The organism is Methanobrevibacter wolinii SH, from assembly GCF_000621965.1.
GTDB classification, from domain to species: Archaea; Methanobacteriota; Methanobacteria; order Methanobacteriales; family Methanobacteriaceae; genus Methanarmilla; species Methanarmilla wolinii.
This window is the reverse complement of the sequence record NZ_KK211375.1, coordinates 115,344-173,014: the sequence shown is the minus strand read 5'-3', so window position 1 is coordinate 173,014 and position 57,671 is coordinate 115,344. Positions and strand designations below refer to the sequence as shown.

At 25.2% G+C, this 57,671-nt stretch carries 54 protein-coding genes and 1 pseudogene (2 of these 55 cut by a window edge); 15 read left to right on the top strand and 40 right to left on the bottom strand.

From position 1 onward, the window contains the following. Positions 1-236: the 5' end (the start) of a cell wall biosynthesis protein gene (locus T523_RS04490; RefSeq protein ID WP_232229037.1), read on the bottom strand. It extends 688 nt beyond the left edge of the window; only the first 236 of its 924 coding nucleotides appear in the window; the start codon lies at positions 234-236; its stop codon lies off the left edge, out of view. Between the two features lie 278 nt (positions 237-514). Beyond that, positions 515-1,576 carry an mRNA surveillance protein pelota gene (locus T523_RS04485; RefSeq protein WP_042707724.1) on the bottom strand — a complete coding sequence of 354 codons (1,062 nt, stop codon included), beginning with the start codon at positions 1,574-1,576 and terminating at the stop codon, positions 515-517. 271 nt (positions 1,577-1,847) lie between these two features. Here T523_RS04485 and T523_RS04480 point away from each other — a divergent pair, with 271 nt between their 5' ends. The 8 genes and pseudogenes from T523_RS04480 to T523_RS09280 all read left to right on the top strand — a co-directional run bounded on the left by T523_RS04480 (position 1,848) and on the right by T523_RS09280 (position 13,360). After that, positions 1,848-3,155, top strand: coding sequence for a prephenate dehydrogenase (locus T523_RS04480; protein WP_042707723.1), 1,308 nt, complete (start codon positions 1,848-1,850; stop codon positions 3,153-3,155). Between the two features lie 701 nt (positions 3,156-3,856). Continuing rightward, positions 3,857-6,067, top strand: a complete 2,211-nt coding sequence (locus tag T523_RS04475; RefSeq protein ID WP_042707722.1) for a CDC48 family AAA ATPase — start codon at positions 3,857-3,859, stop codon at positions 6,065-6,067. A 719-nt stretch (positions 6,068-6,786) separates the two neighbouring features. Beyond that, positions 6,787-8,061, top strand: coding sequence for a phosphomethylpyrimidine synthase (thiC, locus tag T523_RS04470; protein WP_042707721.1), 1,275 nt, complete (start codon positions 6,787-6,789; stop codon positions 8,059-8,061). 9 nt (positions 8,062-8,070) lie between these two features. Continuing rightward, complete coding sequence (locus T523_RS04465) at positions 8,071-9,720, top strand: ATP-dependent DNA ligase (protein WP_042707720.1); 1,650 nt, start codon at positions 8,071-8,073, stop codon at positions 9,718-9,720. Between the two features lie 494 nt (positions 9,721-10,214). After that, positions 10,215-10,613, top strand: a complete 399-nt coding sequence (locus T523_RS04460) for an exodeoxyribonuclease VII large subunit (protein WP_042707719.1) — start codon at positions 10,215-10,217, stop codon at positions 10,611-10,613. Between the two features lie 632 nt (positions 10,614-11,245). Then, positions 11,246-12,607: a phosphoglucosamine mutase gene (gene glmM, locus T523_RS04455; protein ID WP_042707718.1), complete on the top strand. Its 1,362-nt coding sequence runs from the start codon at positions 11,246-11,248 to the stop codon at positions 12,605-12,607. A 45-nt stretch (positions 12,608-12,652) separates the two neighbouring features. Continuing rightward, a pseudogene (locus tag T523_RS09390) lies at positions 12,653-12,721 on the top strand (zinc-ribbon domain-containing protein); the annotation flags it as partial. Between the two features lie 342 nt (positions 12,722-13,063). Beyond that, positions 13,064-13,360 carry a hypothetical protein gene (locus tag T523_RS09280; protein ID WP_042707717.1) on the top strand — a complete coding sequence of 99 codons (297 nt, stop codon included), beginning with the start codon at positions 13,064-13,066 and terminating at the stop codon, positions 13,358-13,360. A gap of 572 nt (positions 13,361-13,932) precedes the next feature. On the opposite strand, the gene T523_RS04445 is transcribed toward T523_RS09280, so the two are convergent. From T523_RS04445 to T523_RS04375, 15 genes are all read right to left on the bottom strand, one after another. Next, positions 13,933-15,069 carry a tetratricopeptide repeat protein gene (locus T523_RS04445; RefSeq protein WP_042707716.1) on the bottom strand — a complete coding sequence of 379 codons (1,137 nt, stop codon included), beginning with the start codon at positions 15,067-15,069 and terminating at the stop codon, positions 13,933-13,935. A 176-nt stretch (positions 15,070-15,245) separates the two neighbouring features. Beyond that, positions 15,246-15,956 carry an anaerobic ribonucleoside-triphosphate reductase activating protein gene (locus tag T523_RS04440; protein WP_042707715.1) on the bottom strand — a complete coding sequence of 237 codons (711 nt, stop codon included), beginning with the start codon at positions 15,954-15,956 and terminating at the stop codon, positions 15,246-15,248. A gap of 152 nt (positions 15,957-16,108) precedes the next feature. After that, positions 16,109-17,206: a histidinol-phosphate transaminase gene (gene hisC, locus T523_RS04435; RefSeq protein WP_042707714.1), complete on the bottom strand. Its 1,098-nt coding sequence runs from the start codon at positions 17,204-17,206 to the stop codon at positions 16,109-16,111. 242 nt (positions 17,207-17,448) lie between these two features. Next, the gene (locus tag T523_RS04430) at positions 17,449-17,928 is read right to left on the bottom strand and encodes a gamma carbonic anhydrase family protein (protein WP_042707713.1); all 480 of its coding nucleotides are present in this window, start codon (positions 17,926-17,928) and stop codon (positions 17,449-17,451) included. A gap of 117 nt (positions 17,929-18,045) precedes the next feature. Continuing rightward, on the bottom strand, positions 18,046-19,326 hold the full coding sequence (gene glmU / locus T523_RS04425) for a bifunctional sugar-1-phosphate nucleotidylyltransferase/acetyltransferase (protein ID WP_042707712.1): 1,281 nt from the start codon (positions 19,324-19,326) through the stop codon (positions 18,046-18,048). 346 nt (positions 19,327-19,672) lie between these two features. Beyond that, on the bottom strand, positions 19,673-21,022 hold the full coding sequence (glmM, locus tag T523_RS04420) for a phosphoglucosamine mutase (RefSeq protein ID WP_042707711.1): 1,350 nt from the start codon (positions 21,020-21,022) through the stop codon (positions 19,673-19,675). Positions 21,023-21,040: 18 nt separating this feature from the next. Next, positions 21,041-22,279, bottom strand: a complete 1,239-nt coding sequence (locus T523_RS04415) for a 2,3-bisphosphoglycerate-independent phosphoglycerate mutase (protein ID WP_042707710.1) — start codon at positions 22,277-22,279, stop codon at positions 21,041-21,043. A gap of 320 nt (positions 22,280-22,599) precedes the next feature. Next, positions 22,600-23,298, bottom strand: a complete 699-nt coding sequence (locus T523_RS04410; RefSeq protein ID WP_042707709.1) for a TIGR00297 family protein — start codon at positions 23,296-23,298, stop codon at positions 22,600-22,602. Positions 23,299-23,535: 237 nt separating this feature from the next. Beyond that, entirely contained in the window at positions 23,536-24,111 is a 576-nt protein-coding gene (locus tag T523_RS04405) for a 30S ribosomal protein S3ae (protein WP_042707708.1), read from the bottom strand. A 443-nt stretch (positions 24,112-24,554) separates the two neighbouring features. Beyond that, positions 24,555-24,890 carry a NifB/NifX family molybdenum-iron cluster-binding protein gene (locus tag T523_RS04400; RefSeq protein WP_042707707.1) on the bottom strand — a complete coding sequence of 112 codons (336 nt, stop codon included), beginning with the start codon at positions 24,888-24,890 and terminating at the stop codon, positions 24,555-24,557. 78 nt (positions 24,891-24,968) lie between these two features. Further along, positions 24,969-25,538 carry a flavodoxin family protein gene (locus T523_RS04395; RefSeq protein ID WP_042707706.1) on the bottom strand — a complete coding sequence of 190 codons (570 nt, stop codon included), beginning with the start codon at positions 25,536-25,538 and terminating at the stop codon, positions 24,969-24,971. Between the two features lie 11 nt (positions 25,539-25,549). After that, the gene (locus T523_RS04390) at positions 25,550-25,744 is read right to left on the bottom strand and encodes a ferredoxin (protein ID WP_042707705.1); all 195 of its coding nucleotides are present in this window, start codon (positions 25,742-25,744) and stop codon (positions 25,550-25,552) included. A 184-nt stretch (positions 25,745-25,928) separates the two neighbouring features. Then, the gene (gene mtnP, locus T523_RS04385) at positions 25,929-26,687 is read right to left on the bottom strand and encodes an S-methyl-5'-thioadenosine phosphorylase (protein WP_042707704.1); all 759 of its coding nucleotides are present in this window, start codon (positions 26,685-26,687) and stop codon (positions 25,929-25,931) included. A gap of 12 nt (positions 26,688-26,699) precedes the next feature. Beyond that, the gene (locus tag T523_RS04380) at positions 26,700-28,148 is read right to left on the bottom strand and encodes an RtcB family protein (protein ID WP_042707703.1); all 1,449 of its coding nucleotides are present in this window, start codon (positions 28,146-28,148) and stop codon (positions 26,700-26,702) included. 453 nt (positions 28,149-28,601) lie between these two features. After that, positions 28,602-29,072 (bottom strand): archease, encoded by a 471-nt coding sequence (locus tag T523_RS04375; protein WP_052334640.1) that lies wholly within the window; start codon positions 29,070-29,072, stop codon positions 28,602-28,604. A 141-nt stretch (positions 29,073-29,213) separates the two neighbouring features. Between T523_RS04375 and T523_RS09160 the strand changes: the two genes are divergently transcribed. Beyond that, positions 29,214-29,375, top strand: a complete 162-nt coding sequence (locus T523_RS09160; protein WP_198016027.1) for a hypothetical protein — start codon at positions 29,214-29,216, stop codon at positions 29,373-29,375. Positions 29,376-29,938: 563 nt separating this feature from the next. Here T523_RS09160 and T523_RS04370 read toward each other — a convergent pair. Beyond that, positions 29,939-30,700: a carboxymuconolactone decarboxylase family protein gene (locus T523_RS04370; protein WP_052334639.1), complete on the bottom strand. Its 762-nt coding sequence runs from the start codon at positions 30,698-30,700 to the stop codon at positions 29,939-29,941. A gap of 282 nt (positions 30,701-30,982) precedes the next feature. Between T523_RS04370 and T523_RS04365 the strand changes: the two genes are divergently transcribed. Continuing rightward, positions 30,983-31,603 (top strand): DedA family protein, encoded by a 621-nt coding sequence (locus T523_RS04365; RefSeq protein ID WP_084486439.1) that lies wholly within the window; start codon positions 30,983-30,985, stop codon positions 31,601-31,603. A 171-nt stretch (positions 31,604-31,774) separates the two neighbouring features. Here T523_RS04365 and T523_RS04360 read toward each other — a convergent pair whose 3' ends face one another. Beyond that, on the bottom strand, positions 31,775-32,893 hold the full coding sequence (locus tag T523_RS04360) for an ORC1-type DNA replication protein (RefSeq protein WP_042707701.1): 1,119 nt from the start codon (positions 32,891-32,893) through the stop codon (positions 31,775-31,777). A 480-nt stretch (positions 32,894-33,373) separates the two neighbouring features. Further along, entirely contained in the window at positions 33,374-34,102 is a 729-nt protein-coding gene (locus T523_RS04355) for a 6-hydroxymethylpterin diphosphokinase MptE-like protein (RefSeq protein WP_042707700.1), read from the bottom strand. A 351-nt stretch (positions 34,103-34,453) separates the two neighbouring features. On the opposite strand from T523_RS04355, the gene T523_RS04350 reads away from it, so the two are divergent. The 4 genes from T523_RS04350 (at position 34,454) to T523_RS04335 (ending at position 37,253) form a co-directional block, all read left to right on the top strand. After that, positions 34,454-35,599 carry a pyridoxal-phosphate-dependent aminotransferase family protein gene (locus tag T523_RS04350; protein ID WP_042707699.1) on the top strand — a complete coding sequence of 382 codons (1,146 nt, stop codon included), beginning with the start codon at positions 34,454-34,456 and terminating at the stop codon, positions 35,597-35,599. Between the two features lie 297 nt (positions 35,600-35,896). Beyond that, complete coding sequence (locus T523_RS04345; protein ID WP_042707698.1) at positions 35,897-36,319, top strand: GerW family sporulation protein; 423 nt, start codon at positions 35,897-35,899, stop codon at positions 36,317-36,319. Between the two features lie 76 nt (positions 36,320-36,395). After that, a complete protein-coding gene (locus tag T523_RS04340; RefSeq protein WP_042707697.1) occupies positions 36,396-36,974 on the top strand; it encodes a DUF2953 domain-containing protein in 579 nt (192 codons plus the stop codon). Beyond that, positions 36,975-37,253 carry a hypothetical protein gene (locus tag T523_RS04335; RefSeq protein WP_042707696.1) on the top strand — a complete coding sequence of 93 codons (279 nt, stop codon included), beginning with the start codon at positions 36,975-36,977 and terminating at the stop codon, positions 37,251-37,253. A 31-nt stretch (positions 37,254-37,284) separates the two neighbouring features. Here the strand turns inward: T523_RS04335 and T523_RS04330 are convergent, their stop codons facing one another. From T523_RS04330 to T523_RS04240, 20 genes are all read right to left on the bottom strand, one after another. Beyond that, a complete protein-coding gene (locus T523_RS04330; protein ID WP_042707695.1) occupies positions 37,285-38,895 on the bottom strand; it encodes a thiamine pyrophosphate-binding protein in 1,611 nt (536 codons plus the stop codon). A gap of 92 nt (positions 38,896-38,987) precedes the next feature. After that, entirely contained in the window at positions 38,988-39,446 is a 459-nt protein-coding gene (locus tag T523_RS04325) for a dCTP deaminase (RefSeq protein ID WP_042707694.1), read from the bottom strand. Positions 39,447-39,713: 267 nt separating this feature from the next. Continuing rightward, positions 39,714-41,069, bottom strand: a complete 1,356-nt coding sequence (gene ftsY, locus T523_RS04320) for a signal recognition particle-docking protein FtsY (protein WP_042707693.1) — start codon at positions 41,067-41,069, stop codon at positions 39,714-39,716. 472 nt (positions 41,070-41,541) lie between these two features. After that, entirely contained in the window at positions 41,542-41,976 is a 435-nt protein-coding gene (gene pfdA / locus T523_RS04315) for a prefoldin subunit alpha (protein ID WP_042707692.1), read from the bottom strand. A gap of 18 nt (positions 41,977-41,994) precedes the next feature. Continuing rightward, on the bottom strand, positions 41,995-42,219 hold the full coding sequence (gene rpl18a / locus T523_RS04310) for a 50S ribosomal protein L18Ae (RefSeq protein ID WP_042707691.1): 225 nt from the start codon (positions 42,217-42,219) through the stop codon (positions 41,995-41,997). 23 nt (positions 42,220-42,242) lie between these two features. Continuing rightward, positions 42,243-42,917, bottom strand: coding sequence for a translation initiation factor IF-6 (locus T523_RS04305; protein WP_042707690.1), 675 nt, complete (start codon positions 42,915-42,917; stop codon positions 42,243-42,245). A gap of 63 nt (positions 42,918-42,980) precedes the next feature. Continuing rightward, the gene (locus T523_RS04300) at positions 42,981-43,247 is read right to left on the bottom strand and encodes a 50S ribosomal protein L31e (RefSeq protein ID WP_042707689.1); all 267 of its coding nucleotides are present in this window, start codon (positions 43,245-43,247) and stop codon (positions 42,981-42,983) included. An 11-nt stretch (positions 43,248-43,258) separates the two neighbouring features. Continuing rightward, entirely contained in the window at positions 43,259-43,414 is a 156-nt protein-coding gene (locus T523_RS04295) for a 50S ribosomal protein L39e (RefSeq protein WP_042707688.1), read from the bottom strand. Between the two features lie 91 nt (positions 43,415-43,505). Further along, positions 43,506-44,099 (bottom strand): DUF7411 family protein, encoded by a 594-nt coding sequence (locus T523_RS04290; RefSeq protein ID WP_042707687.1) that lies wholly within the window; start codon positions 44,097-44,099, stop codon positions 43,506-43,508. Between the two features lie 10 nt (positions 44,100-44,109). Further along, complete coding sequence (locus T523_RS04285) at positions 44,110-44,466, bottom strand: DNA-binding protein (protein WP_042707686.1); 357 nt, start codon at positions 44,464-44,466, stop codon at positions 44,110-44,112. Positions 44,467-44,502: 36 nt separating this feature from the next. Next, on the bottom strand, positions 44,503-44,943 hold the full coding sequence (locus tag T523_RS04280) for a 30S ribosomal protein S19e (RefSeq protein ID WP_042707685.1): 441 nt from the start codon (positions 44,941-44,943) through the stop codon (positions 44,503-44,505). 127 nt (positions 44,944-45,070) lie between these two features. Continuing rightward, positions 45,071-45,304 (bottom strand): YhbY family RNA-binding protein, encoded by a 234-nt coding sequence (locus T523_RS04275; RefSeq protein WP_042707846.1) that lies wholly within the window; start codon positions 45,302-45,304, stop codon positions 45,071-45,073. Beyond that, the gene (locus tag T523_RS08850) at positions 45,273-45,668 is read right to left on the bottom strand and encodes a ribonuclease P protein component 4 (RefSeq protein WP_084486427.1); all 396 of its coding nucleotides are present in this window, start codon (positions 45,666-45,668) and stop codon (positions 45,273-45,275) included. Before T523_RS08850 ends, T523_RS04275 begins: the two co-directional genes overlap by 32 nt. Positions 45,669-46,091: 423 nt before the next feature. After that, positions 46,092-46,673, bottom strand: a complete 582-nt coding sequence (locus T523_RS04270; RefSeq protein ID WP_052334638.1) for an adenylate kinase family protein — start codon at positions 46,671-46,673, stop codon at positions 46,092-46,094. Positions 46,674-46,815: 142 nt separating this feature from the next. Next, positions 46,816-47,913 carry an OBG GTPase family GTP-binding protein gene (locus tag T523_RS04265; protein WP_042707684.1) on the bottom strand — a complete coding sequence of 366 codons (1,098 nt, stop codon included), beginning with the start codon at positions 47,911-47,913 and terminating at the stop codon, positions 46,816-46,818. 352 nt (positions 47,914-48,265) lie between these two features. Then, complete coding sequence (locus tag T523_RS04260) at positions 48,266-51,025, bottom strand: STT3 domain-containing protein (RefSeq protein ID WP_042707683.1); 2,760 nt, start codon at positions 51,023-51,025, stop codon at positions 48,266-48,268. A 492-nt stretch (positions 51,026-51,517) separates the two neighbouring features. Then, a complete protein-coding gene (locus tag T523_RS08745) occupies positions 51,518-52,120 on the bottom strand; it encodes a zinc ribbon domain-containing protein (RefSeq protein ID WP_052334637.1) in 603 nt (200 codons plus the stop codon). 168 nt (positions 52,121-52,288) lie between these two features. After that, positions 52,289-54,475 (bottom strand): DNA topoisomerase I, encoded by a 2,187-nt coding sequence (gene topA, locus T523_RS04250; RefSeq protein ID WP_042707682.1) that lies wholly within the window; start codon positions 54,473-54,475, stop codon positions 52,289-52,291. A 618-nt stretch (positions 54,476-55,093) separates the two neighbouring features. Continuing rightward, a complete protein-coding gene (gene serB / locus T523_RS04245; protein ID WP_042707681.1) occupies positions 55,094-56,569 on the bottom strand; it encodes a phosphoserine phosphatase SerB in 1,476 nt (491 codons plus the stop codon). A gap of 13 nt (positions 56,570-56,582) precedes the next feature. Further along, positions 56,583-57,128 (bottom strand): TATA-box-binding protein, encoded by a 546-nt coding sequence (locus T523_RS04240; protein WP_042707680.1) that lies wholly within the window; start codon positions 57,126-57,128, stop codon positions 56,583-56,585. A gap of 214 nt (positions 57,129-57,342) precedes the next feature. On the opposite strand from T523_RS04240, the gene cyaB reads away from it, so the two are divergent. Continuing rightward, positions 57,343-57,671: the 5' portion of a class IV adenylate cyclase gene (gene cyaB, locus T523_RS04235; protein ID WP_042707679.1), read on the top strand. Its footprint extends 223 nt past the window's final position; the window shows 329 of its 552 coding nt (coding positions 1-329); the start codon lies at positions 57,343-57,345; its stop codon lies off the right edge, out of view.

Sequence of the window (57,671 nt, the reverse complement as noted above, 5' to 3'; positions counted from 1 at the left end):
TCAATTAATGCAAATATTCCCATAATAAGAACGAGATTATTATATCCAGAAGGTAGATAAAAAATCAAAACAAGAAATAAAATAATACCTACTGCCCTAGGAGTACCTCCCCTAACATTAGGGTAAAGATTTTTTATATATCCCTTTTCACCTAACCTTCTAAAAACAATATCTATTAAACCAGTGCCAATAAATGTTAAAATAAATACTGTAATTAATGCATTTATAATTCCCATATACATAATAATCTTAATCCTTTTTTATAAAAAATTAATAGAATATATGATTATAAAATTAATTAGAAATAGTCTTTTAAATTTTTATAAAACTTCTCAATAATCTATTTTTAATTTTTAATATATATAATATTTTTTAAAATATTTTAAAATAAAATATTAAGATTAGTATTTAATGAATAAAAATTTTAAAATAATTATAATATTATTATAATTTTAGACTTTTAAGTTAAATTTAGAAAATTAAATTTTTAAGATATAGAATAATATATTAAAAATTAAGAAATAGGATATCTTAAAATAGCAGCCATTCCACCTAAAGCTTCAAGCTGTTTACCTCCTTCATGTTCATTACTAATAATAGTGACTTCTCCACCCATATTTTCTGTAAGGTCCATTAACTTTTCAATATTATCATCCTTCATATATATATCAAGAATTAATAATTTTTTAACTGCACCCATATTAATTGCATTTTTAGTTTGACTAAGACCATAAACAACAAGTCCAGAATTTTTAGATAATAATTTAAGTAAATTATTAATATCTTTCATTTCAAAAGCTACTCTATTTTCAGTAGTTAATTTCTCAACTGTCCCTTTTTTGAGAACTTCTTGTATACCTACACGTCCACCTGAACCTGTTGATTCAATAATAGATTTTTTAGCAAGATCATTATAATTATCTTGAAGAAACTTAAGAAAATCATTCTTAGCAAATCCAGGACCTGCAATAACAATACTCTGAATATCTTTGTATTTGTATATAATTTTAACAATATTTTGATAAAAATCAATTATTTCTTTATTTCTATTTTTATCAATAACTCGTTTACCAGAAATATTCCCAATAACTGGACCATAATATTCAATACCAAATTGACGTATTAAACCAAATGTTACAATATTTTCTTCAATAAGAACTATAATTGCAGATAATTTTTTAGAAGCTTTTACAGCTTGTTGAAGTCTTTGAATATCCCATTTTGACCATTTTTCTTTTTTGATTTTAAGTGGAGTATTAAATTTAACTTCAATAGTATGATGAGAACCAAGAGGAATTAAATCTTCTGGACCTTGAGTTATAGAACCAGTAAGACGTAATTTACCTGTAAACATGTGAAAACTTATAGATTCTATTTGAACTTCAAGAGTAAATGTTTTTTTAACTCCTCTATCACTTCTAAGTTTATCACCAGAAGTATCTTGAATACGTCTTGTAGTTTTAGATGTAATAAAATCTCCATTTTTAACAATATGAGATAAATGCCAAAGATCATCTAATGTTTCTGGAATAACTTCTATAATTTCTTCTTTTTGATTTTGATAAGTTATTTTCATTATTACACCTATTTATTTTAATAAAAAAATTAATAAATTTCAAATAATATAAAATTTTAAAATACCTAAAAAATAAGTTTTTAATAAAATATATAATTTATATAATATATTAAGTTTATAATTTTAATATGTAATTATATAATCTAATTTAAAATTAATAAATTATATAAAAATAAAAATTTAAATGAAATAATTTTTACATAAGAAAATAAAATATTTAGATTTAGAAAAAAATTAAAAATATTATAAATAAATAAAATGATTTGATACCATGAAAATTGGAATTATCGGTGGAACAAAAGGTCTTGGAAAGACACTTGCTTGCTACTTAAAACATGACAACTTCGATGTAACTATTACTGGAAGAGATGAAAAAGTTGGAAAAAAAGTAAGTCATAAACTCAATGTAAAATATACAAGTAATAATCTTGAAGTTGCAGAAAATGTAGATATTCTAATTATTTCAGTACCAATACATGTTACAATTAATATAATAAAAGAACTTGCTCCACATATGAAAAAAGGTTCCCTATTAATGGATGTAACTTCTGTAAAAACACAAGCAACTTATACAATGAATAAATATATTCCAGAAGGTGTTGAATCAATCCCTACTCATCCAGTATTTGGGCCACGTACACCAGGATTTGAAGGACAAGTTATAGTTTTAACACCACTTAAAAAAGGTAAATGGTATCCTAAAATATATAATTATTTTAAAAGTAAAAATATGAGGATTATTGAAACAAATTGTAAACATCATGATAATATGATGGGTATTGTACAAGTTTTAACACATTTCTCATATATCTCAACAGCTTATGCAATGGAAAAATTAAAAGTAGATATTAAAGAAACCGAAGAATATGAAAGCCCAATCTATAATATTATGATTGATACTATTGCACGTATAGTCTCACAAAACCCATTTTTAACATACTCAATACAAGAAGAGAATATTAATGGTGAAAATATACGTCAAAAATTTTATGAAGCAGTACTTGAACTTAAAAAAGTGTTAAGTTTAAAAGATCAAGAAAAATTTAAGGAAATTACAATTAAATCTACTAAAAATATGGGAGATATTAAAGCAGCATTAGGTAGAAGTGATAAATTAATTAATACTTTAAGTGAAGAATCAAATTATTTATATGGATCTATCGGTTCAGAAATTGGTTTAAAACATATTTATTCACAAAATATACATGTAGGTATAGTTAAATCAATTAAAGATAATTTCGTAACTATTAAAAATAAAAATAATAAAGAAGAAAAATTAAAAATTTCCAATGTTAAAATTCTTACAAATGAAGAATTATTAAACTGGAAAAAAGACAATTATAAACTTTATACAGAATCAATTAGTTGTGTTTTTAAAAATAACTCTAATAAATATATAATTGCTAAAGTCATTGAAAAAATGGATGATATTACTAATGTTAAAATAACTGATGAATATACAGGTCCTCAAATCAATGATAATGAAATAAGTTATACCTATGAAATAAGTGGATTAAATAAAAAATCTATAGAAGATGTTAAAAAACTTATTATAGGATTTGGTGGAGTAATTAGATAATTAATATAAAACTCCACTTAAACTTTTAAAACACTTAAAAAAAACACTTACTAATTTTAAAAACACAAAAAATAATAAAAAACACATATACTAATTTTAAAAACATGAGTAATAATAAAAAAATTATTACTACTTTTAAAATAATACTACTATTTAATAAAATAAATATTTAATATTAAAAATCTTAAATTAAAATACTACTTTTTAATATATAATAAGATTAATAAAATATTTTAAGTATGCCTAAATATTAACTAAATATACTTTAAAAAACTAAAAAGATTTTAAATAGAAAAATTCTAATAAATTTATATAATTTAATGAATTTAAGAATTAAATAAAGTTTTTTAGATAAAATAAGAATTTTTATAAAATTAAAGAAAAAAATATAAAAAATAAACAAATTAAAAAAATCCAAAAAACCGAAAACTTTATATATAAGTATATGCAAACTATATTATAGTTACTAAAAGTAACTTTAAAGAAAACAAATAGAAATAATTAATTCAAGAAAACTGAATTGATTATTTCGTATAAATAAATTTAAAAATTTAGAATTATTAATTTACATTAAAATTAACATTAAAAATTAAAAAGAAACTTAAATAAAATTTTAAGTACTTTAAGTTAATTTAATATAAATATTAATAACTTATACTTATTATTTATTGAGCTTCAACATTAATAAGGAGATGATTATTATGACTGAAAATAATAATAAAAATCCAACATTAAAAGTTGCAGAAGCTTTATCACAACGTGATATTGGTCAAGGTATTGCAAGAATTGACCCAAATGCAATGAGTGAATTAGGTCTTAAAGAAGGAGATATCATTGCTATTAAAGGATCAAAATTAACTGCTGCTACAGTAGTAGCATCACAATCAGATATTGGTCTTGGAATTATAAGAATTGATGGTACTATTAGGAAAAATTCTGGTGCATCAATTGGTGAAGAAATTGAAATTAAAAAAGCTGATGTAAAAGAAGCTAAAAAAGTTGTTCTTGCACCAACTGAGAATAATGTTAAAATCCAAGGTGACATTCGTGGATTATTCATGAATAAAATCATGGTTAAAGGAGATATTGTAGGCTCTGGAATTAAACCATCAATGTTCAATGGAAGCCGTAGCCCATTTGATGACATGTTTAATAATTTCATGGATATAACTCCAATGGGTGAATTGAAATTTGCAGTAGTTTCAACCCATCCAACAGGAGTAGTTAAAGTAGGTCCAAATACACAAATAAGTCTTGAAGATCATCCAGTAGATGTATCAAAACTTGAAGGTGTTTCAAACCTTGTAGATGTAAGTTATGATGATATTGGTGGTCTTAAAGATGAAGTTAGAAAAGTAAGAGAAATGATTGAAATTCCTCTTAAAAGACCAGAACTCTTTGATAGATTAGGTATTGCACCACCAAAAGGAATTTTAATGCATGGTCCACCAGGAACTGGTAAAACATTACTTGCAAAAGCAGTAGCAAGCGAAAGTGATGCACACTTTATTGCAATTAATGGACCAGAAATCATGAGTAAATATGTAGGTGGATCTGAAGAAAACCTAAGGGAATTCTTTGAAGAAGCTGAGGCAAATGCTCCATCTATCATATTTATTGATGAATTAGATGCTATTGCACCTAAAAGAGAAGAAACACAAGGTGAAGTAGAAAGAAGAACTGTTGCACAACTTCTAACTTTAATGGATGGTCTTAACTCCAGAGGACAAGTAGTGGTCATCGGAGCAACTAACAGACCAGATTCATTAGATCCAGCACTTAGAAGACCTGGAAGATTTGATAGGGAAATTGAAATAGGTGTTCCTGACAAAGATGAAAGGAAAGAAGTACTTGAAATCCACACAAGAAACATGCCTTTAGCAGAGGATGTTGATCTTGATAAAATCGCTGAAAATACTCATGGATTTGTAGGTGCGGATCTTGAATCATTATGTAAAGAAGCAGCAATGAGAGTTGTAAGAAGAATTATCCCAGATATTAAATCTGAAGATGAAAAAATCCCTGAAGAAACTCTTAAAAAAATTGTTGTAACTAGAAATGATTTTAAAGAAGCATTAAAAGAAATCCAACCATCTGCACTAAGAGAAGTTCTTGTACAAATTCCAGATGTAAAATGGGATGACATTGGTGGATTAGAAGATGCAAAACAAGAATTAAAAGAAGCTGTTGAATGGCCATTAAAATATCCTGAAAAATTCAAAGAGTTCCATGTTGAACCACCTAAAGGAGTATTATTATATGGTCCACCAGGAACTGGTAAAACATTACTTGCAAAAGCAGTAGCAAACGAAAGTGATGCTAACTTCATTGCAATTAAAGGTCCAGAACTCTTATCTAAATGGGTAGGAGAATCAGAAAAAGGTGTAAGAGAAGTATTCAGAAAAGCAAGACAAACTGCACCAACAGTTATCTTCTTTGATGAAATTGATTCTATTGCTAATACTCGTGGAAGTGATGCTGGAGGTTCTGGTGTTACCCAAAGAGTTGTTAATCAATTACTTACAGAAATCGATGGAATGGAAGATCTTCATGATGTAGCAATTATTGCTGCAACTAACAGACCAGATATTATTGATCCTGGATTAATGAGACCTGGAAGATTTGATAGACATATTAAAGTTGATACACCTAATGAAGAAAGCAGACTTGCAATCTTCAAAGTTCATGCAGATAAAATGCCTCTTGCAGATGATGTTGACTTAGGAAAATTAGCAAAACATACTGAAGGTTATGTTGGAGCAGATATTGAAGCTGTTTGCCGTGAAGCTGCAATGTTAACTTTAAGAGAAAATATGGATGCTAAAGAAATCCATATGAAAGCATTTAATAAAGCTATGGACAAAGTTAAACCAAACAAAGAAGATACTGATGAAATGGTTCAATATTTATAGATAAAAAATAACCTCTATTATAAATAAAAAGCCATAGAACTTAAAAAAGTTCTAAACATCCCAAGTGTTTATAAGACCAATCCACTTATAAACACTTAATTAAATTTAAATAAATTAAAAAAATCAATAAATGTTTATAAATTAACCTACTATAAACATTTAATCTACCATAAGTAAATATAAATTATTTAAATAAAAAAAGCAATATGGAAAACCATAAAATTAAAAAATCTCTCTTAAAAATTTTAAAACACATAATTAGAAGACTCAAATAAAACACATAAATCATAAAATTATAAACACGTAATAAAATTAAAATAAAAAATTATCATTTTTCTTCTGCTATGATAATTAAAATAAAACAAAACAAAAGAGAATACACTTAGTATATCTCTTAAAATTCTCTTAAATATCGAAATATAAAATTTTACTACAAAAATAATAGGAATTAAATTATTTTTAAAATAATTTAATTCTTATTTTTTTAGATATATGTAATACTTTTTTTAATAAAATTAATAATAAAGATAATTTTTAATAAAAAGCTTTTAAAATTTATTAAAATAAAAAACTTAAATAGAAAATATTCTAAAATAAATATAAATTATTAAATCAAATAATATAATATTTAGAATTATATTTAATTTATAAATTAAAAAATAAAATACTAATTTTAAATTTATTATTAAACTTATTAACAATGAAAATGAGGGGTTAAATTGACTCAAATGACTGAAGCTAAAAAAGGTAACATTACTCCAGAAATGAAAGCTGTTTCCAAATATGAAAGAATTGATGTTGAAACAATAAGAAGAAAAATTGCAAATGGTACAATTGTAATACCTAAAAATGTTAATAGAGATACAGATGTACGTGGAATTGGATCTGGTCTTTCAACAAAAGTTAATGCAAACATTGGATCTTCAAGTAAAATAGAAGATAAAGACCTTGAAGTTAAAAAAGCAAAACTTGCAGTAGAATACGGTGCTGACGCAGTAATGGATTTAAGTACGGGACCTAAATTAAATGAATTTAGAAAAGCAATACTTAATGCTATAGATGTACCTTTAGGAACAGTCCCTATTTATGAAGCAGGAGCTCATACTTTAAATGCAAATAAAGAAATTATAGATATGGATGAAGATTTAATTTTTAAAGTTATTGAAAGCCAAGCAAAAGAAGGAGTAGACTTTATGACCCTTCATTGTGGAATTACAAAAGAACTTGTCCCTAAAATTCAAGCACAAAAAAGAAAAATGGGAATAGTATCACGTGGAGGAACCTTCCTTGCATCATGGATTCTACATAATGATAAAGAAAATCCTTTATATGAAAATTATGATTATCTTCTTGAACTTGCACTTGAATATGATATTACCTTAAGTTTAGGTGATGGTCTACGACCTGGTTGCTTATTTGATGCAAGTGATATTCCACAAATACAGGAATTAGTAAATCTTGGAGGACTTGTTAAAAGAGCACAAGCTAAAGGAGTACAAACAATGGTAGAAGGTCCTGGACATGTACCTTTAAATCAGATACAAGCAAATATGGAACTAGAAAAAACATTATGTCATGGAGCACCTTTCTATGTTCTTGGTCCAATTACAACAGATATTGCACCAGGTTATGATCATATAACCTCAGCAATTGGTGGAGCAATAGCTGCTTCTAGTGGAGCAGATTTTTTATGTTATGTAACTCCTGCAGAACACCTTTCATTACCTTCACTTGATGATGTTAAAGAAGGAGTTGTAGCATCTAAAATAGCTGCTGAAGCAGCAGATGTTGCATTAGGTATTGATCGTGCACTTGAACGAGAAAAAGCAATGGCAGAAGCAAGACGTAAATTTGATTGGGATAAACAATTTGACTTAGCAATAGATAAATCTAAACCAAGATTATATAAAAATAAATGTAAAATTGATGATGAAGAAATGTGTGCTATGTGTGGAGAATTTTGTGCTGTTAAAATAGCTAAAGATGATTTTTAGGACGATAACATGAAATATCAAGAATTAGTTGATGTTTATGAAAAATTAGCTGCTACAACAAAAAGATTGGAAAAAACAAATATCCTTTCAGAATTTTTAAAAACAGTAGATAGTGAAATCCTTCCAGAAGTTAGTTTAATGTGTCTTGGAAGAGTTTTCCCATCATGGAGTGAAGAGGAACAGGGAGTAGGCGATAAACTTATAATGAAAGCTGTAGCAGATGTAGTTGGAGTTAGTGTTAATAAAGTTGAAGACGAAGTAAGAGAACAAGGAGATATTGGTGCAGCTAGTGAAAAACTTTTTGGAGAGAAAAAACAAATGACTTTTTTCTCAAAACCTCTTACAATTGAATTTGTCTTTAAAAATCTTAGAAAATTAACAAAAATTACAGGTAGTAAATCAACTTCTCGTAAAATATCAATTATTCTTGAATTATTATCTTCAGCAAGTGGAGTAGAATCAAAATATATTTGTAGAACCATTGTAGAGCAACTACGTATAGGTGTTGGTGAAGGTATATTAAGAGATGCAATTGCAGATGCTTTTTCAATTGATAATAAGATTGTTGATAGAGCATATATGTTAACAAATAATATTGGACTTGTTGCTAAAGTAGCTAAAGAAGAAGGTTCTGATGCACTTGCAAAATTAAATTTAGTACCTGGAACTCCTGTAAAATTAATGCTTGCCCAATTATCAAAAGGAATTGATGAAAGTATTAATGAAATGGGTCTTGCTCTAATTGAAACAAAATATGATGGAATAAGATGTCAACTTCATAAACATGGAGATAAAATTACTTTATTTACAAGACGTCTTGAAAATGTTACAAATGCAATTCCAGAAATTGTTGATGCAATACGTGAAGCCTTCCCTGATGAAGATTTTATTGCAGAAGGAGAAGTAATAGCAACCCGTAATGGTAAACCTTTATCATTCCAAAACATTTTACATAGAGTAAGGCGTAAATACAATATTGAAGAAGCAATGGAAAATATACCATTAGAAGTTTATTTATATGATTTATTATATTATAAAAGACCACGTATTGATGATCCAATAATAGAAAGAAGAAAAACACTTGAATCAATAGTTACAACATCAGATATGGTACATCTTAGTGAACTTGTATTATGTACACCTGAAAATACACAAGATGCAAAAAATTTATTTAATAAATCAATTGCAGAAGGTCATGAAGGTATAATGATTAAAAATGCTAATGAACCATATATTCCAGGGGTTCGTGGTAAAAAAATGCTTAAATTTAAAGCAGAACCAGAAAACTTAGACGTTGTTGTAGTTGGTGGAACAAAAGGAATTGGAAAAAGAGGAGATTTTATAGGATCATATCTTGTTGCATTACAAGATAAAGATGAAAATCTTAAAACAGTAGCTATGGTAGGTACAGGACTTAGTGATGATCAACTTGAAAAACTTACTAAAAAAATGGAAGAATATAAAATTGTAGAAAAAGGTACTAAAATTAAAGTAGAACCAAAAATAATTTTTGAAGTTGCATATAGTGAAATTGTAAAAAGTCCAGAATATGAAGCAGGATACTCTCTTAGATTCCCAGTTGTTAAAAGAATAAGAGAAGATAAAGGAGTTAAAGATATTGATACTGTTGAAAGATTAGAATCTATGTATAATGGATAAACTTCTTTAAATTATTTTAAATTTTTAAATTATTAAATTTAGAAAAAAATTAAAATTTAAAATAAAATATCTTTTTTTAAAAGAACCATTATTCTAACTTTGTTGAAATCCTCAAAATTTTTATAAATAAACTTACTTAAAAATGATTTTCAAATATTTTAATTCTTATTTAAATCTTTATAAAAAATTGTTTTCAACAACTCTTATTTTACAATATTCAAAATAAAATTAATAACAGCTTATTTTTATAAATTAAAAATATTATTAAATATACTATTAAATTATCTTTTTTTTAAAATTTAGAACTTAATTCTAAGATAATCACATAAAAGAATTAATTATTTTAATAAATTAAATAATAGAAAATATTTTAAAATGAAAAAAATATTTAATTTAAAAAATAAGTTTACAACATTAAAACTTAAAATTAAATAAAATAATTCAAAAATAGTAGTTTAGAGTTTGTAAATAATACAAACCCTAAAAGAAGAAATATGATTATTAATGATAAAACCATATACAAAATAGCACTTATTACTAGTATAATTGGTATAAGTATATTAATTATAAGTTCTGCATGGGTAGAGCCTAAAGAAATGAGGATTAAAGAAATTACAAGTAATAATATAAATGAAAAAATTACAATTCATGGAGTTATTACAGAAATCGATTATTCATCCAGTGGTAAAACTTGTTTCTTAAATCTAAATGATGGAACGGGTAAAATCAGAGTAATCATATTTCAATCTGGACTAGAAAATTTTGAAACACAAGGAATTAATATTTCTGATTTTAAAAATAGAAATGTTAAAATAACTGGAACAGTCAGTGAATACAATAATAAATTAGAAATAACTCTTGATGATTCAAAATTAATAAAATTAGAAAAATAATACCCAAATCTAAAACTATAGAAAAAATAAGCCTAAATTAATAAAGTTATAATTACTTTATTAAATTTAGGTTTCTAAAATAACTATTTTTTAAAAAATTTAATTTATATACTCATTAATGGAATAAATAAGATTTTAAGAAAATAATAATAATCTAATTTAAATCATTAAACTTAAAAAAATTTATTTTTAATTTAAAAAAAATATTTCGTTAAAATCCATTAATTTAAGATAAAACTATCTCCACTCTAAAAAGAAATAGATTTAAATTAAAATCCATTAATTTAAGATAAAACTACCTCCACTCTAAAAAGAAATAGATTTAAATTAAAATCCATTAATTTAAGATAAAACTACCTCCACTCTAAAAAGAAATAGATTTAAAAAAAATTAAAATTTTAAATAAAATAAGTTTTCAATACCATTAAAATAATTATAAAAAACTTTAATATTTAAGGTATAATCTTAAAAAAAAAAATTATAATTAAAATAAGAAAGAATTAATAAAAAAAAGTTTATTAATTAATTATTATAAAAATATAAATAATCTATTTAAGATTTATATTAAAAAACTATTTAATTAAAATAGAATTACTTAAATAAATATTTAAAATTAAACTAAAGGTTATAATATGGTTAAAAAACGATTATTTGGAACTTTTGGTGTACGTAGAGTAGCAAATGAAGTTATGACTCCAGAATTTGCTTCAAGACTTGCAGCAAGTTATGGTACACTTGTACAAGGAACTGTAGCAATTGGTGGAGATACAAGAACCTCAACACCAATGCTTAAACATGCAATTACTGCAGGATTATTATCCTCAGGATGTGATGTAGTAGATTTAGGAATACTTCCAACTCCTGCAATACAATATGCAGTAAGAAAATATTATGATGGTGGAATTATAGTAACTGCTTCACATAATCCTCCAAAATATAATGGTCTTAAATTTGTAGATGAATTTGGTATTGGAACACCAGATGACATGGAACTTAAAGTTGAAGAAATGTTCTTTGATGGAGAACCTAAAAGAGCAAAATGGGATGAAATTGGAAAAGTATATACTAATGACAATATAATCTCAGAATATATTAATGATGCAATAAGTAGAGTAGATGCAGACGCAATTCGCAAAGCAAATCTCAAAGTTGTTGTTGATTGTGGATCTGGAGCAGGTTCTTATACAGCACCATATTTACTTAGAAAACTTGGATGTGATGTTACAACCTTAAATTCACAAGCAGATGGACATTTCCCTGGACGTAATCCAGAACCTATTGAAGAAAACTTACAAGATTTAATAGCTACTGTTAAAGAATTAGGTGCAGATATTGGTCTTGCTCATGATGGAGATGCAGATAGGACAATATGTATTGATGAAAAAGGAAACTTTGTTCTTGGAGATAAAACATTTTCACTTGTTGAAAAAGCAATGCTTAAAGAAAATAATGGAGGAACCATTGTAACTACTGTTGCAACTTCTACAGCAATTTATGATATTGCAGAAGAATATGGTGGAAACGTTATTGCAACTGCAGTAGGAGATTTACTTGTAGCAAGGAAACTTAAAGATACAAATGGACTATTTGGTGGAGAAGAAAATGGAGGATTAATTTTCCCTGAATTTGTTTATGGAAGAGATGCAGCAATGACTGTATCAAAAATCTTAGAAATTATTGCAAAAGAGAAAAAACCATTATCAGAACTTGTAAGTGAACTTCCAGTATATCATACTGTAAAAATGAAAACAGAATGTCCAGATGATCAAAAAGAAGAAGTAATGTCTAGAATAGCTGAAGAAATTAAAAACACAACAGATTATAAAATAGACAGAACTGATGGAGTTAAAATACTAAGAGAAGATGGATGGTTAATTATAAGACCTAGTGGAACAGAACCTATCTTTAGATGTTTTGCAGAAACAGACGACATCAATAAATCTAAAGAAATGACCGAATGGGGAATTTCACTTGTTAAAAAATATTTAAAATAGGTTAATTAATATTAATCCTATTTTATATACTTAAATTAAGGGGGAATTTTCACGAAATGTCCAAATTGTAATGCTGAAATCAGAGATAATGCTAAATTTTGTACAGAATGTGGTGAAAAGGTTTCAACAAATAAAAAAGAAATAAAAAATAAACAGACAGAACCAATTGATAATATTAGTAAAAAAAGATTAGACAATGGAGAAAAAGAGGAACATAAAATAAAAGAAAAATATACAAAAAACAAAAAAGAACCTATAGTAAAAGAAGAAAATAGAATAAAAGAATTAAATAAACATACAAATGTACTAGGATTATCTATTGGATTTGCATTTACAGGTTTATTCTTATTTTTAACATATACATTTTATGGAATATTTTATTCTAATGGAATCATAGATTTTACAACACAACTCTTTCTTACAATAGTAAGTTCAATATTCTTTGGAACATTTATTATGGGAATTACTTCTTGTGAAAATTATATTGACAGTAAAGTAAATGCAATAGTATTTTTCTTAATAACTACTAGTTTTGAATTAACAAGTGGTGGAATTTATTATATCCTTTACGATGTAATTACTAATGCACTTAACCAATTATCAACTGCTTTTGGTGCAATAGGAACTTCTAATCCTGGAGATTATGGAATGGTTATAATTTTAGATATAATAATTTTAATTCTTGTTAGTGGATTACTTGTTTTCTGCGGTACTTATCTTGGAACTTATCTTAAAAAAGTATATAGTGAATAACTATATTCTTTTATTTAATTTAATTAATTTTAACTTATTTTAGACATTTATTTAAAATTTCAATTTTTTAGTAAAAGACTTATTTTTAAAATTATATTCTAAGAAACTTAATAATGAGTCTGTTGAAATACTATATTTTATAATAATTTAAACCGTATTAATACTTAAAAATTAATTTTAAGAAATTTTATTCTAAAAATTAGAAAGATTTCAACAAAGCATTAATAGTTTAAAAAAAGAATTTTATACAAATATAAGAAACTTAATATTTATTTTTGCTTAACTTTAAATAAAAAATCTTTAAAATAATGTAAATAGAAACTATTGTTAAAATAAAATAATCTACTAAAATATTAATAATAAAATAAAATTATAAAAGAATAATAAAGACAAATATAAAATAAATTAAGTTAAGAACAACAATAGAAAAATAATAAATAAACATATACATTAAATAATTAAAAATAGAGTAAAAAAAATAATAAACAATTATACACACAAAATAATTAAAAAAAAAAAATAAGATAAAAAATTAAGAAAAACATACAAATAGTTAAATTAATAAGATTTAACTAAAAATTTTCAAGACATTCCATTTTAAGGAATTTAGCATCATCATTATTTGGATTAATTGCTAAAACTTTAGTAAATATATTTTCTGCTTCTGCAAATTTTCCAAGTTCCATTAAAGCTACACCTTTATTAATTAGGAATGATTCATTATCTTTTTCAATAGAAATAGCTTTATTATAACAATCTAATGCTTCAGAAAATCTACCTAATTCTAAAAGAGCATTACCTTTACGATTTTGAGCAGATGCATCAACTTCAGAGTCATCAAGACATAAAGATAATGTTTTATCATATGCTCTAAGTGCATCTTCTGGCCTTTCTAAATCAGTTAAAATGTTTCCAATTGCATTCCAAACTTCAGGATCAGAATCATCAATATTTAATAAAATATTATAAACTTGAAGTGCTTCTTCTAATCTATTTAAAACTTCAAGAATAAAACCTCTCCAATATAAAATAGAAGTATCTCCTGAATTAATTTTAATAGCTTCATCACTAGCTTTTAAGGCCTCTTGAGGATTACCAGAATTTAAAAGTGCAATAGCTTTATTATTCCAAATATATTCATTATTTTTATCTATTTTTAAAGCTTTATTATAACAGTTTAATGCCTCTTTAAATTTACCTAATCTAGTAAGATTATCTCCTTTTTTGTTTAAAAGGTAAACATCATTAGAATCATATTTTAAAGCAGCAGAATAACATAAAACAGATTTATCATATTTACCACTATCAAATAATATATCTGCTCTTTGAGTTATCATAGCTTTTTGATCTATTTTATCACCTTTCCAATCATCTACATCTAATTTTTCAAAATAAATGATTTGGAAAATATCTTCATCCTTAAGAGGTTTAACATACATCTTCTTAAATTCTTTAACCATCTCTTTTGAATTTTCATAACCCTCTTCTTGAGCTAAGTTATCATTATTTTTAAGGTCTTTAAATTTAATTAATTTTATGTCTGTAACTTTAGCTTCAAAAATTTTCTTTTTTTCTTTAGAAACTAAATTCCAATAACAATAAAGACGGTCTCCAACCTTTAAAGGATTTTTCCATAATTTTCTAATAGTCATCCTTTTTTTACCAGTTATAATATTAATATTCTGACTACCAAAGGACAATATAGGCATAATAACAACACACAAAATTATTTTTTTAAAATTTAAATATAAAAATTGTTTAAAAATTAAATATATTAAATAATTATCTAAAGATTTTCATTAATTAATATATTATCTATTTTATTATAATAATAAGTTTTCACTAAAAAATAAAAAATAAAAAATAATTAAATAGCTTAATTAAATTATTTAATAATTTCATTTCCAAATTCAGCAGTTTTTAAGAAAACTTCAGTATCTCTAAGATAATACTTTTTAAGATATTGTGCAAATTCTTTCATATCTAATGCATTTGGACTATCAATAGTATATAAACGTTGATCTAAAACATTTCTATTTCTAAATTGTTGTAATGTATAAATATCACATTTAACAGATTTTGCAATTGTTTCAACATCAGATAAAGACATGAGTTTAGGAACATAAGTTGTTCTACATTCAAGTACTACATCATCTCTATTATAAACCATTTCCATAGATGATTTAACAGCATCTCCAACAGGAGCACCTATTACCTCTTTATATTTATCAAAAGGGACTTTAATATCCATAGCAACATAATCAGTATAATCAAGTAAAGGTTCTAATCTATTTGGATAAACAGCACTAGTATCTAATTTAGTTTCAAGTCCAATATCTTTTGAATATTTCAATATACTTAATACATCATTAGATTGTACAAGTGGTTCTCCACCAGATATAACAACTGCATCCATAAAATCAGCATTATGATTAATAAGCTCTAATACCTCATCTAAAGGTTTTTCTGTTTTATCATCTAATAATTCTGGATTTTGACAATAAGGACATCTTAAAGGACATTGTGATAAAAATATCATAAAAGACATTCTACCATGAAAATCAACACTTGAAACAACTGATCCGCCAAAATACATCAAATCACATCTATATAGTAATTTAAATAATAAATAATAATTAAAAATAAATTAAATTTAACTAATTAAATAATTAAAAGCTAAACTAAAAAATAACTTAAATAATTAAATAATTAAAATATTTTAAAATAAAATTAAAATACGATAATTAATTATTCTACAATAGTATGTAAAATATCAATAAATCTTTTATCTTCTTCTAAAGTTGCAATACTTATTCTAATCCAATATTCATCAATACCTTTAAAAGAAGTACAATCACGTACAATTACACCTTTTTTCATTAATTCACGAGTAAGTTCTGCAGCAGTATAACCTGTATCATGAACATCAATTAACATGAAATTTGATTTTGATTTAAATACATGTAATGTTTTAAATTTAGAAACTTCATTATATAAATATTCTCTTGATTCAATTCCTTTAGCTGTGGAATATTTGATAAATTCTTTATCATTAAGTGTAGCCATTGCTGCAACATAAGATAATCTAGTAAGAGAAAATACTGGTTTAATTCTTAACATATAATCAATTGTTTCAGGATCAGATAAACCATAACCTACTCTTAAACCAGCAATACCCATAACTTTAGACATTGTTCTTATAATAAAAACATTAGAATAATCATTAATTAGTTTAGATTGAGTTTGTTCTGAATATTCAAAATATGCTTCATCAATAACAACTAAAGCATCAGTAGCCTCAATAATAGTTCTTAAGTCTTCTTCACTTACAACTGCCCCAGAAGGATTATTAGGTGAACAAATAAAAATTACTTTAGTTTTATTAGTAATTGCATCTAAAACAGATTGAACATCTAAAGTATTATTATCCATATTCCATTTAGCATAGACTGGTACTGCCCCATATGGTTTAAATAAAAATTCATAATAAGTATATGTTGGAAGAGGTGTTATAAATTCATCTCCAGGGTTTATGAAAGTTTTTGCTAAAACATCAATAATTTCATCTGCACCATCACCAGAAACAATTACATTTTCAGTTTTAACACCAGCATATTTTGCAAATTCACTTCTTAATTTTTCTAAATCAGTTTCAGGATACCTGTTAATAGTATGAATTTCACTTTCAATTGCTTTAATAGCATTTTCAGATGGTCCCCATGGATTTTCATTAGAACCTAATTTAATAATATCCTCTTTATTCACACCGAATTCATTAGCAATCTCATCCTCAGACCTTCCAGGTACATAAGGATCTAATTTCTTTACAACATCTCTTGCATTCATTTTAAAAACAACACCTATATTTATAAAAAAAATACACTTTATAAAATTCTTATTAAAATAAAAGTAAAATAGAATTTCAAAAGTTAAATAATAAAATTTAAAAAAGAAAGATAAAAGTATTTAATATGTAAAAAACATGAAAAAAATAAATTAAAACTTATTTAATAATTAAATAAAAAATAAAGATTAATTTAAATATAAACTCTTTAATCATATAGATTTAAACTAAATTTGATATAGGTTTAATCAAGATTATATGATTTAGAAAGTTTAACATAATGATCTGCATTCTCTTGAATTGATTCTATTTGTTCCTTAGAGACTTGTTTGATAAGTTTACCAGGAACACCTAAAATTAAACTTCCTTCAGGAAATTCTTTACCTTCACTTACAACTGCTCCAGCACCTACAATAGAATTTTTACCAATATGTGCATTATTAAGTACAGTAGCATTCATACCAATAAGAACATTATCCTCAATAGTACATCCATGGACAACTGCTCCATGACCAATAGTTACATTATCCCCAATAGTTAATGGGATATCTTTAGTAGCATGAAGTACACAATTATCCTGAACATTTGAGTTTTTACCTATTTTAATAGGTGCTACATCACCTCTAATAACTGCACCATACCAAACAGATACATTTTCATCAAGTTCAACATCACCTACAATATGAGTACCTGGAAATATTTCAGTACTTTCTTTAATTTCCATATTTTATAACCTCACTATAATTTTTCTAATAATAATACTTTTATAATAAAAATCAATATTTGAAATTTTTTTATATTAATTATATAAAAATAATAAAAAATTTAATAAAAGTAATAATTAATCATCATTACCTTTATTTTGAATAATGTGCTCTTGTTTTAATAAAACTCTTTTATTAGAACCAACATCAGTAGTTAATAAAACACCAGAACCTATTGAAGAATTAGATCCTACTTTTACACCAGGACTTAAACTAGAGTTAATACCTGTTTTTGTGTAATCTCCTACAATAGCTCCTAATTTACGTCTACCACTGTCAATTTTTTTATTTTTAATAATAGTTCTAACAGTCCTATTATCAAAACGTAGATTTGCAATATTAGTTCCAGCTGCAATATTACAATTAGAACCTAAAACAGAATCACCAACATAACTTAAATGACTTACATTAGTATTTTCCATAATAATTGAATTTTTAATTTCTACAGCATTACCAATATGAACATTATCTCCAAAGTATGTATTACCCCTAATATATGAATTAGGTCCTATATCACAGTTTTTACCAATATATACTGGTCCTTCAATATATACTCCTGCTTTAATAATACTTCCTTCATCAAGGTAAACTTCTCCATGAATAGTTACTCCATTTTCAATTTCACCTTTAATTTCAGTTTTTACATTATTAAGTAATTTTTCATTTATCTCAATAAGCTCCCATGGTTTACCAATATCAATCCAGTTTTTAGTTGTTTTATGCCCTCTTACTGTTTTACCATCTTTAATTTGCATAATTAAAGAATCAGTGATTTCATACTCACCACGAGGAGACAATTCAGTATTTTCAATTTTTTCAAATATATCTTTATTAAATATATAAATTCCTGTGTTAATTAAATTACTTGGAGCTTTACCTTTTTCAGGTTTTTCAATAATATTCACTACATTATGGCCTTTAACTTCAACAACACCAAATCCAGTTGGATCTTCAACTTCTTTTAATACCATTAATGTATCTGGTTTATTTTCTTTAAAATCATCAATAATTTCAGACAATATAGAAACATCTAAGATAATATCTCCATTAAGAGCTATAATACTATCATCAACAAAATCAGAAGCATAACCAATAGCATTAGCAGTTCCTCTTAAATCAGTTTGAGTTTTATAAGAGATATTTACTCCAAAATCACTTCCATCTTTGAAGTAATTTCTAACCATATTTTCTTTGTATCCTACAATTAAAAGAATATCTTTAATACCACAATCTCTTAATGCTTCTATGTTATATTGAATGATTGGTTTTCCAGCTACAGGTAACATTGTTTTAGGCTTTGTAATAGTTAATGGCCTCATCCTTGTTCCTTCACCTGCACTTAAAATTACAGCTTTCAATTTTAATTCCTCCGATTGTAAATCACGATAAAATAATCAAAAAAAATATTAAACAATTTTTTAAATTATAAATATTAAATTATAATAAATATTTTGTTTTAACTATACTTATTATTTTGTATCTTAATAATATTAAATTAATGTTTTCTAAAAAAAATATAAAAAATATCTAAATTATAAAAATCATGATTTTAAATAAAAATATTTAAAAAAAGTAAGTAATAATAATTAAAAATAGAAAATTGATTTTCTTAAAATTCTTAAATTTATATAAACTATTTTAAATTTAAAAATAAATAAAATTTAGCAAAAAATAAGTCTTAAATGTATTAAAAATAAAATAAAATTAAGATAAATTAGATTTAATTATATCAAGACATTTATCTTTAATTTCATTTGCTTTTTCTTCAGTTTTTGCTTCTAAAGTTATTCTAATATAATTTTCAGTACCAGATGGTCTTACAAGTACCCAACTACCATCTTTAAAACTTAAACGTACACCATCAATAGTGTTTACATCTTTAATATCATCAAATGCATGTTTAAGTAATTCTTCCATATCTTCCATTATTTTAACTTTATCTTCTTTTGAACAAGTTATTTTTTCACGAATATTTGGATAGTTTGGCATTTCACCAAGAAGTTTTGAAAGTGGGCCTTCATGAGATACAATATCTGCAAGTCTTAAACCAGATAACAATCCATCTGGACACATGCAAAAATCAGGATGTAACCATGTTCCAGAAGGTTCTCCTCCAAAACTACCATTATTTTTTAATATAGCATCTGCAACTGCAACATCCCCTACAGGAGTACGTAAAACTTTACCACCTACAGCTTCAACTGCTTCATCTATAACAATACCTGCATCTACAGTAGTTACTACAGTACCTCCAAATTTAGATGCAACAAGAGCAAGAAGTTTATCAAAATCTACAACTTTACCAGTTTCATCTACTGCCATCATACGATCAGCATCACCATCATGAGCAATACCTAAATTTGCACCAGTAGCTTTTACTACTTTTTTAAGAGATCCGAGATTTGCATCATTAGGTTCAGGATTACGTCCTGGGAAGAAACCATCTACTTGTGAGTTTAATGTAATAACTTCACAACCTGCACGTCTAAATACAATAGGAGATATTTCACTACCAGCACCAGATGCACAGTCAATGACTACTTTAAATCCTGGTTTAATATTTACCATACTTAATAAATCATTCATATATTCTTTTTTAATTTCTTTATTTTCAGTAATTGAACCTATTTTATCCCAAGAAATATTAATATAATTTTTATTGAAATAAATGTCTTCAATTTCTTTTTCTTGGAGAGGAGTATATGCCATACCATTCTTATTCCATAATTTAATACCATTATATCTTGAAGGATTATGTGAAGCAGTTATCATTATACCTGCATCTGCAGATAATTTTTCAGTAGCATATCCTACAAGAGGAGTTGGAACCATACCTAATTTAATAACATTTACTCCACTTTCAACAAGCCCTGCAGTAATAGCTTGATCTAACATTTTATTTGTTGTTCTAGTATCATAACCAAGTACTACATTACCTTCATTACCAAGATAACTTGCAAGAGATTTACCTACATTTAATGCAAGTTCTGCAGTAACTTCTGAACCAATTTCTCCTCTAATTCCAGAAGTTCCAAATAAAGTTTTATTTACCATATTATAACCTCAGAATAATTAAGCACCAAATTTATGAGAATAATTCATTAAATCTAACATAATATTCATTACATCACTACCTCTAATTCTACAGAGGCCTCCTTTATAAGTTGCAAATTCATTATATTCTTCTACATCATCAGTTCTTACTTCAGGACCTCTAATTAAAATAGGTACAGGATCCCCAGTATGATTTTTAACTGAAATTGGTGTTGAATGATCTGCAGTTAAAAAGATATAACAATCTTCAAGTTTTAATAATTCACTCATTACAACTTTATCAACTTTTTCAATAAATTCTAATTTTTGTTTTGTATTTCCATCATGCCCTGCTTCATCAGCACCATCAATATTAATTAAGAAGAAGTCATGTTCTGAATTATTTACTTGATCTACAATAGTATCCCTAATATTTTCAAGATTAGTGTCTACTCCACCAGTAACATCTTCCATTTCAATAATATCCATTCCTGCAAAACGACCAATACCCATAATTAAACCAGTTTCTGCAATACATGCAGAATTTACCTCATATTTATCATTAAATGATTCTACATCTGGAACTTCCCCAGCACCACGAGGAATAACAACATTAGCTGGAGGTAAATTATTATTAATTCTTTCAATGTTTACTGGATGATCTTTAATCATATCATATGTTTTCATAACTATTTTATTAACTAAATCTGCAGTTTTTTTAGCTTTTTCACTATCATCTAAAGGCATAACTTTAGCAGGAGCATTACCTTCAACTTTTGGATCTGCATCTGAGATATTTCCAGATAAACCTTCACCTCTAAGTACTAAAACTGCACGGTGTCCAGTGGATTCTTTAAATATAATTTTAACATCTTCATAACCTTCAATTACCATTTTATTTAAGGTTTCAACAAGATCTTTTGTACCATCCCTAATCCTACCAGCACGTCTATCAGTTACAATACCATTTTCATCCATTGTTGAAAAATTACATCTAAATGCAATATCACCTGGAATAACATCTAATCCTACACCAGAAGCTTCAAAAGGACCTCTTCCAGTATATACTTCATATGGATTGTATCCTAAAATAGAAAGATGAGCAGTGTCACTTCCAGGTCTAATACCTGGAGCAATAGAATCCATAATTCCAGTTATACCCTCTTTAGCCATTTTATCCATATTTGGAGTATTAGCTGCTTGAAGAGGAGTTTGATTGTTAAGTTCTTTTAAAGGACGATCTCCCATACCGTCCATTACTAATATTAATCCTTTCATTCAAAATCACCAAAATTATAAAATAAAATTACTATATTAAAATAGTAAATTTATGATTAAAAATCATAAAATAAATATTATAAATATAAATATTGATTTATAAACATATAAAATTTATTTAAAAAAAATTGAAAAAGAAATAAAATTAAATAGATTAAAAAAAATTAAAAAAATAAAAATAAGCTAGGAAAATATAATCTTATTATAAAATATAGTTTATATCTTATTTAAATATAAAAAATTTATAAAGACTTAAAACAAATGAAAATATTTTAAAAATAAAAAAAGTAAATAAATCTAAAAATTATAGAATTTAGATTTTATAAACAACAGATAATTCCAACAATAGCTCCAGTAATAGTTGCTAATAAATTAACATGTTCATTTGTTAAATAATTACGATTTTCAAATACTGCTCCTAATAAACTATCCATAAAACAACCAACAGTACCAGAAATTACAGAAATTTTAATTGAAATCCAAATATTTGGTAAAACACCAAGTAAAAATGCAGCAATTCCAATGATAAAAGCTCCAATAATACCTGCTAAAGTTCCTCTAACAGAAACTGCCCCATTAGTACCTGGTTGAACTTTTTTAAAATTAGTAATTAAACGAGGAGTTGATAAAATACCAATTTCACTACCTAATGTATCAGAAGTTGCTGTAGCAATAGCTCCTATAAAACCACCGACAAAAGGAAGATAATAACCACCAAATGCAGCCATAACAAATGCTACTACCCCATTAGAAATAACATTTTTAGCAGTACGTCTACCTTCAAATTCTCCTAAACGTTTTTTATAATCTTTTGAATAATAAGTTGCACCAATACCCATAATAAAGAATAGGACAATAATTAATAACCAATTTAAACCTGCAGATAATAATATGACAATACCCATAATTATCATACATACAGAACCTAAGAAATCTAATGCTTTTCTTTTATAAATAAAAGCCCCTAAAATAAATAATATTACTACAGAAATAACATTTATCCATATTTGCCCAGTCATAAAATCACATTTAATAAAATTACTTAAAATTATGTAATTAATTAAATATAAAATTTATCTTAATATATAAAAATACTTAAAAAATAACTAGAAAAAGGAAAAATATCAAAAAATTAAATAAATTTTAATAAGAGTTTAATTAAATAAAGAAAAATTAGAAAATAAAAGTTTTTAAGTAAAATTAAAAACTTCAATTAATTTAAACTAAAAAATAAAATAAATAAAGTTTAATCAAACTTAATTGTATACTTTACTTTTAATGATTTCTACTCTATTAAGAGGGTAGATTTTTTTAGCATTATGGTAAATTTCAGAAGCTAATCTACCATTAGTTAAAATTTCAGTGAATTCTTTGAAAGATTTTTCACTAGCAGATTCAGTAACTAAGTTTTTAATAGTTTCTCTCATGAATTTTTGTTGAGAAGATTTAGCTCTTTTATTAGTTACAGCTAAAACATGAACTTTAATTTCATGTCCATCTTTAGTTTTTACAATAGCAATAGAATCAATTCTACTAGTACCTCTTCTAATCATACTTCTAATACGATCAGAAGTGATTTTATGTCCTGCAAATCTAGTATTTGCTACTTTTCCTGCAACATTATTAATTTCAAAGTTTAATTTGATGTATTGTTTTGAGAAATCTCCAGTTAATTCCCTCATAGTTACATCAACATTTCTTCCAATTAAAAATTCAGGATCTCTAGAAGGAGTTTCTCCTATTTCTTTTTCACCAAATTCAATAGGTGCTTTAATATCATACCATACTTTTTCTCTCCAAGTATCACGTACTCGACGTTTTGCTTTTGCCATTTTATATCATTCCTCACAATAATTTTTTTGTTAATCCCTTAATTATATAAGAAATTTTATTAAATAATTGATAAAGTTAGATACGGCTATCTAACATGATTAAATTTGAATATTGGCTTGTAAATATTAAAAATAATAACTAGATTCAATATAAAAAAATAAACTTACTTTTAAAAAGAAATTTCTAAAATAATTATAGAATAAAATATAAATTAAATATATAAAAAGTCAACTATAAAATCTAGTACTTTAAATAATGAGAGTTATATCCCTAAAATAAGATAAAGAATTTATTTAACTCTTTAATTTACAATCCAACTAATATAGGCTCAGCCTATCTTAATTTGAAAATATTTTGAAATAAAAGTTTTAAAAGTTTAAAACCCGCCCTAAAAGGTTAATATAATTTTTAAATTTAATAATATATAAAACTTTGTTTAAAATTAAATATTTAAAGGTTGATTCATAAATTTATAATGATTAACATATCTTTCTAAAACTTCATCAATTGGACCTTCATCTTGATAAACTTTAATTCCTTTTTTATCTAAACGCATTTTAGATTTAAATCCAATTTGAACACAAATAACTAAATCAACATCATGTAAAAGTTTTACAATTTTTACACCTTGATGCTTTCTATCTTCATCAATCTCAACTTCACGTTTTTCAAGAAATTTAGTATTTTCACCATTAAACTCATAAACATATAATGTTTTTGATTTACCAAAATGTAAATCCACATCTTTACCATTTGATGATGATACAGCAATTTTCATAAAAGATACCCCAATATTATAAAATTTAAAAAAAATAATAATTAACTATAAAAAATAAGTAAAAATAAAAATAAAGATTTAATCTTTAATTTTATTAATTAATTTTGCAACATTATTCGCAAATAATTTAATTGTTGCAATACCATCTTCATCATCTTTATAAGCCCCTTTTGGACCAGCGAAAACCATATTCCAATAATTACTACCTGGAATAATCATTTCATTGATAATAAAGAACATTGACATTTCTTGTAATGTTAAAGTTAATCCACCACGTCTTGCAATAGCAATTGGTCCACCAACCATCCAAGACAAGAATTTATCATTACCACGAGAAAGTTTACCTATTCTTTGAAGAGCAGCCATCATATCTCCACGAGCAGTTCCAAAGTATACTGGAGCAGCAGGAATAAAACCATCAGCTTCTCTTAATTTATCAGCAATTTCATTGATTCCATCATCAAAAACACATTTACCAGTTTCACCACAAGATCCACATGCAATACAAGAGTGAATACTTTTATCTCCAATGTTTATAATTTCAGTATCAAGACCATTAGCTTCAATTTCTTTAGCACAGATTTTTAAAATACTCATAGTATTTCCATCAGAACGTGGACTACCACATAAAAGAATAACTTTTGAGATAATAAAGCCCCCTAATCATCTTTAACTACGATACATTCATTAGGACATAAATCTACACAAGTTTCACATAAACTACATTCGTCTATATTAACAGGAGTAACTTTACCATCTACCCATTCTAAAACTTCCATAGTACATAAATCTACACAGTCTCCACATTCATCTTCGCCATCACATTTATCATGATCAATTGTAATTGTTACCATAAAAATCACTTCCTCCAAAATATATTAAAAAATTGTATAATCTAAGTTTAATTTAATAAAACTTATATATAATATTTTTTTATTTATTAATAAATATTTAGTATATAAATAGAAACCAATATAAATAAAAAATTTACTTCTATAAACTAATTTTAAATAAAAATAATAAAAATAATTAAAAAAACTATTCTACTGCATGATGACAATCACAATCATAATCATCATCTAATGAAAGAATAGTTCTATAAATTAATGCTAAAAGATCCTCTTTTTTCTGGGCCATAATTTCTCCAACTTCCTCAAAAGTTAGTTTAGTTGGAGAAATAGAAGTTCCAAAATTACTAACGACACAAATTGTTTCATAACATATACCCATTTCACGTGCAAGTACTGCTTCTGGAAGTCCAGTCATTCCAACTATATCTCCACCAATAATTTTAAACATTTTAATTTCTGCAGGAGTCTCAAATCTAGGACCTTCAGTACAGACATAAGTTCCATGAGGTATAACTGGAGAATCTTGACTTTGATTATCAAATATTGCTTTTCTAAGTCGTGGACAATAAGGTTCAGACATGTCAATATGAACAACTTGATTATCAAAGAAAGTCCTATCTCTTAATACAGTGAAATCTAAAAAGTCATCAGCAAGTACTATTGATCCAGGAGGCATTTGCATATTAATAGAACCTACTGCATTTGTAGAAATAATTTGATCTACACCACAATCTTTTAAAGCCTTAATATTTGCTTTATAATTAATTTTATGTGGTGGAGTTGTATGTCCTTTATGATGACGAGGTATAAAGACAACATCTTTTGATTTAATTTTTAGAAAAGATACATTAACAAACCCATACTCTGTATTAACAGTTTTTTCTTCAACTGAATCTGCAAGCTCAGTGATTTCTTCTACACCACTACCTCCAATAATTCCTAACATACAATCACCAAATTATCCTTTTGTTACTGCAAGAGGTGTAACTTTTGCTACAAGTTTTGCAATACCTGCCATATCAGATGTTTTAACTACACTATCAATATTTTTATAAGCTCCTGGTGCTTCTTCAGCAAGGACAGGATTAGTATTAGCTTTAACTAAAATACCTTTATTTTCAAGATCTTTCTCAATACCTTCTGGAGTGAAATCCTTTTTAGCTTGAGTTCTAGATAATACTCTTCCTGCACCATGAGCTGTTGAACCAAATGTTTCTTCCATAGCAACATCAGTACCATGAAGAATATATGAAGCAGTACCCATAGTTCCAGGAATTAAAACAGGTTGACCAATACTACGATAATCTTTAGGAACTTCAATTCTACCAGGACCAAATGCCCTTGTTGCACCTTTTCTATGAACGTATACATCTTGACTAAAGTTTTTAATTTTATGATGTTCTTTTTTAGCAATATTATGTGCTACATCATAAACAATACCCATATTCATGTCAGAAGCGGATTGATTAAATACTGATTCAAATGATTCTCTTACCCAATGAGTCATCATTTGTCTATTAGCCCATGCATAATTAGCTGCAGCATACATTGCTCTTATATATTTTTGAGCTTCTTTAGAATCAATTGGAGCACATGCAAGTTGTCTATCTGGAAGATTAACTTCATATTTTTTATATGCTTTATCCATCAATCTTAAATAATCAGAACATACTTGATGACCACAACCACGTGAACCAGAGTGAATCATAATACTTATAGTTCCAGGAACGATACCAAATGCTTTAGCTGCTTTTTCATTATAAATTTCATCAACTTTTTGAACTTCTAAAAAGTGATTTCCAGATCCAAGGGACCCTAATTGAGGAATACCTCTTCTTTTTGCTTTATCTGAAACAAAAGAAGCATCAGCATCTAACATCCTACCATTTTCTTCTAAAAATTTTAAATCATCATCCCAACCATATCCATTATCTACAGCCCATTCAGCACCATAATTTAAAACATCATCAATTTGATTTTGTTTAAGATGAACTCTTCCTTTACTTCCAACACCAGAAGGAATATTCTTAAATAAGACATCAACAAGTTCTTTAAGTTTAGGTTTTACATCATCTTCAGTTAAATTAGTTCTAATTAATCTTACACCACAATTAATATCAAAACCTACACCACCAGGACTTATAACACCATTTTTAGTACCAACTGCACCTACACCACCAATACTAAAACCATAACCAAAATGAATATCAGGTAATCCTATAGAATATTTTTGAATTCCAGGTAAACAAGCAACATTAGCTACTTGTTCAAGTGAACCTTCATCAATATTTTCAAATCCTTCATCATCAATGTATATTCTTCCAGGAACCCTCATAGCCTTTTTATAACTACTTGGAATTTCCCAAACATTATCACGAACTTTTGTAACTTCTTCTTTAATACTCATATAATCACTATACGTTTTGATAGAATAAAATAATTAAAATAATTAAAAATAAATAAAAATTTTAAACTTAAGCTTTAGAATATTTAAGATAAAAAATCTCAATATTCTATTATAATATACTATTTATTATATAAATACTTAATAGTTATTGTATTTAGAAATTAAAAATACTAAAAAAGAAAATATTCAAAATATATTTAATTAAAAATTTAAGATTATTCACTTATTAAATTAAAAAAACATATCATAAATTTAAATCTTAAAAACTATTTTTTATAATAATTTAAGCTTAGTTAATACCTTAAATTAAATTTAAAAAAAATATTCTAAAAATTAGAAATGTTTTAGCAAATTCAAAAAAAATAAAAAATAAAAAATAATTAAAATAGTAAAGAAATCATAAAAAATAGATAAAGAGAAATTAAATTATTAAATAATATTTTATTATAAAAATCATAAATCAAGTATAACTCTAGTCATAAAATACTCATTTTTTTCAAGAACTTCCATCATATGAAATGTTATTGCTTTAACTTCAGAACCTCTTTGATGTTTATTCCAATCCATATTTTCGCCTTTAACTACTCCTTTTAGTTTATATGGATTTTCTAAATTTTTATCTCCTTTTGATATTGATAAATCAAAATCAGAAAATAATATAAAATTAACATCAGATAAAAAAAGTAATTCTTCTAAATAATCATAAAGTAAAGATACTAAATCCTCAGATTCAATTTCAATAGTAAATTCTTTATCATTATTAACATTTGATGTATTAGAAATAACATTAAACATTGCTAAACCTGAATTTTCAAAAGCTTCTTCTAAAGTTTGACCATATGCAAAAAATCCGATATCAGCAGTAACATCAAAAAATTCATATTGTTTATTTAATTTAATTTGGTATTCATTATCTAAAGACATAATAACACTGATTTAATTTTTGTATTAAATAAATAAAGTATATAATTGGTTTTATTAATTATTAATATTAGTTTTCAAATGGGGTCTTGGTTTTTCTTTATATAATATTTTTAACACTATTAAAAGTAGTGAGTGATTAAAATGTTCAATAATACTGATACAAAATTAAATGCAGATTTAAGGAAAAAAACTACACTTTATGATGTAATAGTATTTAATGATATAAGTATTCAATCTTGCATGGTAATACTAATGGTTTTATTAGTATTGCTTATTACTATACTATCTATTATTAGAGTATAATCCTACAAATTATTTGTTAAATTTTTCGTCCTAACAAATAACTACCAAACCCTATTACTTTAATTAACTATTAGTATTCCATGCATAATTTAGTTAACTATAAATACCTAAATGCCTTAAAAATTTAAAAACCTATAATAAAATATTAACTAAATTATAATAGCAATAAAGTAATAGAATAATAGATATAAATTCATTTGCATAAGAGATTATGCTATCAAAGTATAATAAGTAAAAGAATTAACTTATTATACATTATTAAAATTCAATTCATAAAATTAATTTATTTATTTATTTAAATAAATTATATTAATATATACTTCATTAAAAAATTTTAATATTAAAGCCACAAACCTAAAAAATCATGTTTATAAATGAAGTATATATTAAAATTCAACTTATTTTTTACTTAAAATTAACTAAATTTTTTAAATTATTTCTTAAAATAACTTATTTAGAAGATTAGTATTAACTACTTTAAATTAGAATATTAAGTATATTTTAAAACTTAAACTTTAAATTAAAATAAAATAAATAAGTATTAAATTTAAAATTAAATTTAATTAATCTAATTTATTACAAACTTCATTAACTATAGCAAGTGCATTATGTACTCTTGGAAATCCTATATATGGCACAAGTGCAGAAATAGTACTAATTAAAGTTTCTTTATCATTACCTACTTTTAAATTACCTTTAACATGAATTCTCAATTGATCTTCACAACCACGTAATGATAAAATATAAGTAAATGAAACAAGTTCTCTATCTTTATCACTTAATCCATTTCTTGCATAAAAGTCTCCAAAAGCAAAACCAGATATAAAATCCCAAATATGTTTTTGATTATTAGGAGCATTTTCAATACTTGAATCTATAAAGTCCTTACCAAAATTATTAGCTTGAATATCATAACCTACTTTTATTCTATTATCTCTATTAGTTGTTGATTGATTAGGAAGAGGTAAATTTATACCAATATCTTTAAATACATCATTAGTTTTATTTAAAAAATCATATGTTTTTGCAAGACCAATATAAGGTAATGATTGATATAAAACTTCTTTAATTTCAATAGGACTAATTCCTAAATCTAAAGACTTAATTAAAATCTCAGAATATTGATTTAAAGATTGATTTGCAATTAAAGTAGCTAAAGTTACAAGTAATCTGGACCTTGTAGATAAAGTACAATTTTCAAATACATCATATAATAAAAAATTATCTAAAATATCAACTAATTCTGGATCAGAATATTTTAAGTCAGGATTATAATTAGATATTAATTCCATATCCTTACCATATAAATCATGATTTAAACTCATAAAATTCACCATTAACTATTTAAAATATAATATCTTTATATTTTAGAAAATATTAAAAGTAAATAACAACTATAAAATGAAAAATTAAATTTAATTTAATAATCGATAATTTAAAAGATGAATAAAAGAATTATACAGTTATAAATATTTTAATTTACAAATATAAAGATAAAAATTAAAATAGATATTAAAAATATCACATATTATATATAAATTAAAGTTTATTATAATATTTAATAATATCCTTAAAAAATTAGGAGATTAAAAAAGAGGAGAAATATGATTAGTATAAGTGCATCATTAGCAAATCTAGTAATATATTTAATTGAAAGTCTAGGATACTTTGGAATATTTTTAGGAATGACCATAGAAAGTGCATGTATTCCACTTCCTAGTGAAGTCATTATGACATTTGCAGGCTTTGTTGTTAACGAAGGAAAATTAACTTTAACTAATATCATATTAGTAGGAATACTTGGAAATCTTGTAGGATCTTTAATTACATATTACATTGGACTTAAAGGTGCAAGACCATTATTAGAAAAATATGGAAAATATATTTTAATAACTAAAGAAAAATTAGACAATGCAGATAAATGGTTTAATAAACATGGAGATGCTGCAGTATTTTTTGGAAGAATATTACCTGGTATAAGAACATTTATTTCATTACCTGCTGGAATAAATAAAATGGATATTAAAAAATTTATTATATATACATTAATTGGTTCTGGAATATGGACTTCAATACTTGCAATAATTGGAATAGAATTAGGAAAAGATTGGAGCATAATAAGTCAATACTTTAGAATATTTGATATAATAATAGGAATAGCAATATTATTAATAATAATTTATTATGTTATAAAACATAGAAAAAACAAAAAAGCAAATAAATACTAAATTATTTTAAAATTTCTATTAAAAGAATTTATTTACATATAAAAAAGAAAAAAGGATAATTTAAGACTAATTTAAAAGTTTAAAAATCTTTAATAAAAATTTTAATATATTAAAAAAATTATCTATTAAAAATTTAAGCTTTTTAAACATTTTAATAATATAAAATAGATTTTAAGATTTAATATTACGAATATCTTCAGGATTAAATCTTAAAAGAATTTGTCTTGAATTACCTCTAACTCCTTTTCCAGTAAGTTTAGTATCAATCAACCTTAAAAATTCTAGTTTATCTAAAGTTCTATTAAAAGTTGCATAACTTAAACCTGTACTTTCTTTAAATCTATCAGACAAGTCACCAGCAGTTAATACTTCATCAGAATCTGCAACTATTTTTAATAACTGTCTTTCTACATCACTTAAAGATTTATATGTTTCAATAAGATTTACAGAAACCTGTTTATTTTTAGCTTCTTCTAAAAATTCCTCAGTAACAAAAGGACTCGCATTTGCTTCAGCAATATTTCCACAAACCTTAAGTAAATCAATACCTACCCTTAAATCCCCACTATCTAAGGTATAATCTGTTATTTCTTCAAGAATTTCATCAGAAATTACTCCTTCATAAAAACCGTAATGTACTCTTTTTGATAGAATACTTAGTAACTCAGAACGACTATATGGAGAAAAAACAATATCATGAGGAATAAATACAGTATTAACATTTTTATCTAATGCATATTTAAATTCTAAATCAGAAACAATTGCAAAAACTCCAGTTTTTACTCCAGGAAATTCTTCATAAGCTCTTAAAATATCATAAAATATTTTATTAGCTTGATTATTTTGAAATAAATAATTTACATCATCAAATGCAACCATTAAAGCTTTATCTTTTTCTTGTAAATAATTCATGACTTGTTTATAAATTCTTGAATAAGGAACTCCAGTTTCAGGAGGTTCATGACCAAAGATTTTCTTAAATATTTGAGAGAATATACTGAAACGAGTTGTATGAAGTTGACAATTAATATAACAACAGACAACTTTATTAGTTGTCTCTTCAACAAGATCAAAAACTCTTTTAACTGCAGTAGTTTTACCTGTTGCACAAGATCCTAAAATAACTGCATTAGTTGGACGACCTCCCCTTAAAGCTGGTTTAATATCCATTGCCATAGCTTCCATTTGTCTATCCCTAAAATCATAATTTTGAGGAACATAATCTGGATTAAAAACATTTATATTTTTAAAAACTGTTTCATCATACATTAATATATCTTTAATTCCCATAGACTCACTCCACAATTGAATTTATAAAATTACAAAATTTAATAATATCTTAAGAAACCAATGCAAAAAATATAATTTAAATAATAATTTCTTTAATAAAATTATAAGTTAGTATTAAATTTTAAAATCAAATAATAAATAATTTTAGATTATCATATTAAATTTTTTTAAATAATTAAAATAAAACTTATTAAAAATTTTATCTAAAAACTTAAAAACATATAACAAAATATAGAATAATTCTTAAAAAAACCATATAACATTTTATTTCAAAAATAAATAGATCTTAATCATGAAAAGATAATTTTAACAAACTAATTAATATAAAAAATTTAGAAAAATAAGAAATAAAAACTTTCATTTAATATTAATTTAATAAACTATTAAATTATAATGTTTACATGTACATGATAATAAAATAAAATAAAATAATAAAAAATGTAATTAATTAAATTAGAAATATAAACAAAATAAAATAAATTAATCACATAAATTGATTAATTCTACATCCTCATTATCTTTAATCCAATTAGTTAACTCTTCAGCATATACTAATTTTTTCCTTTTAATATTATCTGCATCTTGAAGCAATTTTTCATTTTTAGGTCTAGAATATTTAGTTACAATATTTCCAAAATCCATACCTGCTAATATTAATGACTTAGCACCTAATGCGAGAGATAAAAACATTGCTCTATCTCCATCTGTAAATCCTCCAAAGTTATAAAGATGTCCAAAAGGAGTAGATTGAGTAGTTCCTAAAATATTATCAAAGAAAGAAGTATATTTTTCAATAGCTTCTTTATTATTACCATGAGCATGAATAACCATATATGAATCCCTACAATTAGCAGCTAATAAATCATCAATATTACCATCTAAATCAGTTGCAATTATATCTGGAACAATATACTCTTCTAAAAGTGCAGTAGTAGAACCATCAGCAGAAACAAGTACATAATCATCTAAATTATAATTTTCTTTAATATAATTAATATGCTCTTTAATAGATGGACCAGCACCAAATATTATAAATTTATTAGTATCCTTAAAATTTACAATATCATTTTTAAAATCATCAATATTAAGACAGCCTTCTTCATCTAAAATTCTATTTAAAATTTTAGCTGAAGATTCATCATCTTCCCTAATAAATTCAAAGTCATTTAAAATTTTTTTATACCATAATTCCCAATCTGCAAATTTCATAATTAAATATATTTATTCAATATAAATAAAGTTTATTAAAATCAATTAAAATAAAAAATCTTTAAAAAGGACAAATAAAAATATATAACACTAAAATTAATAGATAATAACTTAATATAAATATTTTAAATAATAATAAAAAAGAAGATAAATAAAACAATGAGAAATAAAAAGATAATAAAAGAAATATCAAAAAATAAAAAAAATAAAAAAATAAATCCAATAAAAATTAATAAAAACAATAAACAAAAAACTTTAATATTAAATAAATTAAAAATTTTATATAGCTTGAAAAAAAATATCATAAGAAAAATATCAAGCTTTTGATTTTATTAATGGAGGAAAACATATATGAATAATATATTATTAATGCTTCCAGGACCTGTAAATGTGGAACCTAATGTTCTTGCAGCAATGTCCAAAAACATTGTCAACCATAGAGGAGACGAGTTTGGAAGAATATATAATGAGACATGTGAAAAAATGTCTAAAGTATTCAAAACTCAAAATCAATCTTATATTCTTACATCATCTGGTACTGGTGGTATGGAAGCTGCTATAGCAAATATAGCAAATCCTAAAGAAAAAATATTAAGTGTAGTAGGAGGTAAATTTGGAGAACGTTTCGCAGATATTGCTAGAGTACATGGAATAGATGTAGAAGAATTAGCAGTAAAATGGGGAACTGCTGTAACTCCTGAAGCTATTGAAGCAGCACTTGAAGCAGATGAAGATATTAAAGCTGTAAGTCTTATTCATAACGAAACTTCCACAGGTGTAGCTGCACCAATTAAAGAAATTGGTAAAGTTATGAAAAATTACGATGCTTTATATGTTGTAGATACTGTATCTTCCCTTGCTGGAGATAATGTAGATGTAGATAAATATGGAATTGATGTCTGTGTTACAGGATCACAAAAATGTTTAGCAGCACCACCAGGACTTTCTGCTATTACATTAAGTGATGATGCATGGAAAGCTGTTGAAAATGTAGATGCACAAACTTACTATTTCAACATGAAAAAATATAGGGAAAGCGGAAACAAAAATCCTGCTCAAACACCATATACCCCATCTGTATCTTCAATATATGGATTACTTGAAGCACTTAATGATATTGAAAGAGAAGGATTAGATAATAGGATTGCACGTCACCATAAAAATGCAGAAGCTTGTAGAAATGCAGTAAAAGCATTAGGTCTCGAATTATTCGCAGAAGAAGAACATGCATCCTGTACTGTAACTGCAGTAAAAATGCCTGAAGGAAAAACTGATGATCAAATTAGAGGAACTATGTTAAACAAATATGGTGTCCAATTAGCTGGAGGACAAGATCATCTTAAAGGTAATATCTTCAGAATAGGACATATGGGTTCAACTAATTATAAAGAATTAGCTATAACCTTTACTGCATTAGGTATGACCTTAAATGAAGCTGGAATTGATGTAGAACCAGGTGCTGGTGTAACTGCATTAGCAAAAACATACTTACAATAATTCCTCTTTTTTTCTTTTTTTACTAATTTTATTAACTTAAACAATCTAATAACTTATTTTAAAAGATTTAAATTAATAAAGCATATAAATATGATGAAAATAAGAAATCAACAAATACTTTTTTTTAAAAAATCTTATTATACATCATAAAAAATAAATTAAAAATACCAAAAATATAAATAATTATAAATTTATTAAAAAAATAATAAATTTAAATATTAAAATTAAATAAATTTAATAAAAAAATAAAATTATAAAAATAATAAAAAACCTATAATTATAAACGAGGTATAAAAAATGACTGACAGTTCATTTAAAACAACAATTGAAGAATTAAATAAAATATTAAAAACCAATAGTGTTATTGGAGAACCAATAGAAACTGAAGACAAAATATTAATTCCAGTTGTAAAAATGGGTTTTGGTTTTGGTGGTGGAAACAACAATACCACTGGAGGGGCAGGTGCTGCTGCAGGAATCGAACCTATAAGTATGGTTGTTGTATCTAAAAATTCATCAGGATCAGATAGTATAAGAGTAATAGATATTAGTAAAGGAAATAATACTAATAAAGCAATTAATGACTTAGGATTAATGATAAGTGATTTAATTAAAAATTATTTTAACTCAAATTCTGAAAATTATTCTGAAGCAGAATGGCAATACCCCAATGAAGAAGAAAATAAAAATAAAAATAAAGACATAAACGATGCAGAATAATATTAAACTAAATTTAAATAATAAATAAAATTTTAAAAAAAATAAATACTTAAATAATTAAAATAAGGGAGATAAAGTGAATACACTATTAACAATATTAAATCTGATTCTTATAATACTTATTTTAATTATTATAATATTATTCATTGGTTTAAAAATAGAAATAGAATGTAATTATAATGAAAAATTTAAAGGTTTAATTAATATTTCTTTAATTGGAATAAGTATATATAAAAAAGAAATCCCAAATAAAAATGAAAATAAAAAGAATAATAAAAACAATAAGAATAAAAAAGACAATAAAACATTAATTAAAGAAATAATTAAAAATAAAAGTGAAATTAAAAAAATTTTAAAAATTCTTAAGAAAAACTCAAAATATCAAACCATAGGAAAAATTAGATTTGGATTGAATAGTCCTGTAGATACTGCAGAAATAGCTGGAATATTATGGGGTTTAACAGGAATAATAAACAATAAAAATAGAAATATTCAGATAGAACCAATTTTTAATAAAGAAATTATTGAATTTGAATTTAAGAGTGAAATAAAAATAAATATTTTAATATTTACTATTAAAATTATGAATATTATAATAAAAGAACCAATGAAAACACTAATTAAAAATATAATCAAAAATCTAAGAGAAACTTAAATGACTATCCAAAATCAAATAAAAAATAAAATTAATTCAAATACTTATATAAGCTTTGGTGGAAAAATAGAAATAGCTAAAAGAATAATTTACCCAATTTATAAAGTAAAAATTTTAAATATAAACAATAAATTAAATAATTTTACTATTATAACAATAGGATTTCTATTTATAGAAAATAAAGATGAATATATAAAATTCACTAATGAAAAATATGAAAAATATAAAGAAAAAATTATTGAAAAATATAAAAAAGAATATAATAGCTCAAAAACATGAAATAAAAATATAAATTACTAATTTTATATAATTATTTATTATCTTTATTTGGAAGAGGAATATCCTCTTCACGAACATCAATTTCAATTAAATATGGTTCATTAAGTTCCATAGCTTTTTTTAACTCGTTTTTTAAATTTAAAATAGTATTAACTCTTGATGCTTTAATACCATATCCATTTGCAATCATTACAAAATCAGGATTCTTTAAATCTACTTGATAACGAAAATCTTTACTTATTTGTTCTTCCCATTGTCTTATAATACCTAACTGAGAATTATTCAATACAGTTATAATAATTGGAAGATTATTCTCTGCAATAGTAGCAAGTTCTTGAATACACATTTGGAAACCACCATCTCCATTTATTACAACTACTTTCTCATTAGGATGAGATATTGAAACACCAATTGAACCTGGAAGACCTAATCCCATAGGACATAAAGCACCAGAATATAAAAATCTTCCAAATTTATCAGGTTTAGCACATTGCATTGCCCATGTAGCATGAGACCCTGCATCTCCAAGCACATATGAATTTCCAATACAATCATATATTGTTTTAATTGCTGCTTGTGGTCTTAATGGAAGAGAATCATCATCTGCACCATCAATTATTAATTTTTTATCATGTAGATTAATCTCAGAAAGCCATTCTTTATAAGTTTCACTATCTAAATCTAAATCAATTAACCTAGTTAATACTTCAAATACATCTCCACAAATTTTAAGACGTCCCTCTAGAACATTTTTATCAATATTAACATGAACTATTTTTTGTTTTACTGAATCAAAATCTGTTAAAATAGTTGTTCTATCAGATAATCTTGAACCTAAAACTAAAATTAAATCAGAGTTTAAATAGGCATAATTACTTTTTGGTGTTCCTCTCATACCTACCATACCTAGATTAATATAATCTGACTCATCAATTACACCACGAGCAGGATAAGTAGTACATACAGGTATATTATTTTTCTTAGAGAAATCTTTTAGAAGTTCAATAGCACCACCCCAAATTATACCAGTACCTGCAAGTATAAGAGGTTTTTTAGATGATTTTAAAAGAGTTTCTAAAAGATTCATATGACCATAATCATAATAAGTACTCTCATTAATATCTAAATTAATAAATCTTTCAGCATCTTCTTCAAGTAAGATATCTTTTGGAAGATTAATATGAATAGGTCCACATGGTTCATTATTTAATAAATAAATTGCATTTTTTAATGCTAAAATAGCTTCTTTTCCATTTGAAGGTGCATAATTTTTAAAAGTAACTTCACTAAAAACTCCTGGAAGGTTAAATGTTTGAAAATTATTTTCAAATCGTTCACTGTATGGATTATCTCCAGTTAAAACTAATATTGGAACAGAATCTTTATATGCTGTTGAAACACCCATTATAAAATTTAATGCTCCAGGTGAAGCAGTAGAAATACAAACTGAAAACTTACCTGTTGAGCGAGCATACATATCTGCAGCATGTACTGCTCCTTGTTCATGTCTCATAAGAATATGTTTAATACTTGATTTATCTAAGGCTTTATACATTGGAAGTATTTGTTCTCCAGGATGACCAAATATATGTTTAACATTAGAGTCTTCTAAAATTTTAACTAAAACTTCAGCTACATTCATATTATCATCAATAAACTTATAAATTTTAATATACAGTAAATCAAATTATTTAAAAAAATAAAATTATAAAAATCTTAAAAATTTAAATATAATCATTCTTCTTTTTCTTGATAAGATCCATTATATTCTCCAGAACCTATAACCTTAAAAACAACTCCTTGAGCTATTCTATCTCCTTTTTTAATTTTATATGGATATTTACCATGATTAATAATTAAAAAAGTTAAAGTTCCATAAAATCCAGGATCACCTACTGCAGTTTCTACAGAAACAAAAGACCTTAAAAGTGTAGATCTTGGATTATATAACATAGCATATCCTTTAGGAATTTTAATTTTTCTCTTAATACTAGCAAGATATGGAGTATTTGGTTCTAATGTATATATAGAACCTTCTAATTCTTCAGTTTCAGGTAAATTTTTTTCATTATCAATTAATGAACCTGGTCCTTTTTGAATAAAAATTTTATCAAGTTCTAAATCAATACCAGAAGGTTGTATTAAATCTTCAAAATCAGGAAACAACTTTTTTAACTCTTTTTCACCTAACATCATTTACACCTAATAATAAAATATTAATAAAGAAAGAATTTATTGAAAAACTATTTTATTTAAAAATTTAATCTATTAAAAAGTTAATTATCTTTAAATTAAACTATAATTTATCTTAATCTATTAAAAAGTTAATTATCTTTAAATTAAACTATAATTTATCTTAAATTTAAAAAAAAATCCATAATAAAATAATTAAAATAAATTTTAATAAAATATCAGTATTAATATTATAAGATAAAAAATATCTTATAAAAATTTAATTAATTATGAAAATAATTGATCTAACATCCATTCAGGATTATATTCCCTTATATCATCATAACCTTGACCCATTCCTAAAAAGAAAATAGGTTTATTAATAATATATCCAATAGATAATGAAGCTCCACCTTTAGCATCAGCATCTGCTTTAGTTAAAATAACACCATCAATATCAATAGCATCATTAAATTTAGAAGCCTGTTCAACTGCATCATTACCAGTTAATGCATCACCAACAAATATTACAAGATCAGGTTTTGCAACTCTCTTAATTTTCTTCATTTCATCCATAAGATTAGTATTAGTTTGCATTCTACCTGCTGTATCAATTAATACTAAATCTTTACCTTGAGCAACTGCATGTTCTACTGCATCATATGCTACAGCTGCAGGATCTGAACCTTTTTGGTGTTTAATAATTTTAACACCAACATTATCTGCATGTTGAGTAACTTGTTCAATAGCTCCTGCACGAAAAGTATCAGAAGCAGCAATAACAGGAGTATATCCTCGTTTAAGATAATAGTTAGCTAATTTCCCAACAGTAGTAGTTTTACCAGTACCATTAATACCAACTAACATTACAACTAAAGGTTTGCCTTCTTTATTTTTCTCTTCAAGTAATTCAGTCATTGATTTTCCATCAACATTGATAATTTTAGCAACTGCTTTTTTAAGAGCTTTATATGTAAGTTCCCCTACTTCAGTGCTTCTTTTAATTTTTTTACCTACTAAATCCTTTTTAACAGATTCAACAATTTCATTAGCAACATCAATTGCTACATCCCCTTCAAGAAGACCTATTTCTAATTCCCAAAGAATATCTTCTACATCATCCTCAGATATAGTTTTTTCTTTAAAGAATGAGAAAACACCACCTTTTTCCTCTTCAACCTCAGAATTATCTTCTTCTTCAATCTCATTATAAATTTCTTCTGCAGAAAGATCATCTCTATATTTATCTGCTATTGATTGTTCTGGTTCTTTTTTCCTACTATACCAATGTTTTTTACCAGAATCTTCATTATCAGAATCTTCTTCAAGTTCTTCTAAAGACTCATCAACAGTATCTAACTCTTCTTTAAGTTCTTCATTATCTTCAGATTCTTCTTTACTATCATTTTTATTTCTTGAAAATCTTGAAAAGAAACCAGATTTTTCATTTTTATTATCTTCTTCTTCAAATATTGCATCCCACTCTTCTTCATCTTTAGAATTTTTAGAAGATTTAGATTTTTTAGGTTTTTCTTCAATAGGTTCAATAGATTCAATATTATCATCTGATTTAGCTTCTTCAGTAACTTTATCAGTTAACTGATTACTAGTTCTTGAAAATTTCTTTTTTAAAGATTCAAACAAGTTATTACCATCCTTAAATAATGTTTAACTTAAGTCAAAATTTTAAAAATTTATTATATTTAAACTTAATGAAATATTAAATAAATTTTAAACTATGTAAAGATTTAATTTAATAAATATTAAAAGCTTTTCTTTTTTTATAAAAAAATTATAAATTTTATAAATTATTATTTAAACTAAATAAATATTAAAAAATAGGTTTTATTGAAATTATTTTAATTTTTAGAATATGATTTAAATTTAAGCCTCAAGTATTAATACTTTAAATTATTATAAAAAATAGCATTTAAGAAATTCAAAAAGTAAGATAGTAAAACAACTTAGATTAAATAAAAAGATATTAAAACAATTAAAATAGCAATAAGTAAATTAAGAATATACAACTCTTATAAAAATTAAAATCTAAAAATTAGTAAAAAATATAAAAAACTTAAAAAAATTGAAAAAAATAGAAGAAATAAAAGGAAATTATCTAATTAGACAATTGACCATCAGCTTGAAGATTTGCCATAAGTTTTTCAGCTGCTGGTGAAAGCTGTGCAATTACATCAGTAACTTCTTGTAAACTTTTTAAAGTTTTATCTAAACTATCTTTTAATTCATCTTTTTGAGAATCAACAGTTTTTTTAGCTTCATCAACAGTTTGTTTTACAGCAATACCTGAACCAATACTCATAACAACATTTGATGTATCTTTAATTTCAGCTTTCATAAAAGCTCCTGCACCAACAGGAACTAAAGATTCAACTGATTCTTTACCTTGTAAATCCTCAATTGTTTTTTTCAAAACATCAAGCTCAGCCATAGATGTTTGAAGAGCTTGTACTTGATTTTGTAAAGCTTCAGCTTGACTTTTATAAGCATTAAGTTGATTAATCATTTGTTGTAATTTTTGCTGATCATCCATATATAACACCTTTTAAGATTATATAAGACTTTTAACTATTGGATCAATTACTTCATCAGCACTGATTTCTTTTATTTCATCAATTGAAATTTGATTTCTATTAATTCCATGTTTACTTCCAAATAAGGAGTAAATTTTTTCATAAATTTGTTCTTCATTAAATGATTTAAGTTCCTTAGTAAATACTTGGACATCTGAACCCATAACGAATTTACCTTTAACTCTGTAAATTTTAGTTTGCATTATAATCCCTCATTTTGATATAATTAGAATGAATCTAAAAATCCTAAAGATTCTTCTATTCTAGCCATTTCTGGACCAGTGGTATCTTCACCAACAATAACTCCATTAGAATTAGATATAGAACATGCTCCAACAAGAGCAATTCCTCTGTTTACAGTACCAATATTACCTTCTACACCAAATACATCTTGGACTAAGTCCATATCTTCAGGAGATGAATCTTTATGTATAAGAAATCCTTTATTTGTAACAGCTAAAGAAGATCCTATAATATTATAACCTGCAATTTGTGCTTTAACAACATCAACACCCAATGTTTCTTCAACAACAGATACTGCTTTATCAGAAACTTCAGGACTAATCATAGCACCATTATCATTTGCAGCAAGAATATTACCTACAGCTGTACATTTATCTGGTAATGGAACAATATTTTCAATACCTGCTTCTTTTAAGTTAACTAATTCTCTATCATATATTTGAGGAGAAACTACAAAACCATTTGAATTTCCAACCATTAAAGCTCCAGCTAAGTTAGAACCTGCAATTGAAGATCTAATTATATTAACATCTAAAGCTTCTTCTAAAATTTCAGCTTTAGAATCCAATAAATTAGGAGGTACAATTGCTACATCATTTGTTACAGTTATATATACACCTAAATTTGGATTTCCTGTAAGATTAATTCTTTTTAACATTTTATTTTACCTTATCAAATAGATAATGAAAAATAATAAAAATAAAGATTTTAATTTAGATATCTATTCAGCAAGAACTGCTTCAACATATCTTTCATCGTCTTCTTCTATAAGTGTAGCTTTAACTTTAATTTTAGAAGGGATTTTTTGAATTCCTCTTTCCCAAATTTTTTCATTAATAGAAGAATCGATAACTACATCTTCAACTTTCATATGTTTCATTAAAAAGTTTCTAACTTCTCTAATAGCCCTAGGAGCCCTAATTGTCCTTTTAACGTTTTTAACGTTACGGAGAGGTATAGTATAAACTCTTTCTAAATCTTCTGCCATATTAAACACCACTATAATTTAAGATTATTTCTTCTCCAATGTCTAGGCTTAGGTCTGTATTGTAATTTACGATTAGTTTTAGCATAAGCCCAAATAGGAATTCTTCTGTTTTGTTTGTTTGCTTTAGCCATTCTTAATTTTTTAGCTAATGGTTTATTTCTACTCATTTTCTCACCATATATATAATTATTATTTATTATTAAGCGATATGGATAAAAACCCTTTGAATTTTACAATCTAAAGTTTTAAATAAAAATCCTATACTTTCTCACTTTTATATCCAACAACATTAGTTTGATAATGTTCAGGGAAAATTTCACTTGAATTTCCTCCAAGTTTATCTATTAGAATTCTAATTTCTACTTCAAAGTCAGAACTATTATCTTTATTACTCCTTTCTTTTTTAACTTCAAAAAGAGAAGAGACTAATGTTTTAATAGTTTTATAACCAAAACTATCTAAATTAATATATTGAATATTTTTTCTATCTTCTAAACTTTGAATTTGATCACGATTAAGTTTAGGAGTTTTATCATCCCTACGAGTTCCATCAGCAACAACAGGATACTCTGAAGCAGCTGCTTCAACAACTTGTTTATGAATATACTTAATTCCGTCATTAGGAAATCCATCATCCATAATCATTTTAACACCAGTGTTTAAAATTTCTTTATCAAGATTTAAAACACGATGTTTAATACCAAGAGCTTCAGCAGATTTCTGCGCAGGAATAAATGAATTATAGACTCCAAAATTTGCAGTGCATACTTCTACATCAAAGCCTAATCTTTTAAGGATTACAGCCATGAGAGAACTATCTTTTCCACCACTATATAATACACAAGCTTTCATAAAAATTACTCTATTTTCTAGTTATATGAATCTCCCTTTTTTGACCAGAGAGTTGTTTTAAAAGAACTTTTAATTGTTCATCAGTAATTTTTCCTCTTAAACTTCCAGCTTGAGCAGATTGTATTAATTGAATTTCAATTCTTTGAACTAAATCAGGTTTAGTTAATTTAAGATTGGCTAATCTGCTTCGAGCTTCAGGAGTCATAATTTGCTTCATCGCCTGATTAAGTTGAGCTTGTAATTCTTGTTGTTGTTGAGCTTGCTGCATTTGTTGTTGTTGCTGTTGAACTTGTTGATTTGCAGCCATAGCTTGTTGTTTTTGTAATTGCTCTAATTTTTTACGACGAATATCATCTAATTCACTCATATACAAATCTCCATATCTTTTTTAATAAGAATAAATTTAATATTTTTCAAGTCCTGGGATATCTTTAATTAATTCAGTTGAGGTTTTATCTAAGAAAGATTGACCTTCAGGGGTTACAACTCTTCCACCGTCAACTTTTTCAACTAAGCCTGCATCTTCTAATTGATGAAGAGCTCCTCTAACAATAGAACCACTACCAGGTCTAAAAGCTTCTGGACATACTCCACGGTCTTTTTTACCACCGTACATATTCCTTAAACTTCTAACACCTACAGGACCATTTATATATACTTTTCTTAAAATAGCAGCACATCTGACATACCACCAGTCGACATTTACTGGTTTTCTTTCTTTATGAACACCAGTTTTTACGAGATTAGTCCATGCTGGTGATTGTATTTTATCATTGTTGTTTTTAAATTCTTCTGCAAGATGGTTAATTAAAACATCTGCAGGTACATCATATACAGTACTCATATTAATTCTCCATATATTTCAATATTTTAAATACAATATTTTAATAGATAAATTCTTAATATGATCCTCAAATTAAACTTAATTTAGCATGAAAAGCCAATGATAAGTTTGTAACTCAAAATGAGTATTAAGACTTTTTCTTGTAAATAATTGCAACATGTCCTCTAACATCTATTAAATTAGATTTAGTTTTATTAACAATGTTGCTTATATAATCATCTTTATCTTTTGCTATAGATCTAGCAAATTTAAGCCTAACAATTTCATTTGATTTTAATTGGCGTTTAATTTCTTCAATAACATTATCATTAACACCAGATTTACCTATATTAATTGTTATAGCTGAAGGAGCTTGATTCATTATTTCTTTTTTTGTTAATGTATGAGTCAATTTTAGCTCTCCTTTTAGATTTTTTTTCCTTTAAATAAGGAATTTTAATTATATGGCCACACTCCCCACATTTAATATTAATTTTACTATTAATTAGCCGGATGGAACAGTTTTGACCAGGATAAAGGAACTTATGACATTTCTTACAATATCGCCTATTCCATTTTTCAGGAATTTTAATATTATATTTAGTAGAAATCTTCAATGCTAACTCAACATAGCGATTAGATCTTTCTTGATGAGAGAAAAATTCTTTCTCAGCTAAGTTAAACAATATATCAATTCTTTCATTAGCAATATCTAGAATCCACTTAGGCCTGTTTCCTCTACTCACTATATCCCTCTTGATATGATATATAAATTCTTGTAGAATCTGAACTTTTTGGAATAATATAATAAATATATAAAAAATAAATAAAATTCTAAAAGATATTATTATCATAATACAAAAAGAATATATTAAAATCAGTATGTTTTTTATATATAAAAAACTTTACTAAATAGAAGAAATATTATTCATTAAAAAGTTCCATTATAATATATGTTTTTTATTAATATAAATGTTACCTTATATAAGATATTTTAAAATAGAATTTAAAAAAATAATTAATAAAAATTTTATAAAATATATTACAACTTAAATAAAAATTACGGAAATATTGAAGTTAGTAAAATATTATTAAAAGTCCTAATTTTAAATAATCGTCTATTAAATCTAAAAATAATAAATAAAACATTACAGTTAATATCAATAAAATTAATTATCTAAGAGCCAATCCATAAAATTAATAGAACCAACTGGAGAAGCTAATTCACCATCTATAATACTAATTATTTTATCAACAACTTCATCAACACTTAAATTAGTAGCATCAATTTCACAAGTATTAATTGGATGATAATCATAAGATTCTACACCACAAACATCTAAAGATTCTGCTTCTAAATTTTCATGAATTTTAGAATTATCATAATCTCTTTTATTTAATCTTTCTTTTAAAATAGATGGGTTAACTCTTAAAATAATTACTTTACTTGGATTAGAACAAAAATGAGTTAAATGTCCCTCAAATATAATAATTTTAGGTTTATTTGATTTTTTATTTAAAAATAATTCTCTTTCTTTACTAAAATCTTTATTAAGTAAATCAAGATCTATTTCTTTATAATCTTTTTTAGTATCAAAACCTAAGACAAGATTATTATTTAAATCAACCAAATCATTAACATGAATAAGTTTTACATCATTTTTAAGTTTTAATTTATTATATAATACCTTAGAAACTGTTGTTTTCCCTGTACATGGAGTTCCACTAATAAAAATTGTCATATCATCCATAAAATCACATTGTTTAATAAAAGTTCAGAAATAGCTAAAAATAATATTAAAAAATTATTTTTTTAAAATTATTTAATAAAAGTTAAGAAAGATATTAAAGAATTATCCTTTTAAAATTATTTAATAAAAATTTAGGAAAGAATTATTTTTTAAGAATAACTCTTAAAACATCCTCATCTTCAAGTACATGATCTGGACCTACTTTTTGACCTGGAAATTTAACAGAAGTTCCCCAAACTTTAGCATGTCTAAAATTCCTAACAAATTCTCTATGTAATTTACCACATGCTTCAATTACAGTAGTTCCTTTTTTAATAATCAATGGATCATTCATATCTGCATGTCTTCCTTGAGGTTTAAGATAAACCCTAATAAGACCTAATTCATTAAAAATAGTTTCTTTAAGATAATCCATATTCATTTTTTTATCTGCAGAAATTGGTATAAATTCAGGCATTGTTTCTCTTAATTGATTTAAATAATTTTCATCAACTAAATCAGTTTTATTCATAAGGATTATCATTGGAACATAAGATTTATTTCCATCTAAAACATCAATAAATTGATCCATATCAACATCTTCCCTAAATAAAACACTAGCATTATGAATATTATACTCATTTAAAATAGATCTTATTGTAGGTTCATCAAGTTTAGTTAAAGGAATAGTTGAAGATACTTTAACTCCACCTCTACCTGTTTTTTTAACTTTTACATCAGGTTTATGTTGATTTGGTCTTACACCAATATCATGAAGTTCATGTAAAATAATTTTTAAATGTTGTGGATTTAATACATCAAGTACAACAATAATCAAATCTGCATCTCTTGCAACAGATAGAATTTCTTTACCTCTACCTTTACCACCAGATGCGCCTGTAATAATTCCAGGAACATCAAAAATTTGGATTTGTGCATTATTATACTCCATAATTCCAGGAATAATATCTAAAGTTGTAAATTGATAAGCTCCAACTTTACTTTCTGCATTAGTTAATTCATTAAGTAAAGTAGATTTACCTACAGAAGGAAAACCTACTAATACAGCAGTAGCATCTCCAGATTTTTTAACATAAAAACCCTGACCTTTATTTCCAGAACTACTTCTTTTGATTTCTTCTTCTTTAAGTCTTGCAATTTTAGCTTTTAATTTACCTATATGGTGAGAAGTAGCTTTGTTATACTGAGTATTGTGAATTTCATCCTCAATAGCTTTAATTTTTTCCTCAATATCACTCATAACTACACCGTAAAAATAATAATTGTAATTTTTGTAAAATAATAAATAAATTAGATTTTTTTAATAATTTAATAGATTAAATCTTAAAAAAAATAATTTACTATAATAAATATAATAATAATATTTTCTATTTCGAAATATATAAAACTTATATATTAAACTATAATTTTTAAATTTTTTAATATCAAAAAATTATTTTCTAGAAAAAAATCCTATTTTTAAGTAATAAAAATTTTAATAATTATTTTCTAAAAAAACCAAAATAGAAAACACAAAAAAGCATTAAAACAAAAAACCCAAGAAAAAATAAAAAAATAGCTAAAAAATAAAATAAAAAAGTTAAGAATTAATCTTAACTTCTTGACATATTTGATTCTGAACTAGATCCACCTGTTGTTAAATTTGTAGCAGAAGTGTTTGAACCACTACCCCCACCTGCAACAGTATTATTGAAGTTTACTCTCCATAAAGATACTCCATTTTCCATATGAACTTGAGTAAATATATCTTGTCCATTACCTCCAAATAAGTATAATCTAGTAAACATAGAGTTAGTTAACTCATTATTAAATACAACTGCAGAATAAGTGTTATTATATCCGAGTATGTATAATGTATAGTTACCATCCTCACATCCTTTAATAGATTCGTTTTTAACAAGATAATTATCTTCAACAACAAATAATTTACTAGCCATTAATGGGTTGTAATTTGAACCATTAATATTTGCAGTAGTATTGTTATTAGTAAATTTAGTTTCAATATGTCCAGTAGTAGTATTATTTCCATTACCTCTTGAAATAACAGCAGTAACATTTAATCCATTATCATTAAGTACTGAAACTTCACCAGTTTGTCCTGGCATAATTTTAGTTTCATTAGTAGATGGATAATAAGTATAACTGTCTGGAGTACTATTATCAAATTTCCAATTACCGAAGTATGTCCACCAACCTGCTTTTTGTAGCATATCTGAACTTGCAACAAATATTACTGGTTTTGGATTATCTGGGTGAGTGTAAGATAATATTTTATCTGCATCAGTAGAAGATACATGATATTGACCAGTCAATGTGTTTTTAGCATCAGATTTACTTTGTGGTAATATTTTATTAAGTATTTCAACAGAAGTACCGTTATTATTATGAGTATACTTACTTAATATTTGATTAGTTGGATCATAACCAGATGTTCCAAGCATTCTAAAAATACCTGCAGATAAATCTAAGTTATCTGTCGTCATCGCTTCTCCCATCCAGTAAGCCCTACCTTCTGTACCTTGCATACCTCCATCAAACATTACTTGTCTGTCAGAAGCAATTTCAAATAAATAACCGAAATCCCACCAAGATGCAATTACAGTATTATTTGGTTCATTTGATTTAACCCAATCCATAGCATTCCACATAGCATCACTAGTACCAGGAACAACTGAATTAGATGTTTGGTAAGCACAAGCTACTGTTGGTGATACTATTGCTAAGAATATACAGAATATTGCAAGATATTTTTTATATGGAATATCTTTATAGACAAGTGGTTTTTTAGTATCATATAATATTGAAGCAATAATTGCAACAATGACAATAAATACAATACCTGCTGGCCTATTAACTTGTGCTGCAATTGGATAACCTGCAAATATTGCTGCAATAATAATAGTTGCAACAAGTTTTTTATCATCAATTCTTTTAGATTTAATATAATCTGCAGAATAACCAACAAATATACCAGTAAGTAAACCAAATGGTAAAATTAATAAAGTAATAAACCTAGTACCTTGAGTTACAGCAGCACATGCAGAGATTACCCATACAATAAATAAGGTTAAATATAGTAAAGTCTCTTTTTTAGATTTAATAATTTCATCATTTGAACCAAAGTTAGCAATATCATTAAGTGAGAAAGATAATCTTTTTTTCTCAGATTTAATAGATGTTGATTCTCTTAAAGATTTAGGTAATTTACCAGAAGAGGTTCTTTTAACATCAGTTTTTCTTAGATTTGCAAATCTAGAAATATAAGTATAAAGTACAATTAATGCTGCAAAGAAACATATAATTCCACCAATACCATTTATAACAGCACTAGTATTTGCTAAGAATGCTCCAGCAATTCCGCCAGAAGTTAATGCAGGAACTTGAAGTTCTGCAACAGATACCATTACATTAGGGAATCCACTAGCAGATCCAGTAGCTTGAAGTGCAAATCCCCCCATAATATTATTAAATATTCCAAGAACTCCAGCACCATCAACAATTAATAATGCTACAAAAAGTAATACTACAAGACCAATAACAGATAATACTTCTTTTTGATGGAAGAATCCTTTAATTCTAGTTGATAGACTAAGTTTATCATTAGAATCACGTAATGAGAAATAAAGAGTAGCAATTAAATAAACAACTACAAATATAGCTAACATACCAAGGTAGAATACATATCCATCCCAACATTTAGCAAATAATGCAATACATACTACTGAAAGAATAGCATATAATACTTTTAATCTATTATTATCTGTCTTAATACACTCTACAAAGAACAGAATAATAAATAGTGGGAATATGAAAATAAACATATCTGTATCGAAAAATCCTGGGAATGTATGTGAAAAGTAATTCGGAGATAAAGCTATAATTAATGATGCAGCAATTGCTCCATAATCATTAGTAATTCTTCTCACAAATATATATGCAGGAATAACAGCCAAACATGCAATAATTGCTCCAGCCCAAAATGCTACTTCTTTTACATCATGATGACCAAAGATATTGAATAAATCATATAATATAGAAGTAGTAACACCAATACCTGGAGTATATGTAGTATTCATACCATTTGGAGAATACCTATGATTATCCCATTGACTATTATTCACCATAGTATCTCCATAGTAACCATGATCAATATAATCTTCAGTCATCCTTAAGTTATAATATGAATCCATCTCACTAAAATAAGGAAGACCAGAAGAATCAACATACTCCCCTTTCATATCGGAAGGTATACCATTTAAATCCGCTGCTGGTGCTCTTAAAGCAAATACTACAGCAAGGAGTATTAAAATGATTACTACAGACTTGATTATAGTCTTTGTTTTATTATTCATAAAATCCTCTGATTAATTTTATTTTAAAAATCATTGTTAAAAATGATGTATACATAATTTAAAACACAAATAGGATTTAAATTCATATCAATATCTTAAATTTAAGAATAAACTTATAAACTCTAATAAAAAAATTAATTTACTAAACAATAATTTAATTAATATAGTAAGAATATCAAATGAAATTTAAATACTATTCATTAATAATATTTTTTTTAAAGTTTTTAAATATTTGTATTATTCTTAGTAAATAAAAAAAGAAGTTTTTAAAATGCTATATTAAAATAATTTAGAATAAATAAAAATTTTTTAGTTTTGTTGAAATCCTCAAAAACTTTTGAATAAATTTTCTTAAAATTGATTTTAAAGCATTAATTATTGTTTAAATTTTTATAAAAAATAGGAATTCAACAAACTCAATTTTTTTAAAAAAACTAGAATTTATTAAAAAATATAAAATTAAAAATTAATAGACAAGGATTATAAGTAAGATTATGCGAAATTCTCATTATAATACTTATAAACACTATATAAATTATAAAGATAACAAGCAATGCAAATAAAAGCACCAAGTGGGAACAATATTGTAAGTGAAGATAATGCACATATAATAAAAATAAAAATTCCGAATTTAATATTTCTTAAATATAAATGACCTAAACCTGGAATAAAAAATGATAATAATAATGCAAGAGCTAAACTTTTATTAGAACCATTAGAATTATTATTAAAATTAGAATTAAAATTATTATTAGAATTAGAGTTAGTATTAATATTACTATTAAAATTAGAATTAGTGTTAGGACCATCATTCAAATTATAATTTAAATTACTATTTACAGTATTTTTTGGTTGGATATTTGAATTAACTGTTGATAAATTAGAATTATGATAAGAAGCTCCAACTATTGGAGAACCACAAGCTGGACAAAATTTTGCATTAGGTTTAAGTTTAGCACCACAATTACCACAGAATCCAGAATTAGAATTATTTTCATCCACTAAGTCAATATTTATTTCAGGAATTGGAGTTCCACAGTTACTACAAAATTTTCCATTAGTAATTTCTTTACCACAATTAGGACATTTTACCATATTCAACCCTCAAAATATTTTTAAAATATAATTTTCAACAATATTTATTTTTAATATATATTTAAAGAAATATATAAATTTTAATTATTAAAAATAAAAAGCTTAAAACTCAAAATAAAGAAAAAATAAGAAATAAAAAAATAACACTAAAAAAAATAAAAAATTAATTTAATTTTTTGCCTTATCAGTAGTAGAATCTGAAGATTTATTTAAAATTTTTTCTAAATCATCAACAGAGCAAGTAAATCTACATTTAGGAAATCCTCTACAACCAATAAACTCACCATATCTTCCATTTCTTTTTACTAAATCTTTACCACATTCCGGACAAGTTCCAACAATTTCTAATGGTTTTGGTTTTTTAACATTTTCTTTACCACAATTAGGATCAAGACAAGCATGTTGACGTGGTTTTCCAAATGAGATTATAGGAAGTCCACATTTAGGACATTTTTGTTTAAGGAAATTAGCCCCTTTAGGTAGATTATATATAACCTTACAATCAGGATAGTTAGAACACCCTACAAAGTGAGCTTTAGTTTTAGGAGAATATCTTTTAATTAAATCTCCACCACATGCACATTTACCTACAATTTGACTTTTCATATAAGCAGAATAAAGTTTAGAACCAATTTCATCTTCATTCTTATGAATATCTTTAACAATTTCAACTACTTCTTTATGAGCATTATCTACAACTTCTTCTTTAGTTATTTTATTTTCTTGAATCTTTTCAAGATCTTTTTCAAAATTACGGGTTAATTCTTCACTAGTAATATCTTTACAATATTCTTGAAGTGTATCAATCATGTTTTCCCCTAATTGATTAACCTCAATTTTTTTACCAGATATATATTTCCTATCATAAAGTTTTGCAATAATATCTGCTCTAGTAGCTTTAGTTCCAAGTTCTCTTTTTTCTAATTCTTTAATAAGAGAAGCTTCATTATATCTTGCAGGAGGTTTAGTTTCTTTTTCTTCAGAAGTAATATCTTTAATTCTGACAAGATCTCCTTTTTTAAGGTCTGGAAAACTATCTGCTTCAATTTTTTTAAATGGATAATGAGCTAACCAACCCATTTTAGACACGCGTTTTCTTTTAAATTCAAATTCTTCTTTTGCAACATTAAGATTAACTTTCATTGTTTCAAGCTCTGAATCATCACAGAAAACACTTATAAACCTATAAACAATAAGTTCATAAACTTTCTTTTCATCTTTATCTAATTTTTCTGGAAGTACACCAGTTGGATGTATAGCTGGGTGAGCAGCATCTTTTTTCTTACCTTCCCTTGGTTTTAATTCTTTAGGTAAATCTATAATATGTTTTTTAAATTCTGGATTAGCAGAAAGATGAATTAAAATATTTTTATAATTTAATGATTTAGGTAATTTCTGTGAGGAAGTACGTGGATATGAGGTATATCCTCCAGTATATAAATTTTGAGCAATAGTTTGTGTTTTTTTAGGTGAAAATCCAAATGCAGAATATGCTGCAGATTGTAATCCACCTAAATTAAAAGGTACCGGTGGTTTTCTAATTGTTTTATTAATTTTAACACTTTTAACTGTAGCATCAGAACCTTTACAATTTTTGTAAATATTTTCTGCTCTTTCTTTATCAAAAATTTTACCCTCAACATGGTCTGCAACAATTTCATCATTAATAACTGCTTTAATTAACCAATATGGTTTTGGTACAAATTTTTTAATTTGTTTCTCCCTGTCTACTAAAATAGATAATGTGGGAGTTTGAACACGTCCTGCAGATAATTTCAAATACCTATGTTTAGATTTCCTAACTGATTGCATTAATGTTTTAGATATATTTACACCAAAATAAAAATCGAGAATATGCCTTGCAATACCACTTTCAGCTTGTGGAACATCTAGATCTATTCTATTATTATATGCATCTAAAATATCTGTTTTAGTTAATGTTGAAAATTTCATACGTGAAACATTTTTTAAATCATTTTTACCACAAGCATATTTTAATGCATTATATCCAATTAAAGTACCTTCAATATCAAAATCGCATGCATGTATATAATTATCAACATTTTTAGAAAATTTCTTAATAAGATTTACATAATCTCTAGTATACTTTTTAGTTTTATCTATTTCATATAAAGGAGCCCATTCCAAATCAAAATACAAATTATCTCTTGAATTTTTAGGAGTTAATGAATATAAATGACCAACAGCAGATACAACAGTAATATGTTTGTCTCCATCATCAATTTCCCAATAATTAGCTTTTTTATTATATTTATGTTTTTTGGCATTAGGAGATATAGCATTTGCTATTTTTTCAGCTGCTTTTGGCTTCTCACATATTATCAATTCGTTCATTTTATCACATTATCTACATAATATAAATTTAAAACAAAATTTATAATTAAAATTAAAATAAAAGTAAATATAAAGTTAATTATGTTTAATAAACATATTATAAACCATAATTATAAAATATATTAAATTTAGAAAGAAACATCACAATAATCTCTCAAAATTTACTCATTAATTATTCTTAATAATAATTGAAATTATATAAATTTTTTCATTTTTCTAGAATAAATAAATATTAGTTAAAATTAAAAATCAGATTTTTATCAAAGTTTCTTCTTAAATTTTAACTCTAATAAAAATATATTATATTTAAAAATTTAAAATTTTAAATACACTTATTTTAAGTTGAAACTAAGTTTTATTTTAAATTTAAAAGATTTAAAAACTTAAATTTTATAAATTTTTTAAATTAAAATTAATATTTAAAAAAATTAACTATCAAAATTCTAAATTAAATAAAAAAAACACTTAATAATTTAAAAAAAATATCTTAAACACAACTAAATTAAATAAAAAGTCAATTATAGAATAAGAAAAGATAAAAATAATAAATCAATCAAAATAAGTAAATTAAAAAAATATTATACTAAAAATAAATTAAAAAAAAGATAAAAGCTGAAATTAGCTTATATCATATTTTTGTAAGAGTAAAAGTTCTTCAGTAGATAACTTTTTACCATGTTTAAATTTATCAAATATGTTTTCAGCTTTCTCTTTTTCTTCAGAATTCCTTTTTGGAGCCATTTGTTTTTTATTGGAGTTTTTCCTTTTTGGTCTAGAAGTACCGAGTCTTTTATTAATTACATGAATTTGGCTTAATACTTTTTTAAACTCTTCATGTTTAGCTGATGCAGATTTTCTTGCATTGATGAAAGATTGATGTGCTTCATCAGCAGCAGCTCTGATTTCATCAGTTTTTTTGAAGTAGTGTAACATTTGTTCATGTGCTTCTTGAGCTTTTTCAGAAAGTTCAATAACATTTTTATGGTGTTCTTCTGATTGTTTTTTAAGTTCTTTAGCTTGTTCTTTTACTTTATCATCTTCATGAATATCCATTAATTGTTTACGGAGATCATTAGCATTTTTAACAAGCTGATTTTCTTTTTTAATATCGAGAACTCTGGTTTCGATAATTTTATCGATTTTTTTAATTTCATTTTCGATTTTAACTTTATCTTTTTTACCAGATGACCATTCTAAATTTCTAAGCTCTTTATTAGCATTATTACGTAATTTTTTCTCATCCTCAACTTCTTTGTTGATTTTATTACGTTCATCCCTGTACTCAATAGCTTTATTTAAGTTGACTTTTAATTCAGCATTTAATTCATCACGAATTTTACGTTGTTCTTTAGCAACTCTGTTGAAATGTTCCCTTTCTTCAACTATTGCAGAAATTTCTTCTTCTTTATCTATTTTTTGTTGTTTAACACCTTCAAGAGTGTCAGCAAGAACAAATTCTTCTTCAGAATTATCTTTAATTATAGGTAATACTGCAGATAAATCTTTACCTTCAACAACAACATCAGCAATTTCTTTAACAGCTGGTTTTGCATTAAATGCAATACCTAATCCTGCTGCTTTTAAAATAGAAATATCATTAGCTCCATCACCAATAGCAACACAATCTTTTAATTCAATATTTTTATCTTCAAGATAATCATTTAAAACATCTAATTTAGAATTGCTTACTAAATCACCAGTAACTTCACCAGTTAATTTTCCATCTTCTTCAGTTAATGAATTTACAAAGATGTCATCAACACCTAATTTATCTTTTAATGGGTCTGCAATAATATCAAAGCTACCACTAATAATAATAACTTTGTAACCATTATCTTTTAAATCTTTAATGGTTTCTTCAGCACCTTCCATTAAAGGAATTTGATCCCTTAACTCTTTAATTTCATCTACAGAAACTCCTTCAAGAAGTTTAGCTCTTTCTTTTATAGATGTTTCAAAATCTACTTCGCCTTGCATTGCTTTTTCAGTAATTTCAGCAATTTGATCTTTTACATTTGCAATTTTCCCAATTTCATCTATTGCTTCTCCATCCATAATAACATTATCTAAGTCAAATACTACAAGTTCAATCAAACATATCACCAAATTAAATTAAGTCTAACTCTTTGAGTCTGTCATAAGCTCTTTCTACTCCAAGCTTAGCATCACTACGAGTTTTAGCACCGGTACAAACTACTTTACCAGAACCGAATAATAATAAAACTACTTTAGGATCAGTGAGTCTATATACTAAACCAGGGAATTGTTCTGGTTCGTATTCTGTGTTTTCTAATTCTAAAGCAACAGCTTCTAAATTTAATGTGGATTCTAAATTTGCAGAAGCTACTATATTTTGAATTTTAATTTCAAACTCATGAGGGATTTCTGTATCAATTTCTCTCATAAGATCCACAGTTTTCCTAATAGCTAACTTTGAGTCATCAATTGATTTAGCACCAGTACAAACAAGCTTACCTGAGCTAAAAATCAAAGCTGCAGTTTTAGGGTCTTTAAGTTTAAAAACTAGACCAGGGAATTGTTCTCGGTTAAAATCTACGCCAGGTAAATTTTTAGCTACATCAGTAAGTACAATATCTTTACCAATACTAGCAGAAGACACAATGTTTTCTATTTTTATATCAACATCGGTCATTTTAAACCTCCAAATAATAATTTATTAAAATGAGTAAGTAAACATTTTAAATTTAATAAGAATAATTAATTAAAATATTAAAATTTTTACTATAATTAATTTTATATTTAAATAGTATATAAATGTATTTAAAAATAAGATTTATTTTATAAATAATATATAAATAAAAATAAAGTTTATAAAAAATAAAATTTTATATTAAGGGAGATAAAAAATGATTGAAGTTGAAGCTAAAGCTAAAATAGATGATTTTAATGAAACTAGAGATAAAATAAAAAATCTAGGTGCTAAATTAACTAAAATTGAACATCAAGAGGATTTGTACTTTAATAGTCCAACTGTTGATTTTGCAAAAACTGATGAAGCATTAAGAATAAGAGAAACATCTACAGACACAGAACATAATCTTTTTATAACATATAAAGGACCTAAAATAGATAAAAAAAGTAAGACTAGAGAAGAAATAGAAATGGAAATTGAAGATAAAGACAAATGTAGAAGAATATTTAAACATTTAGGTTTTATTGAAGCAAGAGAAGTTAT

Excerpts from the sequence above, each read along its gene's own strand:
- T523_RS04485 (WP_042707724.1), bottom strand. The coding sequence starts at position 1,576 with ATGAAAATAACTTATCAAAATCAAAAAGAAGAAATTATAGAAGTTATT.
- T523_RS04480 (WP_042707723.1), top strand. The coding sequence starts at position 1,848 with ATGAAAATTGGAATTATCGGTGGAACAAAAGGTCTTGGAAAGACACTT.
- T523_RS04475 (WP_042707722.1), top strand. The coding sequence starts at position 3,857 with ATGACTGAAAATAATAATAAAAATCCAACATTAAAAGTTGCAGAAGCT.
- T523_RS04465 (WP_042707720.1), top strand. The coding sequence starts at position 8,071 with ATGAAATATCAAGAATTAGTTGATGTTTATGAAAAATTAGCTGCTACA.
- T523_RS04460 (WP_042707719.1), top strand. The coding sequence starts at position 10,215 with ATGATTATTAATGATAAAACCATATACAAAATAGCACTTATTACTAGT.
- glmM (WP_042707718.1), top strand. The coding sequence starts at position 11,246 with ATGGTTAAAAAACGATTATTTGGAACTTTTGGTGTACGTAGAGTAGCA.
- T523_RS09280 (WP_042707717.1), top strand. The coding sequence starts at position 13,064 with ATGGGAATTACTTCTTGTGAAAATTATATTGACAGTAAAGTAAATGCA.
- T523_RS04445 (WP_042707716.1), bottom strand. The coding sequence starts at position 15,069 with ATGCCTATATTGTCCTTTGGTAGTCAGAATATTAATATTATAACTGGT.
- T523_RS04440 (WP_042707715.1), bottom strand. The coding sequence starts at position 15,956 with ATGTATTTTGGCGGATCAGTTGTTTCAAGTGTTGATTTTCATGGTAGA.
- hisC (WP_042707714.1), bottom strand. The coding sequence starts at position 17,206 with ATGAATGCAAGAGATGTTGTAAAGAAATTAGATCCTTATGTACCTGGA.
- T523_RS04430 (WP_042707713.1), bottom strand. The coding sequence starts at position 17,928 with ATGGAAATTAAAGAAAGTACTGAAATATTTCCAGGTACTCATATTGTA.
- glmM (WP_042707711.1), bottom strand. The coding sequence starts at position 21,022 with ATGGTAAATAAAACTTTATTTGGAACTTCTGGAATTAGAGGAGAAATT.
- T523_RS04415 (WP_042707710.1), bottom strand. The coding sequence starts at position 22,279 with ATGAAAGGATTAATATTAGTAATGGACGGTATGGGAGATCGTCCTTTA.
- T523_RS04410 (WP_042707709.1), bottom strand. The coding sequence starts at position 23,298 with ATGACTGGGCAAATATGGATAAATGTTATTTCTGTAGTAATATTATTT.
- T523_RS04405 (WP_042707708.1), bottom strand. The coding sequence starts at position 24,111 with ATGGCAAAAGCAAAACGTCGAGTACGTGATACTTGGAGAGAAAAAGTA.
- T523_RS04400 (WP_042707707.1), bottom strand. The coding sequence starts at position 24,890 with ATGAAAATTGCTGTATCATCATCAAATGGTAAAGATGTGGATTTACAT.
- T523_RS04390 (WP_042707705.1), bottom strand. The coding sequence starts at position 25,744 with ATGGTAACAATTACAATTGATCATGATAAATGTGATGGCGAAGATGAA.
- mtnP (WP_042707704.1), bottom strand. The coding sequence starts at position 26,687 with ATGTTAGGAATTATTGGAGGTAGTGGTGTAGAAGAAATCACTGAGCTT.
- T523_RS04380 (WP_042707703.1), bottom strand. The coding sequence starts at position 28,148 with ATGAGTATTAAAGAAGAAGTTACAAAAGTTCGTGATAATGTTTGGGAA.
- T523_RS04375 (WP_052334640.1), bottom strand. The coding sequence starts at position 29,072 with ATGTCTTTAGATAATGAATACCAAATTAAATTAAATAAACAATATGAA.
- T523_RS09160 (WP_198016027.1), top strand. The coding sequence starts at position 29,214 with ATGTTCAATAATACTGATACAAAATTAAATGCAGATTTAAGGAAAAAA.
- T523_RS04370 (WP_052334639.1), bottom strand. The coding sequence starts at position 30,700 with ATGAGTTTAAATCATGATTTATATGGTAAGGATATGGAATTAATATCT.
- T523_RS04360 (WP_042707701.1), bottom strand. The coding sequence starts at position 32,893 with ATGGGAATTAAAGATATATTAATGTATGATGAAACAGTTTTTAAAAAT.
- T523_RS04355 (WP_042707700.1), bottom strand. The coding sequence starts at position 34,102 with ATGAAATTTGCAGATTGGGAATTATGGTATAAAAAAATTTTAAATGAC.
- T523_RS04350 (WP_042707699.1), top strand. The coding sequence starts at position 34,454 with ATGAATAATATATTATTAATGCTTCCAGGACCTGTAAATGTGGAACCT.
- T523_RS04345 (WP_042707698.1), top strand. The coding sequence starts at position 35,897 with ATGACTGACAGTTCATTTAAAACAACAATTGAAGAATTAAATAAAATA.
- T523_RS04335 (WP_042707696.1), top strand. The coding sequence starts at position 36,975 with ATGACTATCCAAAATCAAATAAAAAATAAAATTAATTCAAATACTTAT.
- T523_RS04330 (WP_042707695.1), bottom strand. The coding sequence starts at position 38,895 with ATGAATGTAGCTGAAGTTTTAGTTAAAATTTTAGAAGACTCTAATGTT.
- T523_RS04325 (WP_042707694.1), bottom strand. The coding sequence starts at position 39,446 with ATGTTAGGTGAAAAAGAGTTAAAAAAGTTGTTTCCTGATTTTGAAGAT.
- pfdA (WP_042707692.1), bottom strand. The coding sequence starts at position 41,976 with ATGGATGATCAGCAAAAATTACAACAAATGATTAATCAACTTAATGCT.
- rpl18a (WP_042707691.1), bottom strand. The coding sequence starts at position 42,219 with ATGCAAACTAAAATTTACAGAGTTAAAGGTAAATTCGTTATGGGTTCA.
- T523_RS04305 (WP_042707690.1), bottom strand. The coding sequence starts at position 42,917 with ATGTTAAAAAGAATTAATCTTACAGGAAATCCAAATTTAGGTGTATAT.
- T523_RS04300 (WP_042707689.1), bottom strand. The coding sequence starts at position 43,247 with ATGGCAGAAGATTTAGAAAGAGTTTATACTATACCTCTCCGTAACGTT.
- T523_RS04295 (WP_042707688.1), bottom strand. The coding sequence starts at position 43,414 with ATGAGTAGAAATAAACCATTAGCTAAAAAATTAAGAATGGCTAAAGCA.
- T523_RS04290 (WP_042707687.1), bottom strand. The coding sequence starts at position 44,099 with ATGAAAGCTTGTGTATTATATAGTGGTGGAAAAGATAGTTCTCTCATG.
- T523_RS04285 (WP_042707686.1), bottom strand. The coding sequence starts at position 44,466 with ATGAGTGAATTAGATGATATTCGTCGTAAAAAATTAGAGCAATTACAA.
- T523_RS04280 (WP_042707685.1), bottom strand. The coding sequence starts at position 44,943 with ATGAGTACTGTATATGATGTACCTGCAGATGTTTTAATTAACCATCTT.
- T523_RS04275 (WP_042707846.1), bottom strand. The coding sequence starts at position 45,304 with ATGAATCAAGCTCCTTCAGCTATAACAATTAATATAGGTAAATCTGGT.
- T523_RS04270 (WP_052334638.1), bottom strand. The coding sequence starts at position 46,673 with ATGGATGATATGACAATTTTTATTAGTGGAACTCCATGTACAGGGAAA.
- T523_RS04265 (WP_042707684.1), bottom strand. The coding sequence starts at position 47,913 with ATGAGTGATATTGAGGAAAAAATTAAAGCTATTGAGGATGAAATTCAC.
- T523_RS04260 (WP_042707683.1), bottom strand. The coding sequence starts at position 51,025 with ATGAATAATAAAACAAAGACTATAATCAAGTCTGTAGTAATCATTTTA.
- T523_RS08745 (WP_052334637.1), bottom strand. The coding sequence starts at position 52,120 with ATGGTAAAATGTCCTAATTGTGGTAAAGAAATTACTAATGGAAAATTT.
- topA (WP_042707682.1), bottom strand. The coding sequence starts at position 54,475 with ATGAACGAATTGATAATATGTGAGAAGCCAAAAGCAGCTGAAAAAATA.
- T523_RS04240 (WP_042707680.1), bottom strand. The coding sequence starts at position 57,128 with ATGACCGATGTTGATATAAAAATAGAAAACATTGTGTCTTCTGCTAGT.